This is a genomic window from Roseibium sp., assembly GCF_965233565.1.
Lineage (GTDB): Bacteria > Pseudomonadota > Alphaproteobacteria > Rhizobiales > Stappiaceae > Roseibium.
On the sequence record NZ_OZ247494.1, the window covers coordinates 57672 to 114791 of the forward strand.

52 protein-coding genes and 1 tRNA gene (2 of these 53 running past the window's edge) are annotated in these 57120 nt (G+C 58.8%); 34 read left to right on the forward strand and 19 right to left on the reverse strand.

Translation table 11 applies throughout. The features are described from left to right. Both ACO6TG_RS00195 and ACO6TG_RS00200 read right to left on the reverse strand, forming a co-directional pair. On the reverse strand, window positions 1-134 hold the 5' portion of the coding sequence (locus ACO6TG_RS00195) for an AfsR/SARP family transcriptional regulator (RefSeq protein ID WP_422376351.1). The gene continues 1216 nt to the left of window position 1, outside the view; only the first 134 of its 1350 coding nucleotides appear in the window; it begins with the start codon at window positions 132-134; its stop codon lies beyond the left edge, outside the window. A gap of 364 nt (window positions 135-498) precedes the next feature. Beyond that, window positions 499-572, reverse strand: a tRNA-Gln gene (locus ACO6TG_RS00200). A 527-nt stretch (window positions 573-1099) separates the two neighbouring features. Between ACO6TG_RS00200 and ACO6TG_RS00205 the strand changes: the two genes are divergently transcribed. The 5 genes from ACO6TG_RS00205 (at window position 1100) to ACO6TG_RS00225 (ending at window position 6626) form a co-directional block, all read left to right on the forward strand. Continuing rightward, window positions 1100-2572, forward strand: a complete 1473-nt coding sequence (locus ACO6TG_RS00205) for a Ppx/GppA phosphatase family protein (RefSeq protein WP_422378968.1) — start codon at window positions 1100-1102, stop codon at window positions 2570-2572. Then, complete coding sequence (locus ACO6TG_RS00210; RefSeq protein WP_094070713.1) at window positions 2569-3291, forward strand: RlmE family RNA methyltransferase; 723 nt, start codon at window positions 2569-2571, stop codon at window positions 3289-3291. The genes ACO6TG_RS00205 and ACO6TG_RS00210 overlap by 4 nt, the downstream gene beginning before the upstream one ends. Next, the gene (locus ACO6TG_RS00215) at window positions 3284-3628 is read left to right on the forward strand and encodes a YunG family protein (RefSeq protein WP_422376352.1); all 345 of its coding nucleotides are present in this window, start codon (window positions 3284-3286) and stop codon (window positions 3626-3628) included. Before ACO6TG_RS00210 ends, ACO6TG_RS00215 begins: the two co-directional genes overlap by 8 nt. 158 nt (window positions 3629-3786) lie before the next feature. Beyond that, window positions 3787-5289 (forward strand): IMP dehydrogenase, encoded by a 1503-nt coding sequence (gene guaB, locus ACO6TG_RS00220; protein WP_422376353.1) that lies wholly within the window; start codon window positions 3787-3789, stop codon window positions 5287-5289. Between the two features lie 44 nt (window positions 5290-5333). Next, window positions 5334-6626 carry an RsmB/NOP family class I SAM-dependent RNA methyltransferase gene (locus ACO6TG_RS00225; RefSeq protein ID WP_422376354.1) on the forward strand — a complete coding sequence of 431 codons (1293 nt, stop codon included), beginning with the start codon at window positions 5334-5336 and terminating at the stop codon, window positions 6624-6626. 28 nt (window positions 6627-6654) lie between these two features. On the opposite strand, the gene ACO6TG_RS00230 is transcribed toward ACO6TG_RS00225, so the two are convergent. After that, the gene (locus ACO6TG_RS00230; protein WP_422376355.1) at window positions 6655-7845 is read right to left on the reverse strand and encodes a tetratricopeptide repeat protein; all 1191 of its coding nucleotides are present in this window, start codon (window positions 7843-7845) and stop codon (window positions 6655-6657) included. 265 nt (window positions 7846-8110) lie between these two features. Here ACO6TG_RS00230 and guaA point away from each other — a divergent pair, with 265 nt between their 5' ends. From guaA to ACO6TG_RS00245, 3 genes are all read left to right on the forward strand, one after another. Then, the gene (gene guaA / locus ACO6TG_RS00235) at window positions 8111-9682 is read left to right on the forward strand and encodes a glutamine-hydrolyzing GMP synthase (protein ID WP_422376356.1); all 1572 of its coding nucleotides are present in this window, start codon (window positions 8111-8113) and stop codon (window positions 9680-9682) included. 88 nt (window positions 9683-9770) lie between these two features. Then, the gene (locus tag ACO6TG_RS00240) at window positions 9771-10496 is read left to right on the forward strand and encodes a methyltransferase domain-containing protein (RefSeq protein ID WP_422376357.1); all 726 of its coding nucleotides are present in this window, start codon (window positions 9771-9773) and stop codon (window positions 10494-10496) included. A gap of 32 nt (window positions 10497-10528) precedes the next feature. Beyond that, window positions 10529-11101 (forward strand): hypothetical protein, encoded by a 573-nt coding sequence (locus tag ACO6TG_RS00245; protein ID WP_422376358.1) that lies wholly within the window; start codon window positions 10529-10531, stop codon window positions 11099-11101. Here ACO6TG_RS00245 and ACO6TG_RS00250 read toward each other — a convergent pair. After that, complete coding sequence (locus ACO6TG_RS00250; protein ID WP_422376359.1) at window positions 11085-11420, reverse strand: TraR/DksA family transcriptional regulator; 336 nt, start codon at window positions 11418-11420, stop codon at window positions 11085-11087. The genes ACO6TG_RS00245 and ACO6TG_RS00250 overlap by 17 nt on opposite strands. 102 nt (window positions 11421-11522) lie before the next feature. Then, on the reverse strand, window positions 11523-12536 hold the full coding sequence (locus ACO6TG_RS00255; protein WP_422376360.1) for a zinc-binding alcohol dehydrogenase family protein: 1014 nt from the start codon (window positions 12534-12536) through the stop codon (window positions 11523-11525). Between the two features lie 104 nt (window positions 12537-12640). On the opposite strand from ACO6TG_RS00255, the gene ACO6TG_RS00260 reads away from it, so the two are divergent. Then, the gene (locus ACO6TG_RS00260; RefSeq protein WP_422376361.1) at window positions 12641-13039 is read left to right on the forward strand and encodes a winged helix-turn-helix transcriptional regulator; all 399 of its coding nucleotides are present in this window, start codon (window positions 12641-12643) and stop codon (window positions 13037-13039) included. A 79-nt stretch (window positions 13040-13118) separates the two neighbouring features. After that, a complete protein-coding gene (locus ACO6TG_RS00265; RefSeq protein WP_422376362.1) occupies window positions 13119-13496 on the forward strand; it encodes a hypothetical protein in 378 nt (125 codons plus the stop codon). A gap of 6 nt (window positions 13497-13502) precedes the next feature. Here the strand turns inward: ACO6TG_RS00265 and ACO6TG_RS00270 are convergent, their stop codons facing one another. Further along, window positions 13503-14138 carry a MarC family protein gene (locus ACO6TG_RS00270; RefSeq protein ID WP_422376363.1) on the reverse strand — a complete coding sequence of 212 codons (636 nt, stop codon included), beginning with the start codon at window positions 14136-14138 and terminating at the stop codon, window positions 13503-13505. 227 nt (window positions 14139-14365) lie between these two features. On the opposite strand from ACO6TG_RS00270, the gene gyrA reads away from it, so the two are divergent. After that, window positions 14366-17173, forward strand: a complete 2808-nt coding sequence (gyrA, locus tag ACO6TG_RS00275; protein ID WP_422376364.1) for a DNA gyrase subunit A — start codon at window positions 14366-14368, stop codon at window positions 17171-17173. A gap of 92 nt (window positions 17174-17265) precedes the next feature. Here gyrA and ACO6TG_RS00280 read toward each other — a convergent pair whose 3' ends face one another. Then, window positions 17266-17679, reverse strand: a complete 414-nt coding sequence (locus ACO6TG_RS00280) for a phosphopantetheine adenylyltransferase (protein WP_422376365.1) — start codon at window positions 17677-17679, stop codon at window positions 17266-17268. A 166-nt stretch (window positions 17680-17845) separates the two neighbouring features. Between ACO6TG_RS00280 and coaD the strand changes: the two genes are divergently transcribed. The 5 genes from coaD to tgt all read left to right on the forward strand — a co-directional run bounded on the left by coaD (window position 17846) and on the right by tgt (window position 21881). After that, entirely contained in the window at window positions 17846-18352 is a 507-nt protein-coding gene (coaD, locus tag ACO6TG_RS00285) for a pantetheine-phosphate adenylyltransferase (protein WP_422376366.1), read from the forward strand. A gap of 43 nt (window positions 18353-18395) precedes the next feature. Then, complete coding sequence (locus ACO6TG_RS00290) at window positions 18396-18932, forward strand: peptidylprolyl isomerase (protein ID WP_094070727.1); 537 nt, start codon at window positions 18396-18398, stop codon at window positions 18930-18932. 48 nt (window positions 18933-18980) lie between these two features. Continuing rightward, window positions 18981-19454, forward strand: coding sequence for a peptidylprolyl isomerase (locus ACO6TG_RS00295; RefSeq protein WP_094070728.1), 474 nt, complete (start codon window positions 18981-18983; stop codon window positions 19452-19454). 192 nt (window positions 19455-19646) lie between these two features. After that, window positions 19647-20720 (forward strand): tRNA preQ1(34) S-adenosylmethionine ribosyltransferase-isomerase QueA, encoded by a 1074-nt coding sequence (gene queA, locus ACO6TG_RS00300; RefSeq protein WP_422376367.1) that lies wholly within the window; start codon window positions 19647-19649, stop codon window positions 20718-20720. 9 nt (window positions 20721-20729) lie between these two features. After that, entirely contained in the window at window positions 20730-21881 is a 1152-nt protein-coding gene (gene tgt, locus ACO6TG_RS00305) for a tRNA guanosine(34) transglycosylase Tgt (RefSeq protein ID WP_422376368.1), read from the forward strand. Window positions 21882-21911: 30 nt separating this feature from the next. On the opposite strand, the gene ACO6TG_RS00310 is transcribed toward tgt, so the two are convergent. The 3 genes from ACO6TG_RS00310 to galU form a co-directional block, all read right to left on the reverse strand. After that, window positions 21912-22346, reverse strand: coding sequence for a DUF4864 domain-containing protein (locus ACO6TG_RS00310; RefSeq protein WP_422376369.1), 435 nt, complete (start codon window positions 22344-22346; stop codon window positions 21912-21914). 183 nt (window positions 22347-22529) lie between these two features. Next, on the reverse strand, window positions 22530-23828 hold the full coding sequence (locus tag ACO6TG_RS00315) for a nucleotide sugar dehydrogenase (protein WP_422376370.1): 1299 nt from the start codon (window positions 23826-23828) through the stop codon (window positions 22530-22532). Between the two features lie 114 nt (window positions 23829-23942). Next, the gene (galU, locus tag ACO6TG_RS00320; RefSeq protein ID WP_422376371.1) at window positions 23943-24836 is read right to left on the reverse strand and encodes a UTP--glucose-1-phosphate uridylyltransferase GalU; all 894 of its coding nucleotides are present in this window, start codon (window positions 24834-24836) and stop codon (window positions 23943-23945) included. A 366-nt stretch (window positions 24837-25202) separates the two neighbouring features. On the opposite strand from galU, the gene kdsA reads away from it, so the two are divergent. Continuing rightward, window positions 25203-26051, forward strand: a complete 849-nt coding sequence (gene kdsA, locus ACO6TG_RS00325) for a 3-deoxy-8-phosphooctulonate synthase (RefSeq protein ID WP_422376372.1) — start codon at window positions 25203-25205, stop codon at window positions 26049-26051. Window positions 26052-26192: 141 nt separating this feature from the next. Next, entirely contained in the window at window positions 26193-27467 is a 1275-nt protein-coding gene (gene eno, locus ACO6TG_RS00330; RefSeq protein ID WP_422376373.1) for a phosphopyruvate hydratase, read from the forward strand. Window positions 27468-27536: 69 nt separating this feature from the next. Here the strand turns inward: eno and ACO6TG_RS00335 are convergent, their stop codons facing one another. The 4 genes from ACO6TG_RS00335 to ACO6TG_RS00350 all read right to left on the reverse strand — a co-directional run bounded on the left by ACO6TG_RS00335 (window position 27537) and on the right by ACO6TG_RS00350 (window position 32993). Then, entirely contained in the window at window positions 27537-28211 is a 675-nt protein-coding gene (locus tag ACO6TG_RS00335; RefSeq protein ID WP_422376374.1) for a DsbA family oxidoreductase, read from the reverse strand. A gap of 116 nt (window positions 28212-28327) precedes the next feature. Then, a complete protein-coding gene (locus tag ACO6TG_RS00340; protein ID WP_422376375.1) occupies window positions 28328-29509 on the reverse strand; it encodes a hypothetical protein in 1182 nt (393 codons plus the stop codon). A 13-nt stretch (window positions 29510-29522) separates the two neighbouring features. Further along, window positions 29523-31154 carry an AMP-binding protein gene (locus ACO6TG_RS00345; protein WP_422376376.1) on the reverse strand — a complete coding sequence of 544 codons (1632 nt, stop codon included), beginning with the start codon at window positions 31152-31154 and terminating at the stop codon, window positions 29523-29525. 24 nt (window positions 31155-31178) lie between these two features. Beyond that, window positions 31179-32993, reverse strand: coding sequence for an extracellular solute-binding protein (locus ACO6TG_RS00350; protein ID WP_422376377.1), 1815 nt, complete (start codon window positions 32991-32993; stop codon window positions 31179-31181). Here ACO6TG_RS00350 and ACO6TG_RS00355 point away from each other — a divergent pair. After that, a complete protein-coding gene (locus tag ACO6TG_RS00355) occupies window positions 32983-33927 on the forward strand; it encodes an invasion associated locus B family protein (RefSeq protein WP_422376378.1) in 945 nt (314 codons plus the stop codon). The two genes, ACO6TG_RS00350 and ACO6TG_RS00355, sit on opposite strands and share 11 nt — an antisense overlap. Window positions 33928-33999: 72 nt before the next feature. Here the strand turns inward: ACO6TG_RS00355 and hspQ are convergent, their stop codons facing one another. From hspQ to ACO6TG_RS00370, 3 genes are all read right to left on the reverse strand, one after another. Then, complete coding sequence (gene hspQ / locus ACO6TG_RS00360; RefSeq protein ID WP_094070739.1) at window positions 34000-34323, reverse strand: heat shock protein HspQ; 324 nt, start codon at window positions 34321-34323, stop codon at window positions 34000-34002. 102 nt (window positions 34324-34425) lie between these two features. Then, window positions 34426-35466, reverse strand: coding sequence for an HpcH/HpaI aldolase/citrate lyase family protein (locus ACO6TG_RS00365; protein ID WP_422376379.1), 1041 nt, complete (start codon window positions 35464-35466; stop codon window positions 34426-34428). Window positions 35467-35567: 101 nt separating this feature from the next. Then, window positions 35568-36542, reverse strand: coding sequence for a lysophospholipid acyltransferase family protein (locus ACO6TG_RS00370; protein ID WP_422376380.1), 975 nt, complete (start codon window positions 36540-36542; stop codon window positions 35568-35570). Between the two features lie 216 nt (window positions 36543-36758). Here ACO6TG_RS00370 and ACO6TG_RS00375 point away from each other — a divergent pair, with 216 nt between their 5' ends. After that, window positions 36759-37712, forward strand: a complete 954-nt coding sequence (locus ACO6TG_RS00375; RefSeq protein ID WP_422376381.1) for an AEC family transporter — start codon at window positions 36759-36761, stop codon at window positions 37710-37712. 54 nt (window positions 37713-37766) lie between these two features. Further along, window positions 37767-38183, forward strand: coding sequence for a DUF1801 domain-containing protein (locus tag ACO6TG_RS00380; RefSeq protein ID WP_422376382.1), 417 nt, complete (start codon window positions 37767-37769; stop codon window positions 38181-38183). Window positions 38184-38201: 18 nt separating this feature from the next. Here ACO6TG_RS00380 and ACO6TG_RS00385 read toward each other — a convergent pair whose 3' ends face one another. Beyond that, complete coding sequence (locus ACO6TG_RS00385; protein ID WP_422376383.1) at window positions 38202-39404, reverse strand: UbiH/UbiF family hydroxylase; 1203 nt, start codon at window positions 39402-39404, stop codon at window positions 38202-38204. A gap of 291 nt (window positions 39405-39695) precedes the next feature. Between ACO6TG_RS00385 and ACO6TG_RS00390 the strand changes: the two genes are divergently transcribed. From ACO6TG_RS00390 to ACO6TG_RS00450, 13 genes are all read left to right on the forward strand, one after another. Beyond that, window positions 39696-40547, forward strand: a complete 852-nt coding sequence (locus ACO6TG_RS00390) for a DUF2182 domain-containing protein (RefSeq protein WP_422376384.1) — start codon at window positions 39696-39698, stop codon at window positions 40545-40547. Between the two features lie 297 nt (window positions 40548-40844). Then, window positions 40845-41432, forward strand: coding sequence for a CDP-alcohol phosphatidyltransferase family protein (locus ACO6TG_RS00395; RefSeq protein WP_422376385.1), 588 nt, complete (start codon window positions 40845-40847; stop codon window positions 41430-41432). Window positions 41433-41601: 169 nt separating this feature from the next. Beyond that, window positions 41602-42579, forward strand: coding sequence for a quinone oxidoreductase family protein (locus ACO6TG_RS00400; protein ID WP_422376386.1), 978 nt, complete (start codon window positions 41602-41604; stop codon window positions 42577-42579). A gap of 13 nt (window positions 42580-42592) precedes the next feature. Next, window positions 42593-43543 (forward strand): LysR family transcriptional regulator, encoded by a 951-nt coding sequence (locus tag ACO6TG_RS00405; RefSeq protein ID WP_422376387.1) that lies wholly within the window; start codon window positions 42593-42595, stop codon window positions 43541-43543. A gap of 252 nt (window positions 43544-43795) precedes the next feature. Then, window positions 43796-45280, forward strand: a complete 1485-nt coding sequence (gene xdhA, locus ACO6TG_RS00410) for a xanthine dehydrogenase small subunit (RefSeq protein ID WP_422376388.1) — start codon at window positions 43796-43798, stop codon at window positions 45278-45280. Continuing rightward, the gene (gene xdhB / locus ACO6TG_RS00415; protein WP_422376389.1) at window positions 45264-47600 is read left to right on the forward strand and encodes a xanthine dehydrogenase molybdopterin binding subunit; all 2337 of its coding nucleotides are present in this window, start codon (window positions 45264-45266) and stop codon (window positions 47598-47600) included. The genes xdhA and xdhB overlap by 17 nt, the downstream gene beginning before the upstream one ends. Next, the gene (xdhC, locus tag ACO6TG_RS00420) at window positions 47600-48595 is read left to right on the forward strand and encodes a xanthine dehydrogenase accessory protein XdhC (protein ID WP_422376390.1); all 996 of its coding nucleotides are present in this window, start codon (window positions 47600-47602) and stop codon (window positions 48593-48595) included. The genes xdhB and xdhC overlap by 1 nt, the downstream gene beginning before the upstream one ends. Before the next feature lie 49 nt (window positions 48596-48644). Next, window positions 48645-50216, forward strand: a complete 1572-nt coding sequence (locus ACO6TG_RS00425) for an ABC transporter ATP-binding protein (RefSeq protein WP_422378969.1) — start codon at window positions 48645-48647, stop codon at window positions 50214-50216. After that, window positions 50216-51304, forward strand: a complete 1089-nt coding sequence (locus ACO6TG_RS00430; RefSeq protein ID WP_422376391.1) for an ABC transporter permease — start codon at window positions 50216-50218, stop codon at window positions 51302-51304. Before ACO6TG_RS00425 ends, ACO6TG_RS00430 begins: the two co-directional genes overlap by 1 nt. After that, a complete protein-coding gene (locus tag ACO6TG_RS00435; protein WP_422376392.1) occupies window positions 51297-52211 on the forward strand; it encodes an ABC transporter permease in 915 nt (304 codons plus the stop codon). Before ACO6TG_RS00430 ends, ACO6TG_RS00435 begins: the two co-directional genes overlap by 8 nt. A gap of 95 nt (window positions 52212-52306) precedes the next feature. Then, on the forward strand, window positions 52307-53371 hold the full coding sequence (locus ACO6TG_RS00440) for a BMP family ABC transporter substrate-binding protein (RefSeq protein ID WP_422376393.1): 1065 nt from the start codon (window positions 52307-52309) through the stop codon (window positions 53369-53371). Window positions 53372-53509: 138 nt separating this feature from the next. Further along, window positions 53510-54457 (forward strand): patatin-like phospholipase family protein, encoded by a 948-nt coding sequence (locus ACO6TG_RS00445; protein ID WP_422376394.1) that lies wholly within the window; start codon window positions 53510-53512, stop codon window positions 54455-54457. 587 nt (window positions 54458-55044) lie between these two features. After that, window positions 55045-56865: a putative bifunctional diguanylate cyclase/phosphodiesterase gene (locus ACO6TG_RS00450; protein WP_422376395.1), complete on the forward strand. Its 1821-nt coding sequence runs from the start codon at window positions 55045-55047 to the stop codon at window positions 56863-56865. Between the two features lie 57 nt (window positions 56866-56922). On the opposite strand, the gene ACO6TG_RS00455 is transcribed toward ACO6TG_RS00450, so the two are convergent. After that, a protein-coding gene (locus tag ACO6TG_RS00455; protein ID WP_422376396.1) for a hypothetical protein crosses the window boundary here: on the reverse strand, window positions 56923-57120 show its 3' portion. Its footprint extends 24 nt past the window's final position; only the last 198 of its 222 coding nucleotides appear in the window; its start codon lies off the right edge, out of view; the stop codon is at window positions 56923-56925.

The window sequence follows — 57120 nt, forward strand, 5'->3', positions numbered from 1 at the left end:
GCAGAGAAGGTTTCGCACGTTGAAAGGTAGCCCAGAATGGCAAGACTTTTTTTGTTCTTCAGGCCAAGGTTGGAACCGTCTGAGATTTCAGCATGGCAACCATCTAAAAGACTAAGGCGCAATCCGGCCGCCATGTTTCCCCCCATGCCGCACTGTAAAACCGGAAATTACTTCAAGAGAGACTCAATTATAGTCATTTTTCGCCTGGTTTGCGAATGATTAGATGGTTCAGCTTGTTTTTGAACTGGAAGCAGTAGAGCAATCGTCAGGTGTGAAATACAGAATTTTATCGAAAGCTCGCTCGTTTCTCGCGTGTTACGTCTCAAACTTGGCGGAAATCTCAAATCTTTGCACTTTTGGGGAAGTGGTCGACGTTTGTAAACGATAGGAAAACAGCACACCTCGAAACAGAGGCACCTCGACGTTTTGAGCGCAACCGAACTCATCCGTCGCCATCTTTGGAGCCTGTAAGGCATGTCAATTCTGATTGGAAAAATTTGGCTGGGGAACCTGGATTCGAACCAGGACTAACGGAGTCAGAGTCCGCGGGTCTACCGTTAACCTATTCCCCAGCAAAGCTCGCTGATGGAGCGCTCAATCGCTTCGCAAGATCGAACACCGGCCCGTCGCGATTGGTGTGCCGCATATACATCCATCATAATCTGGATTGCAAGACCCGTATCTGACTTTTTTGTGAAATCTCGGCGCCACCGATCTGAGCGACGCCGATAGGTCCAAATTCGCCTCAGGCAAAGCTTTTCCAGTGCCGGTCAACCTGTTACAGTTTTGTCAACGAAAGACGCGGTTCCCGTCCGCGCCCCATTAAAACGGCAGGCTGCTGCGGGAATCTGAAAGGCATAACGTGACTCAGTCAGGTCAGGAACCGCCCGAATCCGGGCGACGTACCGCTGACGTGTCCGTTTCCAGCGGGGCTCAACAGGAGCCCAAGGGAGCAAACAGGCGGCGCCGCAAGCGCCGATCTGGCAAAGGGTCGAAAGGCAACCAGGCAGGCACCGCAACAAATGGTACGCCTGTGGTGTCTCCGGCAAACGGCCCGGTTCCCGTCGAGACTGCGAACGGACCCGTCGAAAAGAGGCCCATTAGGCCCTCAACCGCCGATTCTGAAGGCGGCGGCCGTAATGACGGCGAGCGAAAGCGCAAAAAGCGCAGGCGCGGACGATCCAAAACGGCCGAAGGCCAGACTGCGGCGCATCATCCATCGGGAGCTAACAGTGGCGAGGGAAGTCCTGCGCAACCGGACACGCTGACAAGCGCCAAGGGAAAGAAAGCCGCACGCAGACGTGGACGCCGCCGCAGACAGGCGTCAGGCGGTGCGGGGCCGCAGTCCCAAACAGCGATGTCACCAGGTCAGGCGGCCCAGGGAGCGGCACCGGAGGCTCGAGATCGACCCCATGAGGCAGTTGTCTCGAAAACCAGACGATCCGACAACCAGTCAGGGTCGGCTTCTCCTGAGAGGAACCGTGGTGGGCGCGGTGGTATTCATCGCGCAAGGTCCACTGGTGCGCGCGCAGGCAATGCGCCGCTTTATGCGGCTCTTGATCTTGGCACCAACAACTGCCGGCTGCTGATCGCGCGTCCGGAAGAGCGCGGGTTTCGCGTGGTTGACGCCTATTCAAGGATCGTTCGTCTTGGCGAGGGGGTCGGATCGAACAGGAAACTGAGCGACGCCGCCATGGACCGGGCGATTGACGCCCTGGCACAGTGTCATCGAAAACTGGCGGACAGGGGCGTGAGCCGGTCCCGCCTGATTGCGACAGAAGCCTGCCGAGCCGCGGAAAATGGCGATGATTTCATCGACCGGGTCAAGGGCGAGACGGGACTGGCGCTGGAAGTGGTCAACCGGGAAACGGAAGCCCGGCTTGCAGTCGCCGGATGCGCTTCGCTTGTCGATCTGGATGCAGACGGTGTCATCCTGTTCGATATCGGCGGCGGCTCCTCCGAAATCGTCTGGCTCGACCTGCGCAACCGGTGCGGTGCGCGCGGCTATGCCCTGACGCGCTTCATCCGGTCCTGGATTTCGTTGCCGGTGGGTGTCGTCAATCTGGCGGAACGCCATGGCGGGGTTCACGTCACCCCCGACATATTCGAAGCCATGGTCGAAGACGCCGCCGACCATCTGGCGGCCTTCAGTCTCGCGCATAATCTGACCGAGGCGATTTCCTCCGGCCGTGTCCACATGCTCGGAACATCAGGCACCGTCACCACGCTTGCGGGCGTGCATCTCGGCCTCAAACGCTATGACCGCAGACGCGTGGACGGGACCTGGCTGGCAGACAGCGATGTTTCCAGAATGATTGATCAACTGCGCGACATGCCGTATGAGGCGCGAGTTGAAAATCCCTGCATCGGCGCGGACCGGGCGGATCTGGTTCTGGCCGGCTGCGCCATATTGGAAGCGATCCGGCGGCGTTGGACCTGTTCGCGCCTTCGGGTTGCCGACCGTGGCTTGCGGGAAGGCATTCTTACAGAACTTATGGCTGCTGACGGCGTCTGGTCCAACCGGCGTGCGGGACACAGGCATCATCGCAGCCGCCAGAGGAACGAACCATGAGCCGTGGAAAAAAGGGGTCCGGCGACCGGGGCCTGCACGTCAAGGTCAAGACAGCTGCAGGGCGGCGGGAATCGTCGACCCGCTGGCTGTCACGTCAGTTGAACGATCCGTATGTGCGGCGGGCAAAGATCGATGGTTATCGCTCACGGGCAGCCTACAAGCTGATCGAGATTGACGACAAGCACAAGCTTTTGAAGCCCGGCTACCGGGTGGTTGATCTCGGCTGTGCGCCGGGGGGCTGGTGCCAGGTTGCCGTGGAGCGCGTACAGTCCAGCGTCGAGGCGCCGAAAGTGGTTGGTATCGACTATCTCGACATGGATCACGTGCGCGGCACGACCTTTCTGAAGAAGGACTTTCTGGACGATGATGCCCCGGACGCGCTGATGACCGCGCTTGGCGGGCACCGGCCCGATGTTGTGCTGTCCGACATGGCCGCACCGACGACCGGTCACAAGCAGACCGATCACCTGCGCACAACGCATCTTTTTGAAATTGCGATCGACTTTGCCCGCCGAAATCTGGTTCCCGGAGGCTCATTCCTGGCGAAAGTCTTTCGCGGCGGCACCGAAAACGCCATGCTGCAGGACCTGAAGCGTGAATTCAAATCCGTTTCTCATCTGAAGCCGCCGGCCAGCCGCAAGGAAAGCCCGGAGCTCTATGTCATTGCCAAGGGCTTTCGCGGCAGCGAGCTGCAAGACGGTGAGCCGTCCGATGACTGATACGGACAGGCTGGCGCGGGCGCTTGAAGCTTCCTGGAGCCTCAAGTCGAGCACATTGTGGTCCGAAGACGTGCCCGCCGCCGGTCAATGTGGGGTTACTGCGCTCGTTGCAAACGATGTTCTTGGCGCAGACATTCTGAAGACCCGTTACGGGTTGATCTGGCATTTCTACAACCGGATTGATGGCAGGCGGCACGACTTCACGGCGAACCAGTTTGAGCGACCGGTTGCCTATGACGACCTTCCGGCGACCCGCGAAGAGGCCTTCGCGGACACCAACGCCGAGCAATATGACTATCTGCGCTCAACGGTCCTTGAGGCCTTGAAGGTTCGGTAACGAGAATTCTGCCGGGTGTTTTAATAACCCTTTTCATTCTGTCACCTGCATGTTATTGACCCGCGCCAACTTCTCCGGCACAGCCGAAGCGACTCAAACGACGCTGACCTTTCCAGAAAGGCCGGCGTTTCAGCTATTTTCATAAAGGGGAATTGGCCATGGCATCCTTTTTTGTTCCGTCAACCGGACAACAAGCTCTGACCTTTGACGATGTGTTGCTGATTCCCGGTCACTCGGAAGTCATGCCGGGCGATGTTGATCTCAAGACCCGCGTTACCCGGGAACTGGAACTCAATATTCCAATCCTCTCGTCGGCCATGGACACGGTTACGGAAGGACGTCTTGCCATCGCCATGGCTCAGGCCGGCGGCATTGGTGTCGTTCACCGCAACCTGTCGCTCGACCAGCAGGCTGAAGAGGTCCGCATGGTCAAGAAATTCGAATCCGGCATGGTGGTGAATCCGCTTGTGATCGGTCCGGATGCGACCTTGCAGGATGCACTGGACCTGATGAAGCGTTTCGGCATTTCAGGCGTGCCGGTGGTCGAAAACGGCGGCTCGGGTGCTCAGGTCGCCGGCAAGCTGGTCGGCATCCTGACCAACCGCGATGTCCGTTTTGCGTCCAATCCGGATCAGAAGATCCACGAGCTGATGACCAAGGACAATCTCGTTACCGTCAGTGAGAATGTCAGCCAGGACGATGCCAAACGCCTGTTGCACCAGAACAGGATCGAGAAGCTGCTGGTGGTGGACGAAAACCGCAACTGCATCGGCCTGATCACCGTAAAGGATATGGAAAAGGCGCAGCTGAACCCGAATGCGTCGAAGGACCCCCAGGGGCGTCTTCGCGTAGCTGCGGCCACAAGTGTTGGCGAAGAGGGATTTGCACGGGCCGAACGCCTGGTCGATGCGGGCGTCGACATGGTTGTCGTCGATACGGCGCACGGCCATTCCCAGAAAGTTCTCGACATGGTGGCCCGGGTGAAGCAGCTGTCCAATTCGGTTCAGGTGCTGGCCGGCAATGTTGCCACGTCGGAGGCCACAAAGGCGTTGATCGATGCCGGCGCGGATGCGGTGAAGGTCGGCATTGGCCCTGGATCAATTTGCACAACGCGTATTGTTGCCGGCGTCGGCGTACCTCAGCTCACCGCGATTATGGAATCGGTCAACGAAGCCAACAAACACGGCGTTCCGGTGGTTGCAGATGGCGGCATCAAGTATTCCGGCGACCTCGCCAAGGCGATTGCCGCCGGTGCAGCGTCTGTCATGGTCGGCTCTCTGCTGGCCGGCACGGAGGAAAGCCCGGGCGAAGTCTATCTGCACCAGGGCCGGTCCTATAAATCCTATCGCGGCATGGGGTCTGTCGGTGCGATGGCCCGCGGATCCGCGGATCGCTATTTCCAGGCGGAAGTGCGCGACAGCCTGAAACTGGTTCCGGAAGGCATCGAAGGACAGGTTCCCTATAAAGGCGCACTCGGCAGCGTGCTGCACCAGCTGGCAGGCGGCCTGCGTGCGGCCATGGGCTATGTCGGCGGAAAGACCATCCAGGATTTCCAGGAAAAAGCACGGTTTGTGCAGATTTCCGGCGCCGGGCTCCGTGAGAGCCACGCGCATGATGTGACCATCACGCGGGAAAGCCCGAACTATCCGTCCAACGTTTGATCCGCTTTGGATCGTAGAGACCGGCCAGTCTGCAAAGGAACAGCATGAAAGATGGCGGACGCCTCGCGGCGGCAATTGAAGTCCTCACCGAGGTGGAAACACGCCATCGACCGGTCCAGATCGCATTGAGGGACTGGGGCGCTGCCCATCGGTTTGCCGGATCGGGGGACCGGACCGTGATCGGGAATCTGGTGTTTGATGCCCTGCGCAACAAGGCCTCGCTCAGCGCACGCATGCGATCCGATACGCCTCGGGCGCTGGCGCTTGCCACCTATTGCATCACCTGGGAAAAAGGCGTCGACACGCTGGTTGAGGTACTTGAGGGCGACAGGCATGCGCCAGAGGCGCTGACAGACGACGAGCACAACGCGCTCACCGCCGATCAGGTTTCCGACATCACACTGGCTCAGGAAGCCGATGTGCCGGACTGGCTTTGGCCCAAATTCGTATCTGCATTCGGAGAAACTGCCGTCGGCGAGGGCAGGGCGCTTGCCACGCGTGCACCTGTCGATCTCAGGACCAACACGCTGAAATCCGAGCGGGACAAGATGACCAAGCGCCTCGCGCATGCCAGCGCGGTGGCCACACCACTCTCACCGATTGGCCTGAGGATTGAAGCCAAACCCGGTCCGGGGCGGATGCCGCATGTCCAGGCCGAAGAAGGCTATCGGAAGGGGTGGTTTGAGCTCCAGGACGAAGCAAGCCAGCTCGCAGCGCTTCTCGCCCAGGCAATGCCCGGTGAACAGGTTCTGGATTACTGCGCCGGTGGTGGCGGGAAAACGCTGGCCTTTGCTGCAGCCATGCAGAACAAGGGTCAGCTCTATGCCTATGACGCCGACCGGCTGCGTCTTGCCCCCATCCATGAGCGGTTACAGCGGGCAGGGGTGCGCAATGTTCAGGTGCGTGACCCGGCAAGTTCCAGCCTGGATGATCTGGTCGGGCAAATGGATCTCGTTTTCATCGATGCGCCATGTACCGGAACCGGTGTCTGGCGCCGACGCCCGGATTCCAAGTGGCGCCTGACGGAGAAGGCCCTGGAAGAACGTCTGCAGGACCAACGTCACGTTCTGGAAAACGCATCCCGATACGTTCGCAAGGGCGGTCGCCTCGCCTATGCAACCTGTTCGATCCTTGCAGATGAAAACCAGAACCAGATCGACCGGTTCCTGAAGGATCATCCGGAGTTTCACTCCGTGTCGGTCAAGGATGTCTGGGAGAAGACGCTCACCGGAACCGGCGCGCCGAAATATGTTTCCGAACGAGGCGAACTGACACTGACCCCGGCTTCGACCCAGACGGACGGCTTTTTCATTTCCCTGATGATGCGCAACGCATAAAGACCGGGCTGGACATCGGTCATTGGCGTCAGGTTCTGTCCTGTCTGCGCAGGCCAAGGACATTCGGCAGTTGGTTGTCGTCGGCGGTCAACAAGGCCTCCGTTCGATCAAAACCTGGCTCCGGGGGCCGGGAAAGGTCACCGTCTGCGTGGTCCCGGGTCTCTGCGACGTTCTGCGCAAGTGTCGCGTCTTGTAGAGTTTCGGCGGGTTCCTGTTGTTTGTCCGGTACAATTCCGCCACCAGTGCCACTGTCCGCGATCAACTCGTTCACAAGCTGCCGAACGTCCAAATCCAGCCCGGTGCCGGCCGACAGGCAAGTCAGCACCGATCTGGCCTGAACCGGGTATTTCAAGGCGGCGAGCGCTGCCCCCAGGGCGTTCAATGGTTCCCTGGCCCCCTTGTCCAGTTCGTGCGCCGCCAGGGCATGACGAAGCGCGGCTGTGTGATCGGCGCGTTTTCTGGAAAGCGTGCTCAGACGCACATGGTTTGTGGTGGAGCGCGGATCGAGCTTCAGGGCTGCTTCTGCGGCTTCCACGGCGTCATCCAGATGGCTTTTTCCCTGGAGCGCGTCCGACAGCAGTTCAAGGGGCATCGGATCGGCAGGTGCATTTTCGCAGGCCCGGAGCGCCAGTTCGATCACCTCGTCGAACCGCTTTCGCAACAGAAGAGTCTGACAGAGGCCGATTAATGCGGGGCCGTAATTGGGGTCCAGTTTCAGCGCCTTTCGATAAGCCGCAACCGCGGCAGGCATTTGTTCGGTCCGCGTCTGGGTCTCGGCAAACAGAGTCAGCGCCGCCGCGCTGTCGGGGAGCAGGTCGGCCAATTGCCGTGCCGGCCCGACGGCTTCCAATGGCCGGTCTTCCTTCAAAAGGACACTCGCCAGTCCGTAAAGCGCGTTTCGGCTTTCGGGCGCATTTGCGAGCACCTCCGCGAAACACTGTTCGGCGTTGGCGTAATCGTTCAGAAGCAGATGGCAGTTGCCGAGACTGGCACGAGCGTTGTGATTGTCCGGTTCGGCAAAGACGATCCGGCGCAACTGAGACAGGGCTTCGTCCAGGTAACCGTTCTGAAGCAGTGCAGAGGCGGTTCTGTAGGCAATTTCAGTGTCGTCCGGAGACAACTCCTGCGCCTTCAGATAGGACACCAGCGCCTTGTCGACCTGACCGGCGGTTTCCAGGGCTACGGCTTCGTCAAACGCTTTACGGGCAGCTGCTGTCATCTGGTGCGGATTTCCTCAGGGCACGGATGGTTCGTCCTGTCGACATGTCAGACGAAGCAGGCGTGCAACCCCAGCCTAAGGAGCCGCAGGACGGCGGTCAAAAGGGAAAATGAACGGTGCACAGCTTGTCCGCCGATTTATTTGCCGGCCAATATCGCGGCGCAGAAAGAAGACCGGGCGCGCTGCAAGAGAAATTCTTGTGCGGGAGCGGAATGAGCGCGAAATTCGGGTTCAAATTGGTGAAAAGACCGGTTAGAAGCTGGCCATGACCCAGCATCAACGCCTTCTCATTATCGACTTCGGTTCCCAGGTGACGCAGCTGATTGCGCGGCGTCTGCGTGAACTCAATGTCTATTGCGAAATTCATCCCTATCAGAACGTGACAGACGCGTTCTTGAGCGAGTTCGATCCCAAGGCCGTGATCTTTTCCGGCGGCCCGGATTCGGTGACGCGAGACGGGTCTCCGCGTCCGCCAGAGAGCATCTACACGATGGGGATCCCGATCCTGGGGATCTGCTATGGCCAGCAGGTCATGATGCAGCAGCTGGGCGGCCAGGTGGACGGCGGCAAGATTTCCGGTGGCGGTGGCACCGCTGAATTCGGCAGAGCCTTCGTGACGCCTTCCGAAACGGATCTCGCGATCCTGAAAGGCTGGTTCAGCGACGGCCGCGAACAGGTCTGGATGAGCCACGGCGACCATGTCAGCCGTCTCGCACCGGGCTTTGAAGTGTTTGGCACTTCACCGAATGCGCCTTACGCGATTACGGCAGACACGTCGCGAAACTTCTACGCTGTCCAGTTCCACCCCGAAGTGCACCACACGCCGAATGGCAAGACACTTTATGAGAATTTCGTGCGGCTTGCCGGCTTTACCGGTGACTGGACGATGGGCGCCTACAAGGATGACGCCATTGCCAAGATCCGCGAACAGGTCGGGGACAAGAAGGTCATCTGCGGGCTGTCCGGAGGCGTTGACAGCTCCGTCGCTGCGGTTCTGATCCACGAGGCGATTGGCGATCAGCTCACCTGTGTTTTTGTCGATCATGGTCTTCTTCGTCTCAACGAGGCTGACGAAGTCGTCTCCATGTTCCGGGACCACTACAATATCCCGTTGATCCATGCCGATGAATCCGAGCTCTTCCTGGGTGAGCTGGACGGTGAGTCTGATCCGGAGACCAAGCGGAAGATCATTGGCAGGCTGTTCATCGACGTGTTCCAGAAACACGCCAATGAAATCGACGGTGCCGAATTCCTGGCCCAGGGTACGCTTTATCCGGATGTAATCGAGAGTGTCAGCTTCTCCGGCGGGCCCTCGGTCACCATCAAGTCGCATCACAATGTCGGCGGTCTTCCGGAAAAAATGGGCCTGAAGCTGGTCGAACCGCTGCGCGAACTCTTCAAGGATGAGGTAAGGGCGCTCGGCCGTGAGCTCGGCCTGCCGGACAGCTTCATCGGCCGTCACCCGTTCCCGGGTCCGGGCCTGGCCATTCGCTGTCCGGGTGAGATCACCCGGGACAAGCTCGAGATTCTGCGCAAGGCCGATGCGGTCTATATCGACCAGATCCGCAAACACGGTCTTTACGACGATATCTGGCAGGCCTTCGTCGCGATCCTGCCGGTACGCACGGTTGGTGTCATGGGCGACGGCCGGACCTACGACTATGCCTGTGCGCTGCGCGCCGTAACGTCGGTTGATGGCATGACGGCGGACTATTTCCCGTTCAGTCATGAGTTCCTCGGAGAAACAGCCACCCGCATCATCAATGAGGTGCAGGGGATCAACCGGGTCACTTACGACATCACATCCAAACCCCCGGGCACGATCGAGTGGGAATAAGCCGAAAGGGCAAAAGGGTCCGGTTGGCGGCGATTGATTAACGGATTGGCCTTATAAGGGCCGGGTCCGACAAGAGGGGGGCGGTGTATTGGGCCCCTCCATAATCAACAGGGTTGTCGATATGGGTGCGCTGACACGGCTTCTTTCCGGCTATGAAACAGACGGTTTCAGCTTTGGCAAGGCTGCCAGAAAGAGAAGAATTCAGCTTTTCTGCGACTTGATCACCAAGACATTTCAGGAAAAAGGGTCCGTCCGCATCCTGGATATCGGTGGTACCGTCCAGTACTGGCGGATCGTCGACGAGGCCTTTCTGGAAGACAACAAGGTTCAGATCACGCTCTTGAATCTGCCCGGCTCCCAGGCCTTCGAAGCGCAGGGGCGTTTTTCCTTCATGACCGGCGATGCCACGAAGGACATCTGGAGCGAGCTCAACGCAGATGACTTTGACCTGATCCATTCCAATTCGGTCATCGAGCATGTCGGCGACTGGGCGCAGATGAAACGGTATGCGGCGAACATCAAGGACTTTCCCGGCGGCTATTTCGTTCAGACCCCAAATTTCTGGTTTCCGGTTGAACCGCATTGCATGACACCGATCTTTCATTGGCTGCCGAAAGCCACAAGGGTCTGGCTTGTCCGTCATTTTTCACTTGGGCACTGGCCCAAGGCCTCTTCAACCGACGAGGCCGTGGAAACGGTCGAGAGTGCCCGGTTGCTGAACCACGCCATGTTCGTGGCTCTGTTCGACGACGCAAAGATCCGCAAGGAAAAGATCACGTTCCTGACCAAGTCCTTCATGGCAATCAGGGGCTAGGGATCTGCTGACCGCCCGCAGGGTGGCGGCGCATGTCCTTGGCGCGGCAACACGAGGAAAGCACTGCCCCGGTGGTTCAACTGCCCGACCTGAGACCCGACTGTTCCGCCTGCGCTGCGCTTTGCTGCGTCGTGTTTCCGTTCGACAAGTCTGAATCATTCGCTATCGACAAGGGGGCGGGGGAAGTCTGTCCGAACCTCGACGATTGCAACAAGTGTCGTGTTTTTGACGGCCGCGAGGCCCTCGGCTTCAAAGGCTGCATCACATATGACTGTTTTGGCGCCGGCCAGCTGGTCTCGCAAATTGTATTCAAGGGGCGCAGCTGGCGTGACGATCCGGCGCTTGCCAATCGCATGGGGGCTGCACTCTCGGTCCTGCGCCGCATCCACGAACAACTGCTGTTGCTGGGCACCGCTGAAAAACTGCCGCTCGACAAGAAAGAAAGCGCTCGGCTGGACGGCCTGAGACTGGAACTGGCACCCGACGCTGACTGGACGGAACAAGCGCTCGCAGACTATCCGATAGATGCGACCATCTCAAAGATTTCACGTTTTCTGCGGGATTTACGGCGTCACGTTGCGCCACAGACTATTGGGCGCAGCTGATACAGAACGCAGCCGCCGGATCAACGTCCAGCCGTTTTGGGGCGATCTCTTCGCCGCACTCCACACAATACCCGTAGTCGCCTGCCGCCAGTCGACCAAGAGCCGCATCGATCCGTTGTATCTGGGCCCGACGCTGACGTTCCGATGCCTGTGCCATGGCCTGTCCCTGTAACGCATCCATGCGTGAAAGACGGCCGACAGATTGCTGGTCCAGCTCGACAGTGGCGCGCGCCTCACCGGACATCTCGCTGAAAGCTTCCAGTTCCTGCTTTAGAGCCTGAAGGCGCTCCCGAATGAGGGAGATCTTCTTGTCTTCCATACCCATCCTCCGGCGGGAAGCATGCCCCCGCCGGATCTGTGCTGCAAGTCACGGAGTGTTTCCCGCGTTCCAGGCGTATCTCGGCAAACGCGGGAAGTCCGCCTAGAAACCGGTGAGCACGATCTTGCCAATCGTGGCATTGCTTTCGATCTGGCGGTGCGCGTCCAGCAAATTCTCTGAATTGATGGGGTCAAGCGTCCTGGAAAGGGTGGTGCGCACCTTGCCCGCATCCACAAGCTCCGAAACCCTGTTGAGCAGGGTTTGTTGTTCCTTCATGTCGGCTGTCTGAAACATGGAACGCGTGAACATGAACTCCCAGTGCACGGAGACGGCCTTTGGCTTGAAGGGCATGATGCTCAGATCTTCCGGATCGTCGATCAGGGCAAATCGTCCCTGGGGTGCGATCATCGCGGCAATGTCGTCCAGATGCTGACCTGTATGGGTCGTTGAGAACACAAAGCCCGGTGCATCGAGTTTCAGCGCTTCAAGCTGATCTGCCATTGGTTTTGAATGATCGAGCACATGATGTGCTCCGAGTTCCCGGCACCAGGCCTGGCTCTCCGGACGGGATGCGGTCGCGATGACAGTCAGGTCCGTCAATTGGCGCGCAAGCTGAATGGCGATCGAACCGACGCCGCCGGACCCGCCGATGATCAGCAGGCTGCGCGTGTTTCCCGGGACCGGGTCGTTCACTTTCAACCGGTCAAACAGCGCTTCAAAGGCGGTGATGGCCGTCAGCGGCAAGGCGGCTGCCTCGGCGAAGCTGAGGCTTTCCGGCTTGCGCCCGACTATGCGCTCGTCGACGAGGTGAAATTCGGCGTTTGTGCCCGGCCTTGTCAGATCTCCGGCGTAGTAAACGTCATCTCCTACTTTGAAGTCGGTGACGTCAGGGCCCGTTGCGACAACGGTTCCCGCCGCGTCATAGCCGAGCACAACCGGGGTGTCGTTTTCCGATGCACGGCGTTGTCGGACCTTTGTGTCGACCGGGTTCACCGCAACGGCTTTCACCTCGACCAGAAGGTCCGCACCGGACGGCGATGGTTTCGGCAGATCGAGATCCTGAAGGGCATTCGGTTCGTTTGCGGGGAGGCTTTGATAATATCCAATGGCACGCATGTGTGTCTCCTGATTTGCGTGCCCCTCAAAATGACCATAAAACATAGAAGCGCAAGAATGCACAATTTGGGCAGTTACCGACACAATAGAACCTAAGGCACAAGATGGATACTTTGAAGAAGACCAAGTCTGAAAAGGATACTTACGATTGCCATCCGGGCTGTGCAGTCGAGGCCGCGCTCAGCCTGATCGATGGCAAATGGAAAGGCGTCATCCTGTTCCTGCTGCTCGACAGGGAGGTGCTTCGCTTCAATGAGTTTCAAAAGGCCCTGCCGAACATCACGCAGCGGGTTCTGACGGCCCAGCTGCGCAGCATGGAGGCGGACGGTCTTCTGACCAGAACAGTGTATCCCGTGGTGCCCCCCAAGGTGGAATACAGCTTGACCGAATTGGGGGCGTCGCTGGAACCGGTGATCAAGGCCCTGGCCGGATGGGGCAACGCAAACAGGTCGCTCTGGCCCAAGGGCTTCAAGCGGGACGCTCATCTGCAACAGGCTGGCTGACGCACTCGTGATTTTTACAAGGGCTCGATAACGGTCAGGATGCCTGCCTGCCGCAACCAACCCAATCACGGACGATCAGATGCGCGTAGCTCGAATAATTGTTGCCGGATGTCTTCTTGTTACCAGCCTTGGTGTCGCGACGCAGACCCTTGCGGGGGACGTTGAAATTGTCGATGCAAAGGCACGGTCGTCAGGCGATAGCTGGACATTTTCCGTGACCCTCAAGCACGGCGATACCGGCTGGGACCATTATGCCGATCTCTGGCAGGTCTACACGCCGGACGGGGTGTTGCTTGGCGAGAGAGTGCTATTGCATCCGCATGAGAACGAACAGCCCTTCACCCGCTCATTGTCAGGTGTGCAGGTTCCAGATGACGTGACCGAAGTCGTCATCAGGGCACGTGACAACGTTCACGGTGTGTCGCCACAGGAGTTCCGCCTGAAGCTTGACCGCTAGGCAGCCTTACCCCCGGACAAAGGCAAGCACGCCATCGGCGACGAACTGGACGGAAAGAGCAGCCAGCAACACACCGAGGAGCCGCGTGATCACGAGCTGGGCCGTATCGCCCAAAAGCCTCTCGATCTTGTCGGCCAGGAGAAACGCGCCCATGCAGCTCAGGAGAATGATTGCGATAACCGCACCCAACCCGGCATAGGCCAGGGTGTCGGGCGCTTCACCGGACAAAAGAATGATCGCGGAGATCGCCGCCGGACCGGAAATCAGCGGGATGGCAAGAGGGAAGATGGCAAGTTCATTCACCGTGCCATGATGCGCCTCCGATTCCACCGCCTTTTCTGCTGTTTCCGTTTTGCGTTCCTGGCGCTTGCCGAAGATCATTTCCAGCGCAATCATGAACAGCAGGATGCCTCCGGCGACGCGGAAGGCGCTGACGGATATGCCCAGAACATTGAGAACCGTCTGCCCGGAAGCGTAGAATACGAGAAGGATGCCGGCCGCCGTGACGGTGGCCCGAATGGCAACTTTTCGCCTGTCCGACTTGCTCATTCCAGCTGTGACGGCCAGGAACATCGGCGCCAGTCCGACCGGATCGATGGTCACGAAAAGCGTCGCGAAAGCGTTGATGTAATAGTCGAGCATTTCTGGTTCCCGGGGCGGTTTTTCAGGCGTCGTGACGGCCTTACTATAGGGCTTTGCACGCCGCGGCGACCGGCCGCGCAAAAATGATTTTTCAACCCTGTGAATACTTCTTATAGAGTATTGATTTTAAAGACTTATTACTTAGGTGGAAAAGCGCCCGGAATTTGGACCGCAGCCTTGAATCGGATATAAAAGACACAGCAATAACAATGAAATGAGTGTCTTCCTTGGCTGACCAGGACAACAGCACCCCTTCAGACGGCCTCCCGTCTGATATCAAACCGGTCTCCATCGTCGATGAAATGAAGCGCAGCTATCTCGATTACGCCATGAGCGTGATCGTGTCCCGTGCGCTGCCCGACGTACGAGACGGACTGAAACCGGTACACCGGCGCATCCTCTATTCGATGCACGAGAACGGTTATGAGTGGAACAAGCCCTATCGCAAGTCGGCCCGTGTGGTCGGTGACGTCATGGGTAAGTACCACCCCCATGGCGACAGTGCGATCTATGACGCTCTCGTGCGCATGGCGCAGGATTTCTCCCTGCGTCTGCCGCTGATCGACGGGCAGGGCAATTTCGGCTCGATCGACGGCGACCCGGCCGCGGCCATGCGTTATACGGAGTGCCGCCTGGAGAAAGTCGCGCACAAGCTGCTCGACGATATCGACAAGGATACGGTCGACTTCCAGGAGAACTACGACAACTCCGAATCCGAACCGGTCGTGCTGCCGGCGAAATTTCCGAACCTGCTGGTGAATGGCGCAGGCGGCATTGCCGTCGGCATGGCCACGAACATCCCGCCGCACAATCTTGGCGAAGTGATCGACGCTGCCATTGCCATCATGGAAAATCCGGCAATGACGCTGGAAGACCTGATGCAGATCGTGCCGGGCCCGGATTTCCCGACCGGCGGCATGATCCTTGGCCGCGCGGGTATTCGCAGCGCTTACGAAAGCGGCCGTGGTTCCGTCGTCATGCGGGCCAGGGTAGATGTCGAGGAAGTCCGCAAGGATCGCAACGCGCTGATCGTGAGCGAGATCCCGTATCAGGTCAACAAGTCGACCATGATCGAGAAGATTGCCGAACTGGTGCGTGACAAGCGCATCGAGGGCATCTCCGACATTCGCGACGAGAGTGACCGATCCGGCATGCGGGTGGTGATCGAGCTGAAGCGCGACGCGGTTCCGGACGTGATCCTGAATCAGCTCTATCGTTTCAGCCAGCTACAGACCTCTTTTGGCGCCAACATGGTTGCGCTGAACGGCGGCAAGCCGGAGCAGATGAACCTCTCCGACATGCTGCGCGCCTTCGTGGCCTTCCGAGAGGAAGTGATCCAGCGGCGCACGCGTTTCCTTCTGAAGAAGGCCCGTGACCGGGCTCATATCCTGGTTGGTCTGGGCATCGCGGTTGCCAATATCGACGAGGTTATCAAGCTGATCCGCAGCGCCCCGGACCCGGCAACGGCCCGCGCCCAGCTGATGGAGCGCAACTGGCCGGCCCAGGACGTCGAAGCGCTCATCCGGCTGATCGACGACCCGCGTCACATGGTTCAGGAAGACGGCACCTACAAGCTGTCCGAGGAACAGGCCCGCGCCATTCTCGACTTGCGCCTGCAACGCCTGACCGCCATGGGCCGGGACGAAATCGAGGAAGAGCTCAACAAGATTGGCGCAGAGATTTCCGACTATCTCGACATCCTGCGCTCGCGAGCGCGCATCCAGGAAATCGTCAAGAACGAGATGCTGGAGATCAAGGAAGAGTTTGCGACGCCGCGGCGGACGGAAATCATCGAGGGTGGTCCGGATTTCGACGAGGAAGACCTGATCCAGCGCGAGGACATGGTGGTGACCGTTTCCCACGGTGGCTACATCAAGCGTGTTCCGCTCGCGACCTATCGGGCGCAACGCCGCGGCGGCAAGGGCCGGTCCGGCATGGCGACCAAGGAAGAGGATTTCGTCACCCGGCTGTTCGTGGCCAACACGCACACACCGGTGCTGTTCTTCTCCTCGCGCGGCATCTGCTACAAGATGAAGGTCTGGCGTCTGCCGCTTGGCGGCCCGACCTCGCGCGGCAAGGCCCTGATCAATCTGCTGCCACTTGAGCAGGGGGAACAGATCACCTCGATCCTGCCACTTCCTGAGGATGAGGACAGCTGGGCGGATCTGGACGTGATGTTCGCAACCGTGCGCGGCACGGTCCGCCGGAACAAACTGTCCGATTTCGTCAACATCAACCGCAACGGCAAGATTGCCATGAAGCTGGAGGACGGCGACGGCATCGTAGGTGTCGACACCTGCTCCGAACATGACGACGTCATGCTGACCACCAATTTCGGTCAGTGTATCCGTTTCCCGGCAACGGATGTCCGGGTTTTCGCGGGCCGGAACTCTGTCGGCGTCCGCGGCATTCGCCTGGCGGACAATGACCGGGTCATCTCCATGCAGATCCTGCATCACATCGATGTCGATGCGGAAGAACGGGCCGCTTATTTGAAGCTTTCCCGCGCTATGCGCGGCGAAGCCGATGAAAACGGCAACGGAGCGGACGAGGACGGCGTGGTCGCAGGAGACCTGCCGCAGGAGCGGTATGCTCAGATGAGCGCTGCAGAGCAGGTCATCCTGACGATCTCCGAGAACGGATACGGCAAACGGACCTCGTCCTTCGAGTACCGGGTCACCGGCCGCGGCGGCAAGGGCATAACGGCCATGGCGGTGAATGACCGCAATGGCGGTCTGGTTGCCTCATTCCCCGTCGAGGAAAGCCACCAGATCATGCTGGTGACCGATGGTGGTCAGCTGATCCGGTGCCCGGTCGACGGCATCCGCATTGCCGGGCGCGCGACGCAGGGCGTCATCGTCTTCAAGACAGCGGCTGAAGAAAAAGTCGTTGCCGTGGAAGGCATCTCCGAAGTGGATGAGGACGACGACCTCGAAGAAGACGGCGAGGGTGCCGAAGGCGGAGAGGCCGCAACCGACGGTGATGCTGGCGATACACCAGCTGCCGAAGGCGGCGACGACGCGCCGGAAAGCTGATCCTTCAGGATCAGGCTCCAAAACGACAACAGCGGCCAGGGTGGAACCTGAGCCGCTGTTTGCCGTTACGGGGAGGGAGGTATTTGAAACGTTCAGTTTGTTGCCGGGTAGCGCGCCAGAATGGTCTCGTTCACGGTCGGGGCGGATTTTTCAACGGTGACGAACGAAACCTTGCGCACCTTGCTGGCACCCGTCAGGGCCGCTGCGCAGTCTGCTGACCAGGCGCCCCAGGCCTGCGACTTGCAGGTATCGGATGTGGAAGTGGCGACGCGGTCGCCCTTGGTTGTCGTCAGACCCTGCGTTGCCAGGCTTGTCAGATCTTCTGCCTGGGACGCATTGCTCGGATGCATCGTCATGACGCCAGCGGCGATCATGGTCAGAAGCGCCAGCATGAAAACAGCTGCCAGCTTCACATGCATGGCCGGATCGACGGCCTTGGCACGAGTGGCAAAGGGTTGAGCCGCTTGTGCCTGCGCGGTCCGGTCGGTGGTTGAATTGCTCCTCATTGTCCTGGCTCCTGCTCACGCCACTTGGATTTCGATGACCTCACCTTGGAACATTGTTGGAAAGCGCGATGTGACGACCGTCACAGTTTGTCAGTTGCTGGCAGAATGCGGATCTGTTTCAGGCTTTCCCTTGTGAGGTGGCAACAGGCAGAGTAAGGAAGGAGCCATGACTCGTATTGCGCTCTACCCGGGTTCTTTCGATCCCGTCACCAACGGCCATATGGATATTCTGCGTCAGTCGCTCGCACTGGCGGACAGGGTTGTGGTCGCGATCGGCATCCATCCGGGCAAGTCTCCTCTGTTTTCCTTTGACGAGCGCGTGGCACTCATTCACGCCTCAGCCGAAGCGGAATTCTCTCCCGAGGAAGCAAGCCGGATCGATGTGATTGCCTTTGACGATCTGGTCATCAACACTGCTCGCAACCAGAAAGCCGGCTACCTGGTCCGCGGACTGCGGGACGGCACGGACCTTGACTACGAGATGCAGATGGCCGGCATGAACGGCACCCTCGAACCGGAGATCAGAACGGTTTTCCTGCCGGCTTCTCCAAATGTCCGCCATATCACCGCCACCTTGGTGCGACAGATCGCAAAAATGGGTGGGGAAATCTCTGCTTTTGTGCCTGAGCCGGTCGCCGAACCGTTGCGCCGCCGGGCCCGACCGGACAACTGATCCTTTTCACTCCCGAACCTGGACCGAACATCAGGAGATTCCAGTGTCACGTTTGTTTGCAACCTTCGCCGTTCTGGCATCGCTCATTCTCTTCCCCTTCGCCGCCAATGCCCAGGGCGACCCGGAAAACACGCTCTTCCTTGATCTGAAGGACGGCCGTGTTGTCATTCAGCTCCGCCCGGACCTGGCTCCCGAGCATGTCGCCCGGATCAAGAAGCTGGCCCGCGAAGGCTTTTATGACGGCATTGTCTTTCACCGGGTCATCGATGGCTTCATGGCGCAGACCGGTGACCCGACCGGGACGGGCCGGGGCGGCTCCAACGAACCGGACCTGAAGGCCGAGTTTTCCCGTGAGCCCTTCAAGCGCGGCACGCTCGGCATGGCCCGCGCCTCCAGCCCCAACAGCGCCAATTCCCAGTTCTTCATCATGTTCGACAATGGTGACTTCCTGAATGGCAAGTACACCGTATTCGGTGAGGTCGTCGACGGCATGCAGTTTGTCGACAACATCAAGCGCGGCGAACCGCCGGCAAACCCGGACAAGATCGTCAAGATGCAGGTTGCAGCGGACGCGCAATAAGTCCCGAGCCTCATAGCCCCATCTTTCAAGACCCTAGGAGATATTCTCATGGCCGATATCAAAGACGCCGAAAACACCCTTCTCATGGAAACCAGCCAGGGCTCGATCGTGATCGAGATGAAACCGGATCTGGCACCGACCCACGTTGCGCGTATCAAGGAACTCGTGCGCGAAGGTTTCTATGACGGAATCAAGTTTCACCGCGTGATCGACGGTTTCATGGCCCAGACCGGCTGCCCGCAGGGAACAGGAACCGGTGGTTCCGGCCAGAAGCTGAAAGCCGAATTCAGCAACGAAAAACACGTCCGCGGCACATGCTCCATGGCCCGCGCGATGGACCCGAATTCCGGCGACAGCCAGTTTTTCATCTGCTTCACCGACGCACCGTGGCTCGATGGCCAGTACACCGTCTGGGGCCAGGTGATCGAAGGCATGGAAAATGTCGACAAGATCAAGCGCGGCGAGCCGGTCGTTGATCCGGACAATATTGTGTCGCTGAAAGTGGCCGCCGACGCAGCCTGATCACGGCCCCAATCGGGAACCAGGACGGCGCGGAAGCAATTCCGCGCCGTCCTGTTGTGCGCAGGACCCTGCGCCGGTTGACCTTCGGCCAATCCATCTTTAAGAGCCGCAGACTGATCGATACGGCATCCGGGCCAGCTTCCTGGTCCGTGGACCAGAGCGATAGCCCCCAAATAGCACCAGGTGAGCGCCATGCGCGTCGACCAATTCGATTTTGATCTGCCCAACGAACGTATCGCATTGCGTCCGGCGCGTCCCCGCGATGCGGCTCGAATGCTTGTTGTGCGCCCTCAGGCCGATGCCCCCCTTATCGATGGCGGGGTGCGCGACCTGCCGGATGTTCTGGAGCCGGGGGACGCACTCGTTTTCAATGACACCAGGGTGATTCCAGCCCAGCTGGAAGGGACCCGCCTGCGCGGCGAAATTTCGGCTGGAATCGGGGCAACACTGCACATGCGTACGGGGCCTGACCGTTGGAAGGCCTTTGTGCGTCCGGCAAAGAAACTGCAGGTGGGCGACGATGTCCTGTTTGAGGGCTTTGGGACGCGGTTGACCGCAGAAGTCTCGGAAAAAGCCGATGGCGGCGAGGTCCTGCTGGTATTCGACCGTTCCGGTCCCGCACTGGATGCGGCAATTGCGGCTGTGGGCCACATACCCCTGCCACCCTATATCGCGCAGAAGCGCGGTGAGGACGAACAGGACCGTCAGGATTACCAGACCATGTTCGCGGAAAGGGACGGGGCGGTTGCCGCACCGACGGCCGGTCTGCATTTTACGCCGGGCCTGCTTCAGGCGCTTGAAGATCGCGGCATCGAACACCACCGCGTCACGTTGCATGTCGGCGCGGGTACCTTCCTGCCGGTCAAGGCGGACAAGACCGAAGACCACAAGATGCATGCCGAATGGGGCGAGGTTTCGCCGGAGACTGCCGAAGCGCTGGCGGCCGTCAAGGCACGCGGCAACAAGGTCGTCAGTGTCGGAACGACCTCCTTGCGCATTCTGGAGAGCGCTGCCGTGAAAACAGGCAGGATCGCTCCCTTCAAAGGCAATACCTCGATCTTCATCACGCCCGGTTACCGGTTCAAGGTCATCGATGCCCTGATGACGAATTTTCACCTACCCCGGTCAACCCTGTTCATGCTGGTCTCCGCCTTGTCAGGCCTTGAGACCATGCGCGCCGCCTATGCCCATGCCATTGATCAGGAATATCGATTCTACAGCTACGGGGACGCCTCCCTGCTGTTTCCCGACAAGGACGCCGTCTAAGGACATCTCATGAGCCAGGACAAGAACACATTCGGCTTCAAGCTGATCACCACGGACGGAACAGCGCGCCGCGGCGAAATCACCACACCGCACGGCATCGTTCGGACGCCCGCCTTCATGCCGGTCGGCACCCAGGCGACCGTCAAGGCCATGTATCCGGAGCAGGTCCGGGAAACCGGCGCTGATGTGGTTCTGGGCAACACCTATCACCTGATGCTGCGGCCGACGGCGGAGCGCGTCGCCAAGCTCGGTGGTCTGCACAAGTTCATGAACTGGCCGCACACCATCCTGACCGACAGCGGTGGCTTCCAGGTCATGTCACTCGCCCAGTTGCGTAAGCTCGATGAGGACGGCGTCCGGTTCCAGAGCCATATCGACGGCCAGAAATACCATCTGACACCGGAGCGGTCCGTGGAAATTCAGGGCCTGCTCGGATCGGACATCCAGATGCAGCTGGATGAATGCATCAAGCTGCCTAGCCCGAAGGAGGAAGTCCAGAGGGCGATGGAACTGTCGCTTCGTTGGGCGGAGCGATCACGCCGGCGGTTCGAGGCCATGGGTGGTCCGGGCAAGGGGCAGGGGCTCTATGGTATCGTTCAGGGCGGCGATCAGCCGGATCTACGCATCCGTTCGGCCGAAGAACTCGGCAAGATGCCGTTTGAGGGATACTCGGTCGGCGGACTGGCCGTCGGTGAACCCCAGGAAGTGATGTTGAAGATGCTCGACATCACCACGCCTGTCATGCCGGTCGACAAGCCGCGCTATCTGATGGGCGTTGGCACGCCTGACGACCTCCTGGAAAGCGTCAGGCGCGGCATCGATCAATTCGACTGCGTCATGCCAACCCGTGCCGGTCGCCATGGCCTCGCCTATACGCGCTTTGGCAAGGTGAATCTGAAGAATGCACGCCACCAGGAAGACCCGCGTCCGCTGGATGCGGAGGCCGAGTGTCCGGCAGCAAGCATCTACAGCCGTGCCTATCTGCATCATCTGGTGCGCGCAGGCGAGGGGCTTGCCGGCATGCTTCTGACCTGGAACAACATCGCCTACTATCAGTTTCTGATGCAGGGCATGCGGGACGCCATCGAAGCGGGCCGTTTCGAGGATTTCTATGCTGAAACGAAGGAAAACTGGGCGAAAGGTGACATTCCGGCGCTTTAACGCCGGCACGCCATCTCGAAATTCAGATCCTCAGGCCGAAAAACCTTCGGACTTCGTCAGATAGCAACCGGAAATGCGCCAGCTTCCGTCAGGCTGTTTTTCAAAGCTGTACAGCGCTAGCCAGTTCTTGCCCTGCGGACCAGTCACGTAGACTTCCTGGGTCGGCCCGAACTTGGTCATTTTCGACTGCCCGAACGTGACGCTTTTGGGCTGATACACCGGCCGGTAGCCCTGTCGCACCATCTCCATGAAGAATTCGGGCGTCTGGAACCGTCGCTGAAGTGAATCCGTTGCAAAGGAAAATGCTGCCTTGGCGTTGCCGGAGGCAAAGGCGCTCATCTGGTTCTTGATGATCGTCTGAAGCTTAGCGCCGTCGAAGCCCTCTTCGGCTTTGAGCGTGGCAGTCGCCAGCAGAAGACTGGCACCGGCTGCTGCAGCCAATTTCCAGAAACGGTACTGAGCCATGATCGATGTCTCCTGTTCTGAAACCCGATCAGTATACGGCTCAATTCCTTACCCAGATCCCACCTTTTTTGAGAAATCCCCGACGTCAACAGGCAGCCGACGGCGGAACGGTTCGCGTTCGTCGCCTCGAGCTGAAGAGTTTAAGGCCAAAGAAAGCGGTCAAGGTCAAAAATCAATGCAATTTCAAAGCCGCCAAAGCGTAACGCCGTCAGGGACACTTGCCCGGTCCAGCTTGGCTGGAATGTCGGCGACAAGACCACCGCCGTCGCGAAGATACGCTGTCATGGTTTTCCAGCCGGAAGACCCTTCGCAGAATTGCGCATGCGGCACAGCCAGAACCACGACGTCTGCAGGTTCCAGGGAATCGCTCGAGGTCAGGGTGATTCCATATTCCTCAATCACTTCCTGTGGATCAGCAAAGGGATCGGACACCTCTACACGCGCCCCGAAGTTTTTCAGCTCTCGGATCAGGTCGACCACCTTGGAATTTCGGGTATCGGGCACATTGGCCTTGTAGGTGATCCCGAGCACCGTGATCTTCGGCGGCATGTTCAGGCCGAGCCGGACACACTCCTGGATGATTTTTCCGGCAACGAACCCCGGCATAGCTTCGTTGGTCCCGCGCCCGGCCAGGATCACCTGTGGGGTCATGCCGATTTCATGGGCCTTGTGGGTCAGGTAATATGGATCGACACCGATGCAGTGGCCTCCGACCAGCCCGGGCTGAAAGGGAAGAAAATTCCACTTGGTCGCGGAACCCTCAAGCACGTCGCGGGTGTCGATGTCCATCTGGTGAAACAGCATGGCCAGTTCGTTCATCAGGGCAATGTTGAGATCACGCTGGGTGTTTTCTATGACCTTGGCAGCCTCCGCCACCTTGATGGACGGCGCCCGGTGAATGCCGGCGGTTACGACCGACCCGTAAAGGGCAACAAGCAGGTCCGTCGAACTTGCGCTGGAGGCCGCGACAATCTTGGTGATGTCGGCAAAACCGCGTGACGTATCGCCCGGATTGATCCGCTCCGGCGAATAGCCGACCTCGAATCCGTCTCCCAACCGGTATCCGGAACCGTGTTCCAGGATCGGCACGGCAACGTCTTCCGTTGCCCCGGGGAAGACGGTCGATTCAAATACCACGATCGAACCGTGTTTCATGATCCGGCCAACGGTTTCCGCGGCCTTGCGGAACGGTGTCAGGTCCGGCCGCTTGGCCTCGTCGACCGGCGTCGGCACGGCAACGATGAGCACGTCGCGATCAGCCAGAGACGCTTCATCGCCTGAAAAGGTGAGTGTTGCCGCCGACAGGTCTTCAGGAGAAACAGACGCCGTGCCGTCTCGACCGGACCGCAACTCATCAAGCCGCTTCGTGTTGATGTCGAAGCCGACTACGTCGTAGCCCTTGGCCGCAAAGGCGGTTGCAACCGGCAGGCCGACATAGCCAAGGCCGATGATGGCGAGTTTCTTAGTTGCGAGTTCTTGCATGGGCAGGGGGCGTCCGAATTGGGCCAGAGAAAGGGCCGGACCCTGATAAAGAGCCCGGCCCAGTCCTAATCCGTTCGCTATTGCGATTTCAAGCCCATAGCGGCTGACAGAGACTTATTCGGCAGCCTCGGGATGATCGATCATCTCTTGCATGAAGGGGAGCAACTCCTTTGCAAGACTTGGATCATCCAGACCGAATGCGATGTTTGCGCTCAAAAACCCGGCCTTGTTGCCACAGTCATAGCTGCGTCCCTCGAACTTCAGCGACGCAAAGGGCTGTGTTTTCATGAGCGCAAGCATGCTGTCGGTCAGCTGGATTTCACCACCTGCACCCTTGTCCTGATTGGACAGCAGGTCGAAGATTTCAGGCTGGAGAATGTATCGTCCGGTGATCTGAAGGTTGGACGGTGCAGTACCCTGCGGCGGCTTCTCGACCATATTCGTGATCTTGTGCGCATTCTTGCCGATTTCGCCGGCAAGCTCGACGATGCCGTAATTATGCGTTTGATCATCGGGCACCTCTTCCACGGCTATGATGTTGCCGCCGGCCTTTTCATAGACATCGACCATCTGCTTGAGACAACTCACCTTGGATTTGATGATCACATCCGGCAACAGGATGGCGAAGGGGTCGTTTCCGATGATGTCCCGGGCGCACCAGATCGCATGCCCGAGACCAAGCGGCGCCTGTTGCCGGGTGAAACTTGTGGACCCGGGTTGAGGCCGGTGCTTTTCAAGCAATTCCAGAGCCGCGGTCTTGTTCCGCGCCTTGAGCGTGTCTTCGAGCTCATAGGCCATATCGAAATGGTCTTCGATGACCTGCTTGTTGCGCCCAGTGACAAACACGATGTGTTCAATGCCTGCTGCGCGGGCCTCATCAACGACATATTGAATGATCGGCCGGTCAACGATGGTCAGCATTTCCTTCGGCACCGCTTTGGTTGCGGGCAGGAAGCGCGTGCCTAGTCCGGCGACCGGCAGGACCGCTTTGCGAATGGGCTTGTTCATTTCAGGCCTTCCAATGCTTTTACGAGCGTTTCCAATAGTCTTTTGCCCACTCATAAACAAGCGTGGCGCGAATCTCACGCTTAAATATCGGGTGTTTGTGGAGCTTCGGTTAAAGACACGAGGAAGTCGGTTCGCTCTCGCTGGACACTGAAAACCCCGCAAAGAAAGGGACACCAGGAGACTGGTTCGTCCGGCGAAATGCCCGCGAAGAAGTTTAATCGATTTAATTGCGGTATTGCACTGCGCCATGCCGCTGTTGCGGGTTAGACAAAAGAAGGTTATGGAACACGCAAATTATTGCTGGGTGAGGGCAGACCCTGAAGGCAACACCGTGCAACGCGGCGACCTTCCGACAGATGGTGGAATATGACCGAGGCAAATCGAGTAGTTTCCGTTGGCAATGTGTCTTTTAGCAACGATGCGCCGTTCAGCCTGATTGCAGGGCCGTGTCAGCTGGAGAGCCGAGAACATGCGCTCGAATGCGCCGCGGCAATCAAGGAGATCACGGAGAAGCTCGGTATTTCCACAATCTTCAAGACGTCCTTCGACAAGGCCAACCGCACCTCTCTTTCCGGACAACGCGGCGTCGGTCTGTCTGATGCTTTGCCGATCTTTGCAGAGATCAAGGAAACCTATGGCATGCCGGTATTGACCGACGTGCATGCGCCGGAGCAATGCGCACCGGTGGCAGAGATTGTTGACGTCCTGCAGATCCCTGCCTTTCTGTGTCGCCAAACAGACCTTCTGGTCGCTGCCGCAAAAACCGGCCGTGTCGTCAACGTCAAGAAAGGCCAGTTTCTTGCCCCCTGGGACATGAAGAACGTACTGGACAAGGTAACGGGCTCCGGCAATCCAAATGTCTTGCTGACCGAGCGCGGTGCAAGCTTCGGGTACAACACACTTGTGACCGACATGCGGTCCCTGACCATTATGGCTCAGACCGGTGCTCCGGTAGTTTTCGATGCAACTCATTCTGCACAGGCACCGGGAGGACAAGGTGGCTCTTCGGGTGGAGATCGAACCATGGTGCCGGTCCTGGCGCGCGCTGCAGTTGCCGTTGGAGTCGCCGGCCTCTTCATTGAGACCCATCCGGATCCCGACAAGGCACCGTCCGACGGTCCGAACATGGTGCCCCTGAGTGAGCTGGAAGCACTTCTTGCGCAGCTCAAGGCACTTGATGCGGTTATCAAGTCACCGGCTGTTGCCGCCGAATAGATTGTTTCAGCCGTATCTTTGGATGCGGCTTTCTCATGTGGAGCCTTGCTCCGTTTCTCGCGCCGGTCTGCCGGCGTCCGTAAATGCCGGACCCCGTCCGGCAAACGTCAGTACAGCTACTTTTGACAGGGAGTTCATTCCATGACCGCCATTATCGATGTCATCGGCCGTCAGATCTTTGACAGCCGCGGCAATCCGACCGTTGAGGTCGACGTATTCCTGGAAGATGGCTCCTTTGGCCGTGCCGCTGTTCCGTCCGGCGCGTCGACCGGCGCGCATGAAGCCGTTGAACTGCGTGACGGCGGCGACCGTTACATGGGCAAGGGCGTTCAGAATGCCGTTGATGCCGTCAATGGCGAGATCTTTGAAACGATCGGCGGCCTTGAGGCCGAGGATCAGCTGCAGATCGATCAGGCGATGATCGACCTTGACGGCACTTCGAACAAGGCCCGTCTTGGCGCCAATGCGATCCTGGGTGCGTCTCTTGCCGTTGCCCGCGCTGCGGCCCAGGCGTCCGGCCTGCCGCTCTACCGCTATGTCGGCGGCACCTCCGCCCGCACCCTGCCGGTGCCGATGATGAACATCATCAATGGCGGCGCCCACGCCGACAACCCGATCGATTTTCAGGAATTCATGATCATGCCGGTTGGGGCCGAAAGCCTCAGCGAAGCCGTTCGCATGGGCTCTGAGATCTTTCACACGCTCAAGAAGGCCCTGAACGCTGCCGGTCACAACACCAATGTCGGCGACGAAGGTGGCTTTGCACCGAACCTGGAATCGACCGACGCCGCCATCGGCTTTGTCATGAAGTCCATTGAAGCGGCCGGTTACAAACCGGGCGAGGACGTCTTTCTGGCGCTTGACGCCGCTTCGACCGAATTCTTCAAGGACGGCAAATACGTCCTGGAAGGTGAGGGCAAGTCACTGGCACCTGAGGAAATGGCTCAGTATCTCGCCGATCTCGTGTCCCGCTATCCGATCATCTCCATCGAGGACGGTCTGGCGGAAGATGACTGGGACGGCTGGAAGGCCACCACGGACCTTGTTGGCAACAAGTGCCAGCTGGTCGGTGACGACCTCTTCGTCACCAACTCCGAGCGGCTGCGCAAGGGCATCGACATGGGCGTTGCCAACTCCATCCTGATCAAGGTCAACCAGATCGGAACGCTCTCCGAAACACTTGATGCCGTCGAGACTGCCCACAAGGCCGCCTATACCGCCGTCATGTCGCACCGGTCAGGCGAAACCGAAGACAGCACTATTGCCGACCTGGCCGTTGCCACCAATTGCGGACAGATCAAAACCGGTTCCCTGGCCCGTTCCGACAGGCTCGCCAAATACAATCAGCTGATCCGGATCGAGGAAGAACTGGGCCCGCAGGCCATCTACGCAGGCCGGTCCATCCTGAAGGGCTGAGCCTTGCCTCTCTGAAAACGAAAAACCCCGCAAAAACCGCGGGGTTTTTTGTTGTCTGCTTTCGGGCTTTTACTGGGACGCGGCAGCCTGCGGATTGGTTTTTGTTTCCTCCGCATGCAACAGGGCGGCGGCAATCGTTTCTGCTTTTTCAGCTCCGGCCAGAACAAACCGCCCATCGATGATGAAGCAGGGAACGCCGGACACTCCCGAATTCACGGCGTTTTCAATCTGGGCAATGACTTTGTCGAGATCGGTTTCCGTTTCAAGGAGCTGCTCCACCAGATCGGACTGCATGCCGGCTTCTTCGGAAATCCGGACCAGCGTTTCGGATTTGGTCAGGTCCTCTCCGTCAAGGAAATAGGCCTTGAAGAGACGCTCAACCACCTCGTCCTGAAGATCGTCCGCGCGAGACCACAGGATCAAGCGGTGGCAATCGAGAGTATTGGGGGACAGCCTGATATCCTCAAATGCAAACGGGATGCCTTCTTCCTGACCCGCCGTCCGGATCTGGCTGTAAAAGGCATTTGCACGATCCATCCCGCCGAACTTGTCGCTGAGATACTGCTGACGATCCTTGCCGGATTTCGGCAGGGTAGAATCAAGCTGGAACGGATGCCAGCGCACTAGAACATTCAGTTGCGGCACAGAGCGGAGCGCGGCTTCCAGCCGCCGCTTACCGATGTAACACCACGGACACATCACATCCGAAACGACATCGACGGTGAGTGGGGCAACATCTGTCATGCGACTTCCTGATTACTGACTGGTTCACTCAAGGCTAGTGCCTTGTGGGTATTTGCCAAGCCCCATTTCGTGGCAACGTTAAGGCAAGACCCACAAATTTCGCGATTTGCGCTGGTTTAGAGCACTGTATGGGTCAAAATCGAGTTGATCCGTTTTTGCAGACGCGTGGTACCGGCTTCGTTTTTCAGAACTGCAACGGGACCGACGTCGCGAATGAGGCACACAAGATCCTCGTCACGGCTGGTCGCATCAGCGATCGACAACAAAGTGGCGTTGATTTCTTCAAGCTCGTCCAGGGAGGTGACTTCGATGCCGAAATTTTCGGGTTGAAGGCGCATCTCCCAGAGATCCAGGCCCCTTGCAGCCAGCTGGTTGCTGCAGGCTTCCAGGTAGGTGGTGTAGTCTTCAACCCCCAGACCGCCGACATTGACCTGCTGACGCAGCCACATATGGCTTTCTGCAAGCACCCGGTCTGCAAGGCGACGCCTTTTGCCGAAACGGATGGCGGCGTTCAGGCGCTTGACCAGTGTTTCCTTGCGGTTCTCTCCAACAAGAACGTCCGAGGCGCCGTTCCGGAACAGCAGCACCAGATCTTCCTCGCGCTCACAAACCGCAAGGACCGGAAGGCCGGCAAACCGGGCGTCCCGCCTGATCTGTTGCATGTAGTCAATCGCATCATCAAACGGCGCATCAATGACAACCGCGTCGAACGCCCGCTTGGACATGAATTCGACGGCCATGCTTCCATCAAACGCGCCGACAACCTCGACTTTCTGGTCGCTGGCGTCCTGCCATTCCAGAAAACGTCCGCTCAAGCCAACAACGAGCAGGCTGCTGGACCCTGAATGATGCGGCGCGGAGCCGAAGCCGGGGATACGTCCGAAGACCCGACGGCGCAACTGTGCTTCATCAGACCGCAGCAGCGCGCGCTGATGAATGCAAATCAGCATCAGGAGAACTTCGTCCGGTACGATCCGGTCGATCACCGCCGTGGGCTGAAGTCCGTCCGGCAAGAGGTCGTCGTTGCCCGTGAGGAGATAGAACGGGACTTCGCACACGAGATTCCTGATCTGCGGCATCAGCCATTCAAAGAAAGCCGTTTTCTGGCCCTCTTCCAGCTCCGCCACATCAACCACGACCGCCGCCGGCAGCGCCAGAGGAAGTCGGCTCCCGCGGTCAAACATCTTCAGAAGCGATACGTCCAGATCTTCCGGAGCGTCCCCGCTGCCGCTGCGCCTTGGCCGGCGTCCGGCGTACCAGTAAGGACCGCGCCAGGAGAGCGAGGTTTCTACATCCATTCCCTGTCCCCGACTATGCCACGGCTGCAGGCAGACGCTGGGTTCGCATGGTCAACCGCTCGCGGCAGATGGTTCCATCGTCGTTGCGTGGCAATGACTGTAAAATCAGCACACGATGGGGGATCTTGGCAAGGTCTACGCCTTCTGCATCCAGATAGGCAAAGAATGCACCCGCGTCAGGGACATGTCCGGGATCGGGAACAAGAGCGGCATACATGCGGGCACCAAGAACCGCGTCTTCAACGATGAAGGCGGCGGCTTCTCGAATCCCCGGATAGCTTGAGTAGATCCGATCTATGGTTTCAAGGTTTCCGGTTCCCAGCGCATATTGGCCGGGAATGCCGAAGCCGGCGAGACCGTCATCTACCAGTTCAACCTTGATGTTGGTGTTGAGATATCCGGTCCCCTCCCAACGAACACGCCGCTGGTCTCCGTTGATGGTGCGCCAGCCGACTTCCGGGACCATGGGTCCTTTCACCAGCAGGGTCGGGGGGTGATCATCCACTTCGTCAGTGACTGCAATTTCCAGAAGGGCTGGCCCGCTCTCGCACCCGTTCGGCCCGTTATGCTTTCCCAGTGCTGTTGGTTTCATCTTGGCAGAAGGACCACGCGCCTTGGCAACAAGTGCGAATTCATCGGCAAGATGCAGGTCGACCAGACGTCTGCGCGCAACGAAAGTGGTAGGATGTGGCGCCGCAATGTTCCAGGCAGCCAGCAGGGACGTTTTCGAATTGGTCAGCTTGCGGTCCAGGGTCTGCGCAAGCGGGCCAGGTGTCATGACCACGTCCGCATCGACCTCATTGGCGTGTGCAGCGAGATTCGCAAGGGAGGTCGGATGGTGCAGATGCAGTGTGCCTCCAGTCATAAGCCAGGGCACAAGACCGCCGCCCAGACCGGTCAGGCCACTCAGCGAATAGGGCAGAACCACCGTGCTGGCGTCCTTGATATGCGCTTCATGAACAACCATCTGCGCCGCCGATGTCCAATGATTGTGACACCGCGTAACCGGAACATTTTCCTCGCCGCTACGGCTCCAGCAGATCGTGGCGGTATGGTCGGCCGGGTCGGGTCTTTCGCTTGGCGAGAACTGAAGGTCGTCGCCCATTTCGGCAAGCATGGGACCAAGTTCGATCAAGCCGTCAGGGACATCCTTGCCAAGCCCGAAGACAAAGCGCAGAGAGAACAGGTCGGCAGCAACGTCCCGGGCCGCCGCGCCTACTTCGCGGGTTTCAACGCGATCGGCGGCAATGAACCCCTTCGCCCCGATGGAATTCAAGGCTTCCAGTACGTTCTTTTGCCGCCAATGCAATGGCAGAGGCGAAACAATCAAGTCGGCCCGCAAGGCGGCTAAAACGGCGATGACCGTATCAACCGTATTGGGGGCTTGCACGCCGATGACGTGATCAGCCGTCAGCCCAACCGTGTTGTAAAACGCCGCCAGCCGATCGATTTCCCGGTCTGCTTCGGCGTAGGTCAGCTGTCTGGGCGTGCCGCCTGTCCAGGTTTCGCGGTCAGGGGCATCGACCAGTGCCAACCGGTCGGGATGTTCTGCCGCCGTCTTGCCAAAGAGCGCGTCAAGCGGCACATCGGACCAGGCTCCGCTTTCATGATACTCCTTGCTCAGGCTTTCTTGGGTGGCTTTCATATTGTTCTTCGTCCATTGGTCCGTTTATTGGGCCGCAGCAGCTGACCACCAGGTGTCAAATTCGTGCCCGTAAAGGGAATCCTGCTGAGGCGGAACGACATCTTTCCAATACGCAACCCAGTCGTCCGATACATGATAGAGCGGCACCGCATAGGCACCCGAGATGAGAACGCGGTCGAAAGCGCGAACGGCGTCCACAAAGTCCTCGCGGCTGCGAGCAGCCACAATCTCGTCGATCAACGCATCGATGGCCGGTTCCTTTGCGCCAACGAAATTGAACGAGCCTTCGGTGTCAGCCGCTTTCGTCGACCAGCGGCCATATTGCTCCGCTCCAGGTGAGAGGGAGGCATACCAGGTGTTGAACACCATATCGAAATCGCGTTTCGTTCGGCGATCCTCGAACTGGGACGGGTCGACACTGCGCACGCTTGCGTCGATGCCCAGGAGCTCAAGCGTCTTGATGTAGGCGAGCGCCAGTTTCTCCTCATCCTCGTTCTTGGCGAGGATCTCGAAGGTCAGCGCCTTGCCGGTTTCCTTATGGACCAGCTTGCGATCCTGCAGGCCATATCCGGCCTCGCCGAACACATTGAGCGCTTCACGCAGCACCTTCCGGTCTTGTCCGGATCCGTCCGCGTCAGCAGGACGCCAGGTGCCGGCCATCACATCCGGGGCGACGGCATCAGGGAAGGGCGCCAGAAGCTTCTTTTCGCGATCGCTGGCCGGCCGGCCGATCGACGACAAATCCGAATTGTCCCAGTAACCCGCTGTGCGCGTGTAGAGACCGTAATAAAGGTTTTCATTCACCCACTTGAAGTCAAACAACATGCGCAGGGCCTTGCGTGTGTTGACGTCTGAAAACTGCTCGCGCCGCGTGTTGAAGGCAATGCCCTGCATGGCCGCCGGAATGCCAAGCGGCTTGGCCCGTTGAATTACATCCCCGTTCTGGGCGGCAGGGAAATCGAACCCGTTGGCCCACCGGGCCGGATCGCGGAATTTGAGGGCGTTTACGAGGCCCTTCTTGAAGGCTTCCTGCAACGTGGTTTCGTCACGGAAATACTCGATCCGGATTTCATCGAAATTGTCGAACCCGGCCTTTACCGGCAGATCCTTGGCCCAATAGTCTGAGTTCTTTTCATAGACCACGAGCCGGCCCGGTTCGATCGTCTTGAACGTGTAAGGTCCGGACCCCACTGGTGGTGTAAGCGTCGACTTGTCAAATGTGTCGAAATCGGTGTTCTTCTTCGAGAAGATCGGTGCCAGCGAAATCAGCAGCGGCAGCTCCCTGTTGTCGCCGTTCTCGAATACGAGTTTCAGGCGGTTCGGGGCCGTGACTTGCTTCTCCTTGATGGCCGCATACCAGTTCCGATAAGGCGGCCGGCCCTTGGCCTCGATCACTTCCAGAGAGAAGATCACATCCTCAACGGTGACCGGAGACCCGTCAGAGAACCTCGCATCCGGATTGAGTTCGAATTCGATCCACTCGCGGCTGTCGGGCATGCGCACACGCTGCGCCAGCAGGCCGTAAAGCGAAAACGGCTCAGTATAGGAACGCACAAGCAGGCTTTCCAGAATGTTGTTGCCGAACTCCCGCTCGCGCATGCCGCGCGCCGATGTCCAGCCGCCCTGAACAATGAAAGAGTTCAGGCTGTCGAAGGTGCCTTGTACCCCCAGAGTGATCGTGCCGCCTTTCGGCGCGTCTGGGTTTGCATAAGGGAACGGTTGCCCTTCTTCGAGAGCCGGCGTGCCATGCATGGAAATCGCGTGAACCCAGGGCGTATCTTCCTCCGCCTGCGCCGCGAAAAACGGCAAGGCCATCACGGAGCCTGCCGTGAACGTCACCGCTGCAACGTTCCGAATAGCTTTGAAAAAAGGATTGGCACCAATCGAAAAACGCATAACCACCGTCCGAGATTCCGTTGATTCTCAGCTTTCAGGGTATCACAGGGTTAACGCAAACGCCTCTGATGCAAGCAACAATCAGCAAGATATTCAGATTTGTTTGAAAGCAGGGGGCTGCGTTGCAAATCGGCCACCCTCTTGCCCAAATTCAGTGTCTTACCATGGATTAACGAAGCGAATGTTCCATGGGGCCTTGCGGTTGCTACCGGAATGCATCAGAACAACGCGAATGTTTCATACACGCACGATTGAGGACGTTTCGATGAAGAGTGTTTTGAAAAGAGGATTGTTCGGATGCGCAGCCGGCGCATTCGTGGCCCTGTCTTCTTTCGCAGGTGCTCCCGCAATCGCCCAAGAAGAAAAAAGCCCTTGGACGAAGGCGTGTAACACCAATCCCAATACGCAGAAGGAAATCTGCTTCATTTCGATTGAGCTGCGCACCAATACCGGCCAGTTCCTGAGCAACATTGCAATTCAGGAGACAGCTGGCGAGGCACGCAAGAAACTTTTGGTTGCTGTTCCGACCGGTGTCTTGATCCAGCCGGGCGTTCGCATTCAGATCGACGACAGCAAGCCGGTCCAGGGCAAATACAGCATCTGTGCTCCTAATGCCTGCTACGCGGAGCTGGCCATTGACGACACCTTCATCGCCGCGATGAAGCAGGGCGGCGAAATGATTGTCGCGCCTTACAACCAGCAGGCAAAAGAAATCGTCTTCAAGATGACCCTGATCGGATTCACCAAGGTCTATGACGGCGAGCCGATGAACCTGGCTGAACTTCAGAAGCGTCAGGAAGAGCTTCAGAGCGAATTGCAGAAACGCGCCGACGAAGCCCGTCAGAAACTGATTGATGCGCAGAACGCTGATCAGTAAGGCTTCGAAAAGCTAAAGGAAAAAGGCCGGCTCCAACGGGAGCCGGCCTTTTTTGCTGAAGGGTCAAGACCTTCAGTGAATTTCGACGCTACGCGGCAGATAAGAGCCGTCTGTCTGTTCCTCGAAAATCTCTTCGACCTGCGGATGGCGAACGGGCTCGCCGGTCATGTCCGGCTCAAGATTCTGCTCGCTGACATAGGCAACGTATTCAGTTTCCTCGTTTTCTGCGAGCAGATGATAAAACGGCTGGTCACGCAGAGGGCGCACGTCTTCCGGGATGGCATTCCACCATTCCTCGGTATTGCTGAAGGTCGGATCGACATCGAAGATCACGCCCCGAAAGGGGTAGATACGGTGCCGGACGACCTGACCAATTCTGAATTTAGCCGTACGCATGGTTCTTCGTCCGCTTAGTGCATGCACTGCCGGGATACCGTTTTGGCTGACAGCTTGCAAGCGTTCTAACATTAAACCGTAACGCCGGAGCCTTGCGAAATTCTAAAGACCATAGACCGCTGCAAGTTCAGTGTCTTTTGATGCAACCAGTTTTGCAAGGTCTACGATAACTTTCGCCTGTTTCCAGGTCGCATCGTCCTGCATCTTGCCGTCGATCATCACCGCACCGGTGCCGTCCGGCATCGCTTCCAGGATACGTTTTGCAAAGCCAACCTCCTGCGGATCCGGTGAAAACACCTTCTTGGCAATGTCGATTTGGCTTGGATGCAGGGACCAGGCGCCGAGACACCCCATCAGGAAAGCGTTGCGGAACTGGCTTTCACAGGCGGCCGCATCGGCAAAGTCGCCAAAAGGGCCATAAAAGGGCTTCAGCCCATAGGACAGGCACGCGTCGACCATTTTTCCGACTGTATAGTGCCAAAGGTCCTGCTGATATGCTGTCCTGGCCCCGTCGGGGTTGGCGTCGGAAAGCACGGCATAGTCGGGGTGGCCGCCGCCAACCCGTGTTGTTTTCATGCCGCGTGAGGCGGCCAGATCGGCCGGACCAAGGCTCATGCCATGCATGCGCGGACTGGCGGCAGCAATCTGCTCGACATTCTTCACGCCTTCTGCCGTCTCCAGAATGGCGTGGATCATGATCGGCTTTGCGATACCGGAGCGCGCCTCCAGCTGTGCCAGGAGCTGATCGAGATAGTGGATGTCCCAGGCCCCTTCGACCTTGGGAAGCATGACGACATCCAGCTTGTCACCGACTGCGGGTACGATTTCCAGAAGATCGTCGAGAAACCAGGGACTGTTCAGACAATTGACCCGTGTCCAGAGGCCGGTCGAACCGAAGTCATTTTCGCTTGCCAGCTGAATAAAGCCCCGGCGCGCATCCGTCTTGGCTTCGGCCGGGATCGCATCTTCCAGGTTGCCCAGAACCACATCCACCTTGTTGATCAGGTCCGGCACCTTGGCCCGCATTTTTTCAACATGCGGCGGCACGAAGTGGATCATCCGTTCCAGCGTTACCGGCAGGTCCCGTAAAGGGGCAGGGGCACCGATTGCAAGCGGTTTGTAAAATGCACTTGGGGTTTTCATGAAACAGCTATCCTCCACCTGTCGAACGGATAGCTATAACGCCTATGCTGCGCTGCAACCATCCCCCGAAAGGCCAAGTCGCCGTTCAATACAGAACGCTTCTAGTCCTGCTCGCTGCTTGCAACCTGGGCAGCAGCAGCGCGTCGGGCCTGCTTCTGTGCGGAGGTTTTTCCGGGCGGCGCCCACTTCTTGTGGATCCACATCCATTGGTCTGGGTGTTCACGTATCCAGCTTTCGAAGATCGTGTGGATCTGTGCAGTTGCAGCCTCGATATCGGCCTGCCGGTCATCGGTAACCGGTACGGAAATGGTGCGGCCCTCGATCCGGAACCTGACACCCTTCGTTCGCACTACGCGCCCCAGCACGATGGGGACGTTGCATGCCCGCGCAAGGGAAGCCGGCACCGGGTTGGCATAGGCCAGACGATCAAAAAACGGAACCTGAACGCCGCGCGTTTCCCGCAGGTCGCCCATCATGGCAACGACGCCGCCAGACTTGAGAGTCGAGAGGATCTTGCGCGCGGTCTGGTGGCTTTTTGACAACAAGCCGCCCTTGTAAAGATCCGAGCGCAAGGATGTGAGCGCCCTGTCTGCTTCCGGGTTGCGAAGCGCCTGGTAAACCCCGGTGATATTCAGGCCCTTTCGAACCGCCGGCTGTACGCAGAGCTCCCAGTTCGCGCTGTGAAACGACACGAACAGGCAGGCCTGTTCGCCGTTGAGAACCTTTTCCGTGGTCTCGTCGGCAATCGCCTCGAACCGGAAATCCTGCTTCAGCAAGCGGTCAATGTGAAAGGTCTCGGCCGCAACACGTCCAAGATTTTCCCACATGCCACGCACAATCCGCTCGCGCTCCTGCTCGGGCATGCCCGGAAAGGCTTTTTCGAGGTGATCGAGCGCGCGTTTATGGCGGGCATTAAAAGGCGCAAGCCATCTCCAACAGGTCCCCATGACCTTGGAGGCCACGTCCACAGGTATCAGCCGGAACAGCCAGATGGCGCTCCTCAGCGCAATGCCTTCCACCACGTTTTGCGCAGCCGTCAACCGCGGGTATTTGCGCTGTCTTAATTTCCGGGACATCGGAAACGATTGCTCTCACGTTTAGCCCCTTCGAAAAAGAAGGGGAAATTAGCACCGGTTTGGCCCCTTTGAGCCCTTGCGGCGCAGGCCCAGACCTGATTGGAATGCGGGTCGTGCTGACCGGCGGTCACGCGTCCTTATCCAAGCCCGGCGCAAGATGCAAGCGCCAACGCCGTCCACTCCCGAACCAGAGCAAGCAGGAATTTTGGAAGCCGCATGCAGGACGTCATCACACTGGCCCTCCCGTTTTTCGGTCTGATCCTTTTGGGGTTTGCGGCCGGGAAGTTTCGGAACCTGCCGGAGTCCGGCTTGAGCTGGATGAATTTTTTCGTCGTCTACCTGGCTTTGCCGGCACTTTTCTTCCGGCTGCTGTCCGAAACGCCGTTCGAACAGCTCGCCAATGTATCCTTTGTCGCCGCAACGACGTTCACCACCTATATCGTGTTTGCCATTTCCTTCTGCATCGGCGTGGTCGCGACACGCGGCAGCATTGGCGAATCCACCATTCTCGGGATCGCGGGTGCCTATTCCAATGTCGGTTACATGGGGCCGGGCCTGACGTTGGCTGTACTTGGGGAGCAGGCGACGGTGCCGACCGCGCTCATCCTTGCTTTCGACAATGCACTCATGTTCATCCTGGCACCGCTGTTGATGGCCCTGGCAGGGGCGGACAACGAAAGCTTCCTGCGAACACTTCAGAAGATCGGCTACCGGATCTTCACGCATCCTTTCATTCTTGCGACCATTGCCGGTGTTCTGGCCGCAGCTCTGGAATTCAGACCGCCGGAAGCGGTCAACACCATGTTGTTGTATCTCAGCAATGCCGCGGCCCCTTGTGCGCTCTTTGCCATGGGCGTGAATATTGCGCTGCGTCCGATCGGACGGGTTCCACTGGAACTTCCCCTGGTTCTGAGCATCAAACTGGTGCTGCACCCTATACTCGTTTTTCTCCTGCTCAGCTGGCTGGGAGGCTTTGATCCGAGCTGGGTGGCGACCGCCGTTTTGATGTCCTGCCTGCCACCGGCCACCAATGTCTTCGTCATTGCGCAGCAATATGGAACCTATGTGCAAAGGGCATCCAGCTTCGTCCTGATCGGTACGGCTGTGTCCATCATCACGGTCACCGGGTTTATCTGGGCTCTGACAAGCGGCTTTCTGCCGACGGGTTGACGCAGGCAGGCGCAAAACGTCACCTTGAAGAACACAAGGAAGGGAGCCCGAGGCGTGCAAGACGATCCGAGTGTCATGAACCTTCTTGATGGCTATCCGGAGGATATAAAGGCCGCTCTGTTGCAAATGCGCAGCCTGATCCTGCAGACCGCTGCCGAAAACAAGGACATCGGCGTTCTTGAAGAAACGCTCAAATGGGGCCAGCCGAGTTATCTCACCACGCGCCCGAAAACCGGCACCACCATCCGCATCGACAGGGACAAGTCTGATGCTGGCGACTTCGCGCTTTATGTGAATTGCCAGTCCTCGCTGGTGTCAGAATGGCGCGCGCTCTTTCCGCAATTCACCTATGGCGGCGATCGATCCGTGCATTTTCAGCTTGGCCATCCACTGCCCGAAGATGAGCTGCGCCAGATGATCACCATGGCGCTGACCTACCATCGGAAAAAACGCTCTTCTTTAAAGAACTGACTGTCCTGCGGATGTCACTCAACGCCCAAGACGGAAGGCGCTGCCCGGCGTCATGCCTTCGCGCATCAGTATCCGGCGCAAGGGACCGACGCGCCCCGCCAGATACATGCCAACGCTGCGCGCGGCCTGAACGGGCAGAAACGAGGTCAGCAATGACCGGTTCAGTAAATCAACGGCGTTGGTGCGCGTGCGGATATCGCCCATACGCTTGGTTTCGTATCCGGAAAGAACGGCCATGGAGCCGATATCGGATTGCCGCACCCTGGCACCTGTCAGGACCGACTTTAGATCCAGAATATCGCGCAGGGACAGGTTCAGCCCTTGCGCGCCGATCGGTGGAAAGACATGTGCCGTCTCGCCCAGAAGCACCAGGCGTTCTGAAACCAGCTTCCTGGCGTTCAACCCGGAGAGCGGAAAGCTTTGCGGCTCGGAGGCCAGTTTGAAGGCCCCAAGAACGGAATGGGAGCGCCGTTCCAGTTCCTGTTCCAGCTCATTCGGCGCCAACTTCAGCAGGGCTGCAGCACCTTCGGCTGTTTCGACGCAAACAAGTGCCGATTGCCGACCGGGCAGGGGCACCAGCGTGAACGGACCGGTCTCTGTGTGAAATTCCGTTGAAACATGCTGGTGTGGCAGACGGTGTTCGAGATTGAGCACAACAGCGACCTGCGGGTACGACCAGCGCTTTACGTCAATTCCCGCAAATTCTCTCAAGACCGAATTGCGGCCATCGGCCGCGACACCCAAACGTGCTGCAACCTCAATGCCGGACCGCGTTGTCAAAGTTACGCGGTCTGCACCAAACGCCGCAGACTGAACGGGTTCAGATATAACCGTCAGGTCCGCTTGATCGGCACATTTTTTTTCAAGCACAGTATTAAGTTCAGAGTTCAAGATATTGAATCCAAACTCTTCCATGCCAAGTTCGGCGCTGTCAAACGTCACTTCGGGTGCCCTGAGAAGACGTCTGGTCCCGTCAATCATGCGCATCTTTTTCAGGGACACCGCATTGCTTTCGATATCGGTCCAGATGCCAATGTCGCGCAGCAAATCGATCGATTGCTGCCAGAGTGCCGTGGTGCGACCGTCCTGACGTTGCAAAGGCGGTGCAAAAAGCACACAGGAGAAGCCGGCTTGTGCCAGGCTGAGGGCCGCAATCCGGCCAGATGGTCCTCCGCCGACGATGGCGATGTCATAAGTGTCGGGCCGATCCGTCTTTGCCATGGCTTTTGTCCGTGTTTGGTCTGTTTGGGCCAAATGTGCTTCTTTTGGTGTCAATTGCAACGAGACCAAAAAACGCAGGCAGGCAAGCGTTGTGGACGGGCGGGTGATCTGGAACGAAACATGAGAAAAATCAAAGCCGATTCCGGCACGTGTCTCTACAATGGACAAAATGAGCGAGCGTCTTTCCAACTAATCCGGATCAACTGAATGCCACCAGCAAGCAGCCACTTGTCGAGGGGTCGCACCCTTCGCGCAGAAGCCCCGACTGGAAGGGGGTGGCCTGTTGTCCTGTTGCTGGTTGTTCTGCTCAGCCTTGCCGGCTGGAGCTATCTGACCGCCATGGTGGTAGACATGGTTCCAGCCATGGACATGAGCGAAGCCGGTCCGGGCATGGGCCTCTTCAATGCCTTCAACCTGTTCGCCGGCTTGCCGGCCGAAGCGCGGGCAGCCCTTGCCGCATTGTGTCTGCCTGCGGGAAGCACCTTTGGCATGCCGGGAGCGGATATGACGCCGTCCGACCTTCTGAAGATCTTTCTCATGTGGGCCATGATGGCCCTGGCCATGATGCTGCCGACGGCCGTGCCGATGTTGAGAAAGTACTTTTCCGAGATCTCTCTCAAAACGGGTTCTGCTACGCAACCTGTATCGGCAACGCTTGCTGCGGCGTGCGGTTATCTGACCATCTGGCTTGGATATGCGCTGCTGGCCACATTTGCGCAATGGTTGCTGTCCCGTGCTGGTGCGCTCACCGACATGATGGCGCCTGCCACGCTTGCGCTCACGATTTCCGTCCTCTTCGCCGCAGGACTTTACCAGTTCACGCCCTCAAAACACTTCTGCCTGCAAAGATGCTGGTATCCCCGCTGGGCCTTCACAGAGGGGCGGGTGCATCCCGGCACCGGTCACGGCTACCGGGAAGGCCTCGTTCAGGGCTGGGCCTGTCTCGGCTGCTGCTGGGCCGTCATGACACTCATGTTCGCAGTTGGTCTGATGAACATCATCTGGATCGCACTCTTAGGCAGCTTGATGGCGATCGAAAAGACGTTCCCGAGCCGTTGGCTTCCCTACGTCATCGGGGCGGGGCTGTTGCTGTGGTCCGGTTTCCTGACATTTCTGCTCATGTCCGGACATTTGTCAGTTTAATTTGCCGCCCGAGCCTCCCGGGACTGTTTTTTCGGTTCACACTGTCATACGATTGCAATACATGACCGTGTCAGCGCCTGTGTGAATGACGTGCAGAAGTGTACCTCACGCCGGTAGAAGCGCTAACGTATCGAAGTGATGCGCAAGATTCTTGGAAATGAGGACACCGTGACGGACTTTACGCCAGGCAAAGAAAGAACATAGCCCGCTCTGTTCCTGATTCACATCCTGACGGCGTCCGGAGCCCCGATTGCGCTTGTTGCCCTTCTTGCCGGCGCGCAGGGCAACTGGGCGGAAATGTTCGCCTGGCTTGGTCTGGCCTTTCTTGTTGACGGCATTGACGGGCCGCTGGCCCGACGCTTCAACATTGCCGAACGTCTTCCGCGCTGGTCCGGTGCGTCGCTCGACTTCGTGATCGACTATGCCACCTATGTGTTCCTGCCGGCATTCGCGCTCTCCTGGAGCTTGATGCTGTCCTCGCCGTGGAACTGGATCTGCGGTGGCCTCGTTGTCTTTACCGGTGCGCTCTATTTCGCCGACAACGGCATGAAGACGCCGGACGGATCCTTCAAGGGATTTCCGGCCGGATGGAACATGGTTGTTTTCGGCCTGATGGTTCTGTCACCGTCAGAAGCCTTCACCATCGGCTTTGTCCTTCTGTGCTGCGCACTGACCTTTGCCCCGATCCGGTTCGTTCACCCGGTCCGCGTTCGCCGCTGGCGTTGGCTGACCTTGCCCGTCACGCTCCTGTGGATGGGGCTTGCCGCCTATGCCATCCTGAACGGCATGACGCTCGAAGGACCCATTGCGACCGTCTTCACCGTGGCGAGCTTCTACCTTTTCCTCGTGTCCGCGGTTCAGCAACTGCTTGATCGGGTCGACTGACCACCATTTGAAAACGGCTGTCATGCCTTCTTGGCGAAAACCTGTTTGTTTTTCGCCAAACAGTTCCTTCAGTCACGGCCTTTTCTGACTTCAATGAAATCTCTATGGTTTCGGTTCGAGGCTGACAGTCGGTCAGCCGCGCATCAAACCAACAGGACCGGGGAAGAAGATGGTTCAAGCGATCTGTGTGCACGAAACAGGCGGACCGGATGTCATGCGCTGGGAGCGCGTCGATGTTGGTGAACCAGGCCCCGGCGAAGCCCGCATCAGGCACACCGCGATCGGGCTCAATTTTATCGACACCTACTTCCGTTCAGGTCTTTATCCGGCACCGAACGGCACGCCCTTCAGCCCCGGCAACGAAGGAGCTGGTCTGGTCCAGACCGTTGGCGAGGGTGTCAAGCATCTGAAACCCGGTGATCGTGTTGCCTATGTCGGGCCTCTTGGCGCTTATGCGCAGGAACGCATCGTACCGGCAGACCGTCTGGTGGTTATACCGGAGGGCATCGATGACAGAACAGCGGCCGGTATGATGCTGAAGGGCATGACCGCCCAATACCTCCTGCGCCAGACTTTCCGCGTTGGCTCGCAGACAACACTTCTGTTTCACGCGGCTGCCGGCGGTGTCGGTCTGATTGCCGGCCAGTGGGCGGCCCATCTCGGCGCCACCGTCATCGGCACGGCCGGATCGGAAGAAAAGATCGAGCTGGCCAAGGCCCACGGCTACCAGCAAATGATCAACTACCGCACCGAAGATTTTGTCGAACGGGTCAGGGAGATAACCGGAGGCAAAGGCTGCGACGTTGTCTATGACAGCGTTGGCCAGGACACCTATCCAGGATCGCTTGACTGCCTGAAACCGCGTGGCCTCTGGGTCAGCTTTGGCCAGTCCTCCGGACCGATCACCGACTTCAACCTGGCCCTTCTGGCTCAAAAGGGGTCTCTCTTCGCAACGCGGCCGACGCTCTTCAACTACATTGCGACACGAGAAGACCTTGAGGCGACGGCAGGCGAACTTTTCGATGTCGTGCAAAAGGGAATCGTCAAGATCGAGGTCAATCAGGAATACCGTCTTGCGGATGCGAAGCAGGCGCATCTGGACCTTGAAGGCCGCAAGACCACCGGCACCACCGTTCTCATCCCATAAGGCCCAACCCACGATGTTGACAGGCCGGGCCCAGGATCTCTCGCGCAATCTTTATAGCCCGGCCATGCGCTACTTTCTGGCCGTTGCGGAAGCAGGGTCCATCAGAGCAGCGTCGCGCGAACTCAACGTTGCGTCTTCCGCCGTCAATCGACAAATCCTCTGGCTCGAGGAAGCCCTCGGATTGCAACTGTTCGACCGGGTCGGGAGACGCCTGCGCCTGTCCCAGGCGGGTGAACTCCTCCTTGCACACACACGCCGGACCTTCTCGGACTTTGAAGGAACAGTTGCCGAACTGGATGCATTGAAAGGGCTGCGCCGCGGCACCGTGTCGATTGCCAGCGTGGAAAGCGTGGCGGAGAAACTTCTGCCGGCGGTGATCAGCGGCTTCCGGCGGCGTTACCCGGGCATCCACGTGAACGTTGCAATCTCGTCGTCGCAGGAAGCTGCGCGCAAGGTCGAAGCAGCCGAGGCTGATGTCGGTTTCACGTTCGATCCGCCGGAAACCTCGGCTCTGACAATCTCCTTTCACCACGATCTGGTTATCGGTGCCCTGATGCGGCCGGACCATCCTCTGGCCGCTGCTTCAAGTCTCTCTCTGGTCGATTGTTTGAAGTTTCCGGTCGCTCTACCGGCAGAAGGTCTTTCCCTCAGAACCCGGATCGATGTGGTTCGAAGAAGCATTCCCGGCGTATCGCGCACCTACGTTGAAGCAAATTCACTGCGCCTGATGCGGGCCCTCGCGCGCGAAGAACAGGTTATCGGCTTCCAGACGCGGATCGGCTGCGAGGACGAGCTTGAGACCGGTGCACTCATCTTCAAACCTCTGACTGACAAGCCACTTCAGGCAGATCGCCTGTGTGTGGTAACCTCCTCCTTGAGAGCCCTGGCCCTCGCGCCAGGTATGTTCTTCGACCATGCCGTGTTCGCCTTAAAAGACCAACTTCCGGTGATTGATGCCAAATAGGCATCATAGCGGTCTCAAATGAGCGCTTTGGTTCCGGAATTTTTTAAGGCACATTTTTTGTGACAGTTTTGCGGCAGAGTGCCGCACGAGGGAGACAGTCAATGGCGCGTTTTGACACGCACGTTCTGGAAACTGCCCTGGACCGGCCCTGCGGCCTTTGTTCTGAACACCGGTGCCTTCTGACGGCAACGGCGCTGTCTTCTTCTTCCGAATCTGGCAAAGCCATTCCCAACAGCAGGGAGGCACTGTCCGATGCGTGACACGATCCGTTTTCTAAAAGCCGGAAAAATCATCGAACTCGAAGACGTCGGGCCAACGGAAACCCTGCTTGACTACCTGAGACTGCGCCGCAGGGAAACCGGCACGAAGGAAGGCTGCGGCGAGGGAGATTGCGGTGCCTGCACCGTTGCACTCGGACGCCTGGTCGACGGCCGGCTCACTTACCAGCCCGTCAACAGCTGCATCCAGCTGCTCGGCATGATCGACGGTGCCGAGCTGGTGACGGTGGAAGATCTGGCCGAAGACGGGCGGCTTCATCCCGTTCAGGCGGCCATGGTCGAACTGCATGGGTCCCAATGCGGCTTTTGTACCCCCGGTTTCATCATGAGCCTGTTCACCCTCTATCACGCCGAGGGCATGAGCAAATCCCGCAAGACTGTCACCGATTGGCTGGCAGGTAACCTGTGCCGGTGTACCGGCTACCGGCCGATCGTCGACGCGGCACTGGAATCTTGTTTCGAGGCGGCAGACGACGCCTTTTCCTGGCGCGCCAAGGACACGCGGGAACACTTGCGGCGTCTTGCAGACGGGCGCGATGTTTTTATCGGGGACAGCGACCGGTTCTTCTCGGCACCGGCGACGCTCGACGGGTTGGCGGCGCTCTATGGCCAGCACCCGGATGCGACCCTGGTCGCCGGTGCGACCGATGTCGGCCTTTGGGTCACCAAACAACTGCGCGACCTGCCGAAAATGATCTGGCTTGGCCGGGTCGAGGGGCTTGAGCGGGTCGAGGACAGTCCGTCCGGCGTCCTGATCGGCGCGACGGCAACATATCAGGCAACGGAACAGGCGATGACCGGGATCGCCGAAGATCTTGGTGAATTGTGGCGGCGGATTGGTTCCAAGCAGGTGAGGGCGTCCGGCACCGTGGGTGGCAACATCGCCAACGGGTCTCCCATCGGCGATACGCCTCCGGCGCTGATTGCACTTGGTGCCACGCTTGAACTCAGCTCTGCCGAAACGTCTCGCGCCTTGCCCATCGAGGAATTTTTTATCGACTACGGCAAGCAGGACCGAAGCACCGGGGAATTCGTCACCGGTCTGTTTGTCCCCCGCCTGTCTGCCAATCAGGCTTTCCGGTGTTACAAGATATCCAAGCGCTTCGATCAGGATATCTCTTCCGTCATGGGCGCTTTCAGGCTGACGGTCGACGAGGCGGGAACGATTTCGGATGCCCGCATTGCCTATGGCGGCATGGCCGGCACGCCGAAGCGCGCACCGGGTGCCGAAGCTGCCTTGAAGGGCGCATCCCTGGAAGATCCGTCGACCTGGGGTGAGGCGATGCAGGCGCTCTTGAGCGATTTCACCCCTTTGACCGATATGCGGGCGAGCGCTGAGTATCGCATGGAAACGGCCCGCGCCTTGCTGGCAAAGGCGCTGATGGAGATGAGCGGCACGCCACCCGGACAGATCAGGGTTCTGGCACAACGGGAGGCTGGCAATGACCGCGCCGCTTGACCCGAACGAGATGACCGCACCGCTCAAAACCGTGCGCAAGGCCTTGCCGCATGACAGCGCGGAAAAACATGTCTCGGGTACCGCCACCTATATCGACGACATGGTGGAGCCCCTCGACACGCTGCACGTGGTTCCGGGCTGGTGTCGAAGCGCGGTCCGCGGCCGCGTCCAGTCGGTAGACCTTGAAGATGTCGTCAACTCACCTGGCGTGATTGCGGTTCTGACGGCTGCCGATGTTCCCGGCACCAACGATTGTTCTTCGGCCTTCGGCGATGACCCGGTTCTGGCGACAGACGACATCCTGTTTTATGGCCAGGTGGTTTTTGCGGTGGTCGCCGAAACGCGCGAGGCAGCCCGGAAAGCTGCGCTCAAGGCAAAGATAGACATCACGCCCATCACGCCGATCCTGACCGCGGACGACGCCGTTGATGCTGACACCACGGTCTTGCCGGACTACCAGTTCCGTCGCGGTTCGCCGGAAACGGGCATGAATGCGGCCGAAGAGATCCAGTCGGGCTCCATGAGGATCGGAGGCCAGGAGCATTTTTATCTGGAAGGCCAGGTCGCCATGGCCCAGCCGCAGGAAGATGGCGGCATGCTGGTCCATTCCTCGACCCAGCATCCGACCGAAATCCAGCACACGGTTGCCAAGGTGCTCGGTGTCCCGGACGCGGCCATAACGGCGGAAGTGCGCCGCATGGGCGGCGGTTTTGGCGGCAAGGAATCGCAGGCCAACCAGTGGGCCGCCCTTGCAGCGCTTGCGGCCTGCAAGACCGGCCGAACCTGCAAACTGCGTCTCGACCGGGACGACGACATGATCATGACCGGCAAACGGCATGATTTCAAAGTCAACTGGAAGGTCGGTCACAACAGCGAAGGCCGTATCCGGGCCGTCGACATGGAGTTTCTGTCAAGGTGCGGCTATTCGGTGGACCTGTCTCTTGGCGTCAATGACAGGACGCTGTTTCATGCCGATTCCAGCTATTTCTACCCGGATGCCCTGATCCGGTCCCGGCGCCTGCGCACGGACACCTGTTCCAACACCGCCTTCCGCGGCTTCGGCGGTCCGCAAGGCATGCTGGCAGCCGAACGCATGATCGATGCCATCGCGATCCGCCTTGGCAAGGACCCGCTCGAGATCCGCAAGCTGAATTTCTATGACGGTGAGCGGAACCTGACGCCCTATGGCATGCCGGTGGAAGAATATGAGGTCATGCACGACCTGATCGCGCAGCTGGAAACCAGCTCGAACTATTGGGAGCGGCGCGAAGCGATCAATAGCTTCAATGCGGAAAACGCCGTCCTCAAAAAGGGGCTGGCCCTGACACCGGTCAAGTTCGGCATTTCCTTCACGCTGAAACATCTGAACCAGGCCGGCGCCCTGGTGCATCTTTATACCGACGGATCCGTTCATCTGAACCATGGCGGCACGGAGATGGGGCAGGGGCTTTACCAGAAGGTTGCCCAGGTTGTGGCCGAGGAGTTCGGCATCACGCTCGACAAGGTACGCATCACCGCGACCAACACCTCAAAGGTGCCGAACACGGCCCCGACGGCTGCCTCCTCCGGCACCGATCTGAATGCCATGGCCGCCAAGATTGCGGCCAGGGAAATCAAGAACCGCCTGATCACCTTCCTTTGTGAACAGCATCAATGCGGGCCGGAAGCCATTCATTTTGGCGACAACAAGGTTCTGATCGGCGATCAGGCTTTCACGCTCGCCGAAGTCGCCAAGCTGGCCCACATGGCCCGGATCCAGATGTCTCACGCTGGGTTCTACGCAACGCCCGGCATCACCTGGGACCGGGACAGCGCCACCGGCCGCCCGTTTTTCTACTTCGCCTTTGGCGGCGCCTGTGCCGAGGTCACCATCGATACGATGACCGGTGAAATGACGGTCGACCGTGTCGATATCCTGCATGATGTCGGCCATTCCCTGAACCCGGCAATCGACCTTGGACAGATCGAAGGCGGTTTCGTCCAGGGCATGGGCTGGCTGACGACAGAAGAACTGGTCTGGGACGAAGAAGGACGCCTGCGCACGCACGCGCCCAGCACCTACAAGATCCCGACCGCATCCGACATTCCGGAGGCGTTTACCGTTGACCTTTATGAGGGCAGCGGCAACCCGCAGGCAACGGTCTACCGGTCCAAGGCCGTCGGCGAACCGCCTGTCATGCTGGCCAATGCGGTTTTCTGTGCCATCAACGATGCAGTTGCGAGCCTGGTTCCTGGTGAAGTCCCCAATCTGGATGCGCCGGCGACCCCCGAGGCGATCATGCGGGCGGTTCAGGACATGCGGCGGAGGAAAACCGGCTGATGCGAACCTGGACGCACATTGCTGCTTGTCTGGATCGCGGCGAACCTTGCGCGCTGGTGACGGTTGCCCGTGTCGACGGCTCGACGCCGCGAGAAGCCGGAGCGCGCATGGTGATTGCCGCCGATATGTCCTTTCATGGCACCATTGGCGGCGGTACGCTGGAGTTTGAAATCATTCGCAAGGCGGCACGAGCTGCCAAAATCGGCAGATCCTGTTTCTCGCTGCAGACAGTCTCTCTCGGTCCCGACCTCGGTCAATGTTGTGGTGGCCGCGCCAGAATTGCCGTTGAAGTCTTCACGCAGGAAAAACGGGACGAGGTGCGCAGGCTGGCGGAGCTGGAAGCAGGCGGCAGTCCGTTTACCACACAGGCTGTGGCAACAGACGGTGCTATAGGCCCCAGGCGGGTGCTGGATCAGTCGGCGAACAGTCCTTTTTTGCTGCACACTGATCAAAAAAGCGGCGCCGAACTGCTGGTCGAGCGGTTTGGCGAATGGCGACGGCCGCTGTTTCTGTTCGGGGCGGGCCATGTCGGCAAGGCTCTGGTCCTGGCGTTAGCCCAGCAACCGTTCGAAGTCACCTGGATAGACAGTCGGAAAGAGCAGTTTCCCGGCCCGGTTCCGGCCAATACCCGCAAGATTGCGGCGACCGATCCGGCGGTAGAGCTCGACCGGGCTCCCGCCGATGCCTTTGTATTGGCCATGACCCATTCGCACGCGCTTGATGAGGACATCATGGCACGTGCCTTGCTACTGCAACGCTTTGCCTATTGTGGGGTCATCGGGTCCGCGACCAAACGGGCCCGGTTCCGCAATCGCCTGAAATCGCGGGGACTGGACGAAGCGCTGATTGCAAACATGATCTGTCCGGTCGGGGTGACGGCACTCAAATCAAAACAACCGGCAGCGATTGCCGCAGGCATCGCCGTCGACCTGTTGATCCGGGATGAAGAACTTAAACAACAAGCCGCGGCAGGCGGGAGACTTGCTCAAAACTGACGGCCAGTCAGTGAGACGGCACGCTAAGGGGGACAGTTTGGCGGATACGATGACTTCAGAGGCGGAAAAGGGCAGCGGCTGGCAGGACAGATCCGAAAAGGACACCTTGCTGGATGCGCGCGGATTGACCAAGCGCTTTGGCGACATTCTCGCCAATGACAATGTGGATCTGATGATCAACAAGGGCGAAATTCATGCGCTCCTGGGCGAAAATGGCGCCGGGAAGTCCACGTTGGTCAAGATGTTCTATGGTTCGCTCGAACCGGACGGTGGCGAAATCCACTGGGACGGCAGACGCGTTGATATCGGCAACCCGGCAGCGGCTAGAGAGCTCGGAATCGGTATGGTGTTCCAGCACTTCTCGCTGTTTGAGGCCCTGAACGTTGTCGAAAACATCGCGCTCGCACTGCCCAATCCGGGCAACATGGCCGAGCTTGCCAAAAAGATCGAAATTGTTTCGCGCGACTACGGCCTGCCATTGAACCCGCAAGACGTTGTTGCCGACCTTCCCGTCGGCATCCGCCAGCGCATCGAGATCGTTCGGTGCCTGCTGCAGGAGCCCCGGCTGATCATCATGGACGAACCTACATCCGTGCTGACACCCCAGGAAGCCGACCAGCTGTTTCTGACCCTGGAACGACTGGCGGGAGAGGGCTGCGCGGTCCTTTACATCAGCCACCGGCTGGAAGAGGTGAAGCGCATCTGCCACCACGCCACGATCCTGCGTCATGGCCAGGTGGTGCGCGAATGCGATCCCACGAAGGAAACACCGGCCTCTCTGGCCAGCATGATGGTCGGCGCCGATGTCGCCGCAGTCAGTGCAAGCGAGCAGAAACCGGATATCGGCGCCGTGCGCCTGGGACTGAAGGGGTTGTCGGCAAGGGCTTCAACTCCCTTTGCGACTGCGCTCAACAACATTTCCCTGGATCTTAGATCGGGTGAAGTGGTGGCCATCGCGGGGGTCGCCGGCAACGGCCAGGGTGAATTGTTCGACGCCATATCAGGTGAAATGCAAGTCGCAGCTGCCATGGTCGAATTGGACGGCAAAGCCTGTGGCACAAGAAACATCACCTGGCGGCGCAAACAGAATGCTGCCTTCGTGCCTGAAGAACGGCTCGGCCATGGGGCAGTCCCGGGCATGAAGCTGTCACAGAACATCGTTCTGACCCGGCACAGCACGGGCGACGGTCTTGTCAGTGGCGGTCTGGTTTCCGCAGCCCAGGCCGGCACGATGGAAAAACGCATCAAGCAGAATTTTGATGTGCGCATGTCCCACGACGATCCGGAAGCGCGCTCATTGTCAGGCGGTAACCTGCAGAAATTCGTTGTCGGCCGCGAGCTCGACCGCGAACCGGGTGTTCTGGTCGTCAACCAGCCAACCTGGGGCGTCGACGCCGGAGCCGCCGCTCTCATCCGGCAGGCTCTTATCGACCTTGCCCGCGCCGGGTCAGCCGTTCTGGTGATCAGCCAGGACCTCGATGAAATCTTTGAAATTGCAGATCGGATCGCCGTGATCTCCAGAGGATATCTCTCCGAAGCGGAACCAGCTGCCGACATGACCCGTGAACGGGTTGGCTTGCTCATGGCCGGCGGCGCAGAAACACAAGGGGAGGTCGCCTGATGCGGATCGAACTGGTCAAGCGCAAGGAACACAGCCAGGCGATGCTGCTGCTGTCGCCGTTGATTGCCGTCGGACTGACCGCAATTGCAGCCGGACTCATTTTCTCAATATCCGGCCATAACCCATTCATCGCGCTCTATAAATTCTTCATTGAACCACTGACACAGCAATGGTCGCTCGAAGCAACGATCGACAAGGCGACACCGCTCATCCTGATCGGCTGCGGACTGGCGGTCTGTTATCTCTCGAACAACTGGAACATCGGCGCGGAAGGCCAGTTTGTCATTGGCGCCCTGTTCGGCTCCGCCTTGCCGGTCCTCTATCCGGAGTTCGAAAACATCGCCACGCTGCCGCTGATGCTGGTTTTCGGAGCGATCGGGGGTGCCCTCTGGGCCATGATCCCGGCACTTCTGAAGACCCGGTTCAACACCAACGAGATCCTTACAAGCCTGATGCTGGTCTATGTCGCCAGCCTTGTCCTGGATTACCTGGTGCGCGGCCCCTGGCGCGACCCGGGCGGCTACAATTTTCCGGAATCCAGGATTTTCTCCGACGCAGCGACGTTGCCGCAGGTCTTCGGCGGTTTGATGAGCCTGGCAACACCGATCACCATCGTTGTTGCGCTTGTCCTCGCGCTCGTTCTTGCCAGGACACTGAAGGGTTTCGAGATCCGTGTCATGGGCGAAAGCCCGCGGGCCGGAAGCTTTGCCGGGTTTTCCTCCAAGCGCCTGACGATCTTCGCCTTTGCCCTGGCCGGCGCCCTTGCCGGTCTTGCCGGTACCATGGAAGTCTCCGGTTCACTCAACCAGCTGCTGCCGAGCATCTCGCCGGGCTACGGTTTTACGGCGATCATCGTCGCCTTTCTGGGGCGCCTTAACCCGTTCGGCATCATCGTCGCTGGGTTCGTGCTGGCGCTTTCGTATATTGGCGGTGAGGCCGTTCAATCCGCCATGGGCGTTTCCAACAAGATCGCAAGCGTGATCCAGGGCCTGCTCCTGTTCTTCGTGCTGGCATGCGACACACTCATTTTATACCGCATCCGCATGGTGTCCCGCCGTGTTCCGACCGGGGAGGCCTCGCATGTTTGAAGCTGTTCTTCTGACCGTTATCACCGCGGCAACACCGCTTCTGATTGCCGCCGTCGGCGAACTTGTGGTCGAACGCTCAGGCGTACTGAACCTCGGCGTGGAAGGCATGATGATCATGGGGGCCGTGGTCGGGTTTGCCGTTGCCAACCAGACCGGCTCGGGCGCTCTCGGTGTCGTCGCAGCAATTGCCGCCGGCATGGGCATGTCGGCCCTGTTCGGCTTTCTGGTGCTGGTTCTTGTCACCAACCAGGTGGCCACCGGCCTCGCGCTGACCATTCTGGGCATCGGCTTCTCGGGCCTGATCGGCGAGGCCTTCATTGGTGTTCCGGGATTGAAACTGCCTGAACTCTATGTCCCCGGCCTGTCGGACATACCGTTTATCGGGCCGGTTTTCTTCCAGCAGGACGCCATCGTCTATATGGGCTTTGGCCTGGTGGCACTTGTCGCCTATGTCCTCTTCCGCACCCGGCTTGGCCTGGTCCTGCGGGCCGTTGGCGACAATCACGGATCCGCGCATGCGCTTGGGTATTCGGTCATCAGGATCCGTTTCGCCGCGGTTCTGTTCGGCGGAGCCTGTGCCGGGCTCGCCGGAGCCTATCTCTCGCTGGCCTACACGCCGCAATGGGTGGAAAACATGTCGGCCGGGCGCGGCTGGATCGCGCTGGCACTGGTGGTGTTCGCCTCCTGGCTGCCGCTGCGTGTTGTCATCGGCGCCTACTTGTTCGGTGCCGTCAGTGTCCTGAACCTGCACGCCCAGGCGATTGAAATCGACATTCCGTCCCAGCTGCTGTCCAGCCTGCCGTATCTTGCGACTATTTTGGTACTTGTGCTGATCTCGGCAAACCGCAGACTGACGCTGGTCAACACGCCTGCCTGCCTCGGCAAGCCTTTCGTTCCCGACCGGTAAGCCTCCCAGCCACCGGTCAGTCCGGGCGCCGATGCGATCAGGCGCCGGACGGGTTACAAGATCGCAAAGAGAAGTCAAACCAGAGGGGAAACCATATGAAGTCTCTTTTGAAAACCACAGTCGCCGCCCTTGCCTTTGCTGCGGCCGGTTCTGCTGCCAACGCGGCCGACGTCAAGGCATGTTTTGTCTATGTCGGTCCGGTCGGCGATTTCGGCTGGTCCTACCAGCACGACCAGGGCCGTCTCGCCGTTGAAGAGAAATTCGGTGACAAGGTCGAAACCGCTTATCTGGAAAGCGTGCCGGAAGGACCGGATGCCGAACGCGCCATCGAACGTTTCGCCCGTGAAGGCTGCAACATCATCTTCACCACGTCCTTCGGCTACATGAACCCGACCATCAAGGTCGCCAAGAAGTTCCCGGACGTGAAATTCGAGCACGCCACCGGCTACAAGACCGCAGACAATGTCGCGACCTATAACTCCAAGTTCCACGAAGGTCGTTACATCATCGGCCAGATCGCCGCGAAGCAGTCCAAATCCGGTGTGGCCGGCTACATCGCCTCCTTCCCGATCCCTGAAGTCGTGGCCGGCATCAACGCTTTCCTGCTGGGTGCTCAGTCCGTCAACCCGGATTTCAAGCTGAAAGTCGTCTGGGTCAACACCTGGTTCGATCCGGGCAAGGAAGCAGATGCGGCCAAGGCTCTGATCGACCAAGGCGCCGACATCATCACGCAGCACACCGATTCCACTGCACCGCTGCAGGTGGCCCAGGAACGCGGCGTGCATGGTTTCGGCCAGGCGTCCGACATGATCAACTTTGCCAAGGATGCGCAGTATACAGCCATCATCGATGACTGGGCGCCGTACTATATCCATCGGGTCCAGGACGTTCTGGACGGCAAATGGGAAAGCGGCAGCTCCTGGGAAGGTCTGGCGGAAGCCCACGTTGTGATGGCCCCCTATACCAACCTGCCGGACGATGTCGTTGAAATGGCAAAGGCGACCGAAGAGAAAATCAAGGGCGGCTGGGAGCCGTTTACGGGTCCGATCACCAAGCAGGATGGCAGCGTTGCCGCCGAAGATGGTGTGAGACTGGATGACGGCGCCATTCTCGGCATGAACTGGTACGTCCAGGGCGTCGACGACAAACTTCCGCAGTAATGCGAATATCAGAAAGGCCGGGACCCGTGTTCCGGCCTTTTTCCTACCGACGCCTTCAGACCATTGGCGGAAACGCCCGCCGGCTCTATCCTGTCGTCCGTATCGCCTCCTGAAAGGCAATCGACAGACGGGTATCAGATGATCCAAAGACGCGACCTCATGATTGCCGCGGCCACCACAGCTGGTGGCGCCTTGCCGGTCCTGAAAGCAGCTTCGGCTCAAACAGCAAACGTTTCCTCGTCCCCTGCGGGCAAACAGAAACAATCGGATCAGTTCGCGCTTGCTTTGGGGGGAGGCGCCGCCAAGGCCTTTGCACACATTCCGATCCTGGTGGCCATGGACGACCTAGGCGTCCGGCCAACCGAAATGGCAGGCACCAGCATGGGAGCCATTCTGGGCGGGTTCTATGCAAGTGGCATGAGTGGCAAGGACATTCGTGCTTTCACGGTCGAACTCTTCACGCGCAAGACCCAACTCTTCCAGAAGCTGTTCCTGAAAGACGGACGGACCTGGTCGTCCCTGTTCGACGTTTCAAGGCCCGCGATCATAGACCCTGTCGTCCTGTTTGAAACCGTGTTTCCGGCAGGCCTCGCCAGTAACTTCTCAGATCTTCAGATCCCCTTGAAAATCATCGCCACGGATTTTTACAGCCAGTCCCAGGTTGTGCTGGCAGAAGGAGAGGTGTTGCCGGCGATTGCGGCCTCCTCGGCACTTCCCATGCTGCTGACACCCGTCGATATCGGAGGGCGCATCCTTATCGACGGCGGTTTCGTCAATCCCACACCGTTCGATGTTCTGCAGCAGGAGCTCTACCACACGGTCGCCGTGGACGTGACAGGAGCGGAATTCGACCCCGGCAAAGGTCTGCCAAGCGGAATGGAAACCTGGATCGGTTCGTTCTCCATCACGCTGCACTCGCTCGTTGCCGCGAAACTTGATTGCCGGCAACCGGATCTGTTGATTGAACCACCCATCGGCCGTTTCAAGACAATGGACTTTTTCAAGATTGAGGACCTGCTGCAGGCGGCCGAACCAGCCGGTGAGACGTTCAAACGGGGCCTCGAGGCGCTCCTGGAAAAGACCTGATGTTGCCATCCACGCCAAGGTGAAACACCAACTTGGCGACGACTGCATCGAACCGCATGTCCGGTTCCGGGTCGAGCCGTCGCGCCATCGGCAAAACACACATGGTGAAGTCGCAACAGGTTAAAAATGACGTTGCGTCTTTTTGTATTTAGATGGTCTTAACGGTTCTCGGGTCTAATTTCGCCGATCGTGCAAAAAGGGGTGGGACAGGCTCGAACACGATCAGGTCGGAAGAACCCGACCACGCAAGTTTCGAGAAAGATTGCGTGGCTAAGGTTGGACTGACAGATCAAGACCGGGCGTTGCAGGGAGAGTGGGTCTCCAGGCGATTTCCGATTAAGGCAAACCGGGGGGCACCGGTTCGTCCAGGACAGAGACGATAAACCGGAAAGGGCTATCAGGACGTTCCGCTGGAGCGTCAATAATCTGTCGTCGGGACGGTTTCGCCAATGCGATTTCAAAATCTATTGCATTTTGGACTTCCAACACTTTGCGCCGGCTTTGCATTGCTGATCGGCGTGAATTTTCTCTTTCTGTTTCAGGCGCAAACGGAAATGCTCCGGTCCTCGGAACTGGAAATGGCGGTCATGTCTGATGCGCAACGTATCAGCACGACCGAAACAGAAACTTTGATTGCGCGATTTGCTGCCCTGCAGATCCAGAGCGATGCGGCGGCGGCCACCAGAACCTATGGCGAATTGCTGAAGAGCCTTGGGTCGTGGCCAAACAGCAGCTACAGCGAGATTGTCGGACAATCCGATTATATCGACGAAAAAATCGCCAATATCCGGGCGAGCAGCCAGCGGGTTCTGCCTTTTCTGGACAATCTGTCGGACCAAACCGCCACAAGCAATGCCCTGATCATTCTGCAAGGGATCAACATCTCTCTTCATCAAATCAACCAGATGGTTCTGCAGGAGGCGGTTCGCCAATCGGAAGCCGCTCGCACTGCCTTTCAGTTTCACCAGTTTTTGCTGGGCGGACTTGTAATTGCATTCGTTCTGTCCGGCCTGGCCTGGATCGGCCTTCTAAGCATCCGCACGTCTGCCTTTCGGAAACTTGCAGCAACGAGCGACAAACGCGCCGAAGATCTGGCTCAAAAGCTCAGTCACGACGCAACGACCGGACTGATCAACCATCGGGTGTTTCTGGAACGCGTTCGTGATGTCGGTTCGAACCTGTCGGCCGATCAAATTCTCAGCATCTTGAGCATTGACCTGGAAACCCGTCTGCCTGCGCATACCAAGTTCAGCCACGCAACCGAGGAAGCCCTGTTGGCGTCGACCGCAGACCTTCTGCGTCACGCTGCTGACCGACTGGACGCTCCCACATGCCTTGCCCGCTCTTCGGGCAAGGGGTTTCTGTTGATGTGCGTCTCGGAACAGGACGTCGGACTAACGGCTGCGGATATTGCCAGCCGGATCCATGACATATTTTTGCGCCCCGTTCCAACATCGCTTGGATCTTTCCAGATTTCACCCGCCATCGGATGCGCCGATTCCATGACAATGGACAGAGATCCGGCAGATATCGTCCACAATGCCAATCTGGCCGTCGCCAATGCGGTTGACCACGGCCGGCGCCGGGTAACTGTGTTCGAACCAACAATGCAGGCGGAGCTCGAACGGCGCACGATCGTTGAAAACGCGCTGTCGGCAGCTGTCGACGAAAACGAGTGCCTGCCGCATTTTCAACCGCAGTTCAATCTGACAACCGGGCGCATTTTTGGGGTTGAGGCTCTCGCGCGCTGGTACCATGCGGAGCTCGGCTGGATTTCTCCTTCTGAATTCATTCCAATTGCCGAAAACAACGGTGACATCGTTTCCCTGGGCTGGAAAATTCTCGAGACGTCCTGTTCGGAAGTGCAGTTGCTTCCGTCAGATCTTTCCTTGTCCGTCAATCTGTCCGTTGCACAGATCCTCAGCGATGACGTGGTTGCGATGATGGACGAATGCCTTGGTCGCACGGGGCTGCCGGCCAGACGCCTGAAACTGGAAGTCACCGAAGCCACGCTCATGAATGATCTGAAGCGCATTCAAGCCACGTTGACGGAGTTGCGCGCCCTCGGCGTTCGGATTTCTCTGGATGATTTTGGCATCGGCTACTCGGCGCTTTCCTATCTGACTGACTTCCATTGGGATGAAATCAAGATCGACGGGTCTTTTGCCGGCAAAGCCGTGAAGGACCACAAGCAGCGGGATGTCCTCAAGCTTGTGCTCGGCATTGCCGAGACGATGGGATCGTCTGTGCTGATAGAAGGCATCGAGACCGTCGAACAACGCGACGTTCTGGTCGATCTGGGGTGCAAGAACGGGCAGGGCTACCTGTTTGGTGGCCCGATGGCGATCGACGACATCACGACGCTTTTCTTCAACGCCCAGGGTCAGCGCAGCTTCGCCGGGATATAGTCCGGCTGGCGGCGAACCGTTTAGAACTCGCCGCAACAGTCACGGGTGCTGTGCAGGTCAACCCGCTCGGTCCGATGGTGCCTGTTCGCGCTTCTTGAGATATCTCCACGCAGCAAACCCAACCGCGATCGCCGCAAGTATCAGGACGACATGAAACGGTGAACTGGCGATATGAGCCAGACCGGACGAGAGACTTGTCAGTTCCCCATGCTCGCCAGGATGCGCCAGGGAGGGCAATGTCGATGCCATCAAAAT

Coding starts and splice junctions, on each gene's coding strand:
- ACO6TG_RS00210 (WP_094070713.1), top strand. CDS start 2,569: ATGAGCCGTGGAAAAAAGGGGTCCGGCGACCGGGGCCTGCACGTCAAG.
- ACO6TG_RS00215 (WP_422376352.1), top strand. CDS start 3,284: ATGACTGATACGGACAGGCTGGCGCGGGCGCTTGAAGCTTCCTGGAGC.
- guaB (WP_422376353.1), top strand. CDS start 3,787: ATGGCATCCTTTTTTGTTCCGTCAACCGGACAACAAGCTCTGACCTTT.
- ACO6TG_RS00225 (WP_422376354.1), top strand. CDS start 5,334: ATGAAAGATGGCGGACGCCTCGCGGCGGCAATTGAAGTCCTCACCGAG.
- ACO6TG_RS00230 (WP_422376355.1), bottom strand. CDS start 7,845: ATGACAGCAGCTGCCCGTAAAGCGTTTGACGAAGCCGTAGCCCTGGAA.
- guaA (WP_422376356.1), top strand. CDS start 8,111: ATGACCCAGCATCAACGCCTTCTCATTATCGACTTCGGTTCCCAGGTG.
- ACO6TG_RS00245 (WP_422376358.1), top strand. CDS start 10,529: ATGTCCTTGGCGCGGCAACACGAGGAAAGCACTGCCCCGGTGGTTCAA.
- ACO6TG_RS00250 (WP_422376359.1), bottom strand. CDS start 11,420: ATGGAAGACAAGAAGATCTCCCTCATTCGGGAGCGCCTTCAGGCTCTA.
- ACO6TG_RS00255 (WP_422376360.1), bottom strand. CDS start 12,536: ATGCGTGCCATTGGATATTATCAAAGCCTCCCCGCAAACGAACCGAAT.
- ACO6TG_RS00260 (WP_422376361.1), top strand. CDS start 12,641: ATGGATACTTTGAAGAAGACCAAGTCTGAAAAGGATACTTACGATTGC.
- ACO6TG_RS00265 (WP_422376362.1), top strand. CDS start 13,119: ATGCGCGTAGCTCGAATAATTGTTGCCGGATGTCTTCTTGTTACCAGC.
- ACO6TG_RS00270 (WP_422376363.1), bottom strand. CDS start 14,138: ATGCTCGACTATTACATCAACGCTTTCGCGACGCTTTTCGTGACCATC.
- ACO6TG_RS00280 (WP_422376365.1), bottom strand. CDS start 17,679: ATGAGGAGCAATTCAACCACCGACCGGACCGCGCAGGCACAAGCGGCT.
- coaD (WP_422376366.1), top strand. CDS start 17,846: ATGACTCGTATTGCGCTCTACCCGGGTTCTTTCGATCCCGTCACCAAC.
- ACO6TG_RS00295 (WP_094070728.1), top strand. CDS start 18,981: ATGGCCGATATCAAAGACGCCGAAAACACCCTTCTCATGGAAACCAGC.
- queA (WP_422376367.1), top strand. CDS start 19,647: ATGCGCGTCGACCAATTCGATTTTGATCTGCCCAACGAACGTATCGCA.
- tgt (WP_422376368.1), top strand. CDS start 20,730: ATGAGCCAGGACAAGAACACATTCGGCTTCAAGCTGATCACCACGGAC.
- ACO6TG_RS00310 (WP_422376369.1), bottom strand. CDS start 22,346: ATGGCTCAGTACCGTTTCTGGAAATTGGCTGCAGCAGCCGGTGCCAGT.
- ACO6TG_RS00315 (WP_422376370.1), bottom strand. CDS start 23,828: ATGCAAGAACTCGCAACTAAGAAACTCGCCATCATCGGCCTTGGCTAT.
- galU (WP_422376371.1), bottom strand. CDS start 24,836: ATGAACAAGCCCATTCGCAAAGCGGTCCTGCCGGTCGCCGGACTAGGC.
- kdsA (WP_422376372.1), top strand. CDS start 25,203: ATGACCGAGGCAAATCGAGTAGTTTCCGTTGGCAATGTGTCTTTTAGC.
- eno (WP_422376373.1), top strand. CDS start 26,193: ATGACCGCCATTATCGATGTCATCGGCCGTCAGATCTTTGACAGCCGC.
- ACO6TG_RS00335 (WP_422376374.1), bottom strand. CDS start 28,211: ATGACAGATGTTGCCCCACTCACCGTCGATGTCGTTTCGGATGTGATG.
- ACO6TG_RS00340 (WP_422376375.1), bottom strand. CDS start 29,509: ATGGATGTAGAAACCTCGCTCTCCTGGCGCGGTCCTTACTGGTACGCC.
- ACO6TG_RS00345 (WP_422376376.1), bottom strand. CDS start 31,154: ATGAAAGCCACCCAAGAAAGCCTGAGCAAGGAGTATCATGAAAGCGGA.
- hspQ (WP_094070739.1), bottom strand. CDS start 34,323: ATGCGTACGGCTAAATTCAGAATTGGTCAGGTCGTCCGGCACCGTATC.
- ACO6TG_RS00365 (WP_422376379.1), bottom strand. CDS start 35,466: ATGAAAACCCCAAGTGCATTTTACAAACCGCTTGCAATCGGTGCCCCT.
- ACO6TG_RS00370 (WP_422376380.1), bottom strand. CDS start 36,542: ATGTCCCGGAAATTAAGACAGCGCAAATACCCGCGGTTGACGGCTGCG.
- ACO6TG_RS00375 (WP_422376381.1), top strand. CDS start 36,759: ATGCAGGACGTCATCACACTGGCCCTCCCGTTTTTCGGTCTGATCCTT.
- ACO6TG_RS00385 (WP_422376383.1), bottom strand. CDS start 39,404: ATGGCAAAGACGGATCGGCCCGACACTTATGACATCGCCATCGTCGGC.
- ACO6TG_RS00395 (WP_422376385.1), top strand. CDS start 40,845: ATGTTCGCCTGGCTTGGTCTGGCCTTTCTTGTTGACGGCATTGACGGG.
- ACO6TG_RS00400 (WP_422376386.1), top strand. CDS start 41,602: ATGGTTCAAGCGATCTGTGTGCACGAAACAGGCGGACCGGATGTCATG.
- ACO6TG_RS00405 (WP_422376387.1), top strand. CDS start 42,593: ATGTTGACAGGCCGGGCCCAGGATCTCTCGCGCAATCTTTATAGCCCG.
- xdhA (WP_422376388.1), top strand. CDS start 43,796: ATGCGTGACACGATCCGTTTTCTAAAAGCCGGAAAAATCATCGAACTC.
- xdhB (WP_422376389.1), top strand. CDS start 45,264: ATGACCGCGCCGCTTGACCCGAACGAGATGACCGCACCGCTCAAAACC.
- xdhC (WP_422376390.1), top strand. CDS start 47,600: ATGCGAACCTGGACGCACATTGCTGCTTGTCTGGATCGCGGCGAACCT.
- ACO6TG_RS00425 (WP_422378969.1), top strand. CDS start 48,645: ATGACTTCAGAGGCGGAAAAGGGCAGCGGCTGGCAGGACAGATCCGAA.
- ACO6TG_RS00430 (WP_422376391.1), top strand. CDS start 50,216: ATGCGGATCGAACTGGTCAAGCGCAAGGAACACAGCCAGGCGATGCTG.
- ACO6TG_RS00435 (WP_422376392.1), top strand. CDS start 51,297: ATGTTTGAAGCTGTTCTTCTGACCGTTATCACCGCGGCAACACCGCTT.
- ACO6TG_RS00440 (WP_422376393.1), top strand. CDS start 52,307: ATGAAGTCTCTTTTGAAAACCACAGTCGCCGCCCTTGCCTTTGCTGCG.
- ACO6TG_RS00445 (WP_422376394.1), top strand. CDS start 53,510: ATGATCCAAAGACGCGACCTCATGATTGCCGCGGCCACCACAGCTGGT.
- ACO6TG_RS00450 (WP_422376395.1), top strand. CDS start 55,045: ATGTCTGATGCGCAACGTATCAGCACGACCGAAACAGAAACTTTGATT.